Annotated in this window: 57 protein-coding genes (1 of these 57 running past the window's edge); 20 read left to right on the plus strand and 37 right to left on the minus strand. The window is 63.0% G+C overall.

Features of this window, described 5'->3' with window-relative positions; genetic code table 11:
* Positions 1 to 21 precede the first annotated feature (21 nt).
* Positions 22 to 1,044, minus strand: coding sequence for a zinc-dependent alcohol dehydrogenase family protein (locus tag ACTJKL_RS02650; RefSeq protein ID WP_440852097.1), 1,023 nt, complete (start codon positions 1,042 to 1,044; stop codon positions 22 to 24).
* Between the two features lie 104 nt (positions 1,045 to 1,148).
* Here ACTJKL_RS02650 and ACTJKL_RS02655 point away from each other — a divergent pair, with 104 nt between their 5' ends.
* Complete coding sequence (locus ACTJKL_RS02655; RefSeq protein WP_440852098.1) at positions 1,149 to 2,048, plus strand: LysR family transcriptional regulator; 900 nt, start codon at positions 1,149 to 1,151, stop codon at positions 2,046 to 2,048.
* A gap of 148 nt (positions 2,049 to 2,196) precedes the next feature.
* Positions 2,197 to 3,870 carry an adenylate cyclase CyaC gene (gene cyaC, locus ACTJKL_RS02660; RefSeq protein ID WP_440852099.1) on the plus strand — a complete coding sequence of 558 codons (1,674 nt, stop codon included), beginning with the start codon at positions 2,197 to 2,199 and terminating at the stop codon, positions 3,868 to 3,870.
* Position 3,871: 1 nt separating this feature from the next.
* Here cyaC and rutR read toward each other — a convergent pair whose 3' ends face one another.
* A complete protein-coding gene (gene rutR, locus ACTJKL_RS02665) occupies positions 3,872 to 4,513 on the minus strand; it encodes an HTH-type transcriptional regulator RutR (protein ID WP_003525590.1) in 642 nt (213 codons plus the stop codon).
* 276 nt (positions 4,514 to 4,789) lie between these two features.
* Here rutR and ACTJKL_RS02670 point away from each other — a divergent pair, with 276 nt between their 5' ends.
* Both ACTJKL_RS02670 and hydA read left to right on the plus strand, forming a co-directional pair.
* Positions 4,790 to 6,040, plus strand: coding sequence for a Zn-dependent hydrolase (locus ACTJKL_RS02670; RefSeq protein WP_100671893.1), 1,251 nt, complete (start codon positions 4,790 to 4,792; stop codon positions 6,038 to 6,040).
* Positions 6,041 to 6,120: 80 nt separating this feature from the next.
* The gene (gene hydA, locus ACTJKL_RS02675; protein WP_440852100.1) at positions 6,121 to 7,575 is read left to right on the plus strand and encodes a dihydropyrimidinase; all 1,455 of its coding nucleotides are present in this window, start codon (positions 6,121 to 6,123) and stop codon (positions 7,573 to 7,575) included.
* Positions 7,576 to 7,641: 66 nt separating this feature from the next.
* Here the strand turns inward: hydA and ACTJKL_RS02680 are convergent, their stop codons facing one another.
* Positions 7,642 to 8,055, minus strand: coding sequence for a cupin domain-containing protein (locus tag ACTJKL_RS02680; protein WP_018095740.1), 414 nt, complete (start codon positions 8,053 to 8,055; stop codon positions 7,642 to 7,644).
* A gap of 121 nt (positions 8,056 to 8,176) precedes the next feature.
* On the opposite strand from ACTJKL_RS02680, the gene ACTJKL_RS02685 reads away from it, so the two are divergent.
* From ACTJKL_RS02685 to ACTJKL_RS02715, 7 genes are all read left to right on the plus strand, one after another.
* Positions 8,177 to 8,968, plus strand: a complete 792-nt coding sequence (locus ACTJKL_RS02685; RefSeq protein WP_379942991.1) for an ABC transporter ATP-binding protein — start codon at positions 8,177 to 8,179, stop codon at positions 8,966 to 8,968.
* Positions 8,969 to 9,080: 112 nt separating this feature from the next.
* Positions 9,081 to 9,239, plus strand: coding sequence for a hypothetical protein (locus tag ACTJKL_RS02690; RefSeq protein WP_440852101.1), 159 nt, complete (start codon positions 9,081 to 9,083; stop codon positions 9,237 to 9,239).
* A gap of 2 nt (positions 9,240 to 9,241) precedes the next feature.
* On the plus strand, positions 9,242 to 10,126 hold the full coding sequence (locus ACTJKL_RS02695) for an ABC transporter permease (RefSeq protein WP_127710203.1): 885 nt from the start codon (positions 9,242 to 9,244) through the stop codon (positions 10,124 to 10,126).
* Positions 10,123 to 10,992, plus strand: coding sequence for an ABC transporter permease (locus ACTJKL_RS02700; RefSeq protein ID WP_018095743.1), 870 nt, complete (start codon positions 10,123 to 10,125; stop codon positions 10,990 to 10,992). The genes ACTJKL_RS02695 and ACTJKL_RS02700 overlap by 4 nt, the downstream gene beginning before the upstream one ends.
* Before the next feature lie 193 nt (positions 10,993 to 11,185).
* Positions 11,186 to 12,178, plus strand: a complete 993-nt coding sequence (locus ACTJKL_RS02705; protein WP_440852102.1) for an ABC transporter substrate-binding protein — start codon at positions 11,186 to 11,188, stop codon at positions 12,176 to 12,178.
* 594 nt (positions 12,179 to 12,772) lie between these two features.
* Positions 12,773 to 13,960, plus strand: coding sequence for an efflux RND transporter periplasmic adaptor subunit (locus ACTJKL_RS02710; RefSeq protein WP_440852103.1), 1,188 nt, complete (start codon positions 12,773 to 12,775; stop codon positions 13,958 to 13,960).
* Between the two features lie 15 nt (positions 13,961 to 13,975).
* Positions 13,976 to 17,287, plus strand: coding sequence for an efflux RND transporter permease subunit (locus ACTJKL_RS02715; protein WP_440852104.1), 3,312 nt, complete (start codon positions 13,976 to 13,978; stop codon positions 17,285 to 17,287).
* A 27-nt stretch (positions 17,288 to 17,314) separates the two neighbouring features.
* On the opposite strand, the gene ureG is transcribed toward ACTJKL_RS02715, so the two are convergent.
* From ureG to ACTJKL_RS02780, 13 genes are all read right to left on the minus strand, one after another.
* On the minus strand, positions 17,315 to 17,926 hold the full coding sequence (gene ureG, locus ACTJKL_RS02720) for an urease accessory protein UreG (protein ID WP_440852105.1): 612 nt from the start codon (positions 17,924 to 17,926) through the stop codon (positions 17,315 to 17,317).
* A gap of 35 nt (positions 17,927 to 17,961) precedes the next feature.
* Positions 17,962 to 18,633, minus strand: coding sequence for an urease accessory protein UreF (locus ACTJKL_RS02725; RefSeq protein ID WP_411921594.1), 672 nt, complete (start codon positions 18,631 to 18,633; stop codon positions 17,962 to 17,964).
* Positions 18,626 to 19,090 carry an urease accessory protein UreE gene (ureE, locus tag ACTJKL_RS02730; protein ID WP_018095749.1) on the minus strand — a complete coding sequence of 155 codons (465 nt, stop codon included), beginning with the start codon at positions 19,088 to 19,090 and terminating at the stop codon, positions 18,626 to 18,628. The genes ACTJKL_RS02725 and ureE overlap by 8 nt, the downstream gene beginning before the upstream one ends.
* 1 nt (position 19,091) lies before the next feature.
* Positions 19,092 to 19,448 carry a putative quinol monooxygenase gene (locus ACTJKL_RS02735; RefSeq protein ID WP_018095750.1) on the minus strand — a complete coding sequence of 119 codons (357 nt, stop codon included), beginning with the start codon at positions 19,446 to 19,448 and terminating at the stop codon, positions 19,092 to 19,094.
* A 129-nt stretch (positions 19,449 to 19,577) separates the two neighbouring features.
* A complete protein-coding gene (locus tag ACTJKL_RS02740) occupies positions 19,578 to 20,117 on the minus strand; it encodes a peroxiredoxin (protein WP_100671901.1) in 540 nt (179 codons plus the stop codon).
* Between the two features lie 166 nt (positions 20,118 to 20,283).
* A complete protein-coding gene (gene ureC / locus ACTJKL_RS02745; protein WP_440852106.1) occupies positions 20,284 to 21,996 on the minus strand; it encodes an urease subunit alpha in 1,713 nt (570 codons plus the stop codon).
* A gap of 3 nt (positions 21,997 to 21,999) precedes the next feature.
* Positions 22,000 to 22,650, minus strand: coding sequence for a Urease operon accessory protein (locus ACTJKL_RS02750; RefSeq protein ID WP_440852107.1), 651 nt, complete (start codon positions 22,648 to 22,650; stop codon positions 22,000 to 22,002).
* Between the two features lie 3 nt (positions 22,651 to 22,653).
* Positions 22,654 to 23,073 carry a lysozyme inhibitor LprI family protein gene (locus ACTJKL_RS02755; RefSeq protein ID WP_440852108.1) on the minus strand — a complete coding sequence of 140 codons (420 nt, stop codon included), beginning with the start codon at positions 23,071 to 23,073 and terminating at the stop codon, positions 22,654 to 22,656.
* Positions 23,070 to 23,375, minus strand: a complete 306-nt coding sequence (locus tag ACTJKL_RS02760) for an urease subunit beta (protein WP_003525615.1) — start codon at positions 23,373 to 23,375, stop codon at positions 23,070 to 23,072. Before ACTJKL_RS02760 ends, ACTJKL_RS02755 begins: the two co-directional genes overlap by 4 nt.
* 11 nt (positions 23,376 to 23,386) lie before the next feature.
* Positions 23,387 to 23,641 (minus strand): DUF1272 domain-containing protein, encoded by a 255-nt coding sequence (locus ACTJKL_RS02765; RefSeq protein ID WP_100671905.1) that lies wholly within the window; start codon positions 23,639 to 23,641, stop codon positions 23,387 to 23,389.
* 12 nt (positions 23,642 to 23,653) lie between these two features.
* Positions 23,654 to 23,956, minus strand: coding sequence for an urease subunit gamma (locus ACTJKL_RS02770; protein ID WP_100671906.1), 303 nt, complete (start codon positions 23,954 to 23,956; stop codon positions 23,654 to 23,656).
* Positions 23,957 to 23,984: 28 nt separating this feature from the next.
* Positions 23,985 to 24,818 carry an urease accessory protein UreD gene (locus tag ACTJKL_RS02775; RefSeq protein ID WP_275597493.1) on the minus strand — a complete coding sequence of 278 codons (834 nt, stop codon included), beginning with the start codon at positions 24,816 to 24,818 and terminating at the stop codon, positions 23,985 to 23,987.
* Positions 24,819 to 25,116: 298 nt separating this feature from the next.
* Positions 25,117 to 26,112 (minus strand): alpha/beta fold hydrolase, encoded by a 996-nt coding sequence (locus ACTJKL_RS02780; protein WP_275597492.1) that lies wholly within the window; start codon positions 26,110 to 26,112, stop codon positions 25,117 to 25,119.
* 183 nt (positions 26,113 to 26,295) lie between these two features.
* Between ACTJKL_RS02780 and ACTJKL_RS02785 the strand changes: the two genes are divergently transcribed.
* On the plus strand, positions 26,296 to 26,748 hold the full coding sequence (locus tag ACTJKL_RS02785) for a MarR family winged helix-turn-helix transcriptional regulator (protein ID WP_275597491.1): 453 nt from the start codon (positions 26,296 to 26,298) through the stop codon (positions 26,746 to 26,748).
* A 219-nt stretch (positions 26,749 to 26,967) separates the two neighbouring features.
* Here ACTJKL_RS02785 and ACTJKL_RS02790 read toward each other — a convergent pair whose 3' ends face one another.
* The 6 genes from ACTJKL_RS02790 to ACTJKL_RS02815 form a co-directional block, all read right to left on the minus strand.
* Entirely contained in the window at positions 26,968 to 28,086 is a 1,119-nt protein-coding gene (locus tag ACTJKL_RS02790) for a branched-chain amino acid ABC transporter substrate-binding protein (RefSeq protein ID WP_440852109.1), read from the minus strand.
* A 112-nt stretch (positions 28,087 to 28,198) separates the two neighbouring features.
* Entirely contained in the window at positions 28,199 to 28,543 is a 345-nt protein-coding gene (locus ACTJKL_RS02795) for a DUF6867 family protein (protein WP_100671910.1), read from the minus strand.
* Positions 28,544 to 28,568: 25 nt separating this feature from the next.
* Entirely contained in the window at positions 28,569 to 29,294 is a 726-nt protein-coding gene (locus tag ACTJKL_RS02800; protein WP_275597488.1) for an ABC transporter ATP-binding protein, read from the minus strand.
* Positions 29,291 to 30,178, minus strand: a complete 888-nt coding sequence (locus ACTJKL_RS02805) for an ABC transporter ATP-binding protein (RefSeq protein WP_018095766.1) — start codon at positions 30,176 to 30,178, stop codon at positions 29,291 to 29,293. The genes ACTJKL_RS02800 and ACTJKL_RS02805 overlap by 4 nt, the downstream gene beginning before the upstream one ends.
* Positions 30,178 to 31,563 (minus strand): high-affinity branched-chain amino acid ABC transporter permease LivM, encoded by a 1,386-nt coding sequence (livM, locus tag ACTJKL_RS02810; RefSeq protein ID WP_275597486.1) that lies wholly within the window; start codon positions 31,561 to 31,563, stop codon positions 30,178 to 30,180. Before livM ends, ACTJKL_RS02805 begins: the two co-directional genes overlap by 1 nt.
* A 4-nt stretch (positions 31,564 to 31,567) precedes the next feature.
* Positions 31,568 to 32,470 (minus strand): branched-chain amino acid ABC transporter permease, encoded by a 903-nt coding sequence (locus ACTJKL_RS02815; protein WP_003525638.1) that lies wholly within the window; start codon positions 32,468 to 32,470, stop codon positions 31,568 to 31,570.
* A gap of 393 nt (positions 32,471 to 32,863) precedes the next feature.
* On the opposite strand from ACTJKL_RS02815, the gene cysQ reads away from it, so the two are divergent.
* Positions 32,864 to 33,640 carry a 3'(2'),5'-bisphosphate nucleotidase CysQ gene (cysQ, locus tag ACTJKL_RS02820; protein ID WP_411921586.1) on the plus strand — a complete coding sequence of 259 codons (777 nt, stop codon included), beginning with the start codon at positions 32,864 to 32,866 and terminating at the stop codon, positions 33,638 to 33,640.
* A 13-nt stretch (positions 33,641 to 33,653) separates the two neighbouring features.
* On the opposite strand, the gene ACTJKL_RS02825 is transcribed toward cysQ, so the two are convergent.
* Together ACTJKL_RS02825 and ACTJKL_RS02830 are read right to left on the minus strand one after the other, a co-directional pair.
* A complete protein-coding gene (locus ACTJKL_RS02825) occupies positions 33,654 to 34,040 on the minus strand; it encodes a response regulator (RefSeq protein ID WP_100671914.1) in 387 nt (128 codons plus the stop codon).
* A 124-nt stretch (positions 34,041 to 34,164) separates the two neighbouring features.
* A complete protein-coding gene (locus ACTJKL_RS02830; RefSeq protein WP_100671915.1) occupies positions 34,165 to 34,917 on the minus strand; it encodes a Crp/Fnr family transcriptional regulator in 753 nt (250 codons plus the stop codon).
* Between the two features lie 248 nt (positions 34,918 to 35,165).
* Between ACTJKL_RS02830 and ACTJKL_RS02835 the strand changes: the two genes are divergently transcribed.
* Both ACTJKL_RS02835 and ACTJKL_RS02840 read left to right on the plus strand, forming a co-directional pair.
* On the plus strand, positions 35,166 to 36,041 hold the full coding sequence (locus tag ACTJKL_RS02835) for an SDR family NAD(P)-dependent oxidoreductase (protein ID WP_440852110.1): 876 nt from the start codon (positions 35,166 to 35,168) through the stop codon (positions 36,039 to 36,041).
* Positions 36,038 to 37,594 carry a VOC family protein gene (locus ACTJKL_RS02840; protein ID WP_440852111.1) on the plus strand — a complete coding sequence of 519 codons (1,557 nt, stop codon included), beginning with the start codon at positions 36,038 to 36,040 and terminating at the stop codon, positions 37,592 to 37,594. The genes ACTJKL_RS02835 and ACTJKL_RS02840 overlap by 4 nt, the downstream gene beginning before the upstream one ends.
* A gap of 3 nt (positions 37,595 to 37,597) precedes the next feature.
* Here ACTJKL_RS02840 and ACTJKL_RS02845 read toward each other — a convergent pair whose 3' ends face one another.
* The 8 genes from ACTJKL_RS02845 to speB form a co-directional block, all read right to left on the minus strand.
* Positions 37,598 to 38,155 carry an NADPH-dependent FMN reductase gene (locus tag ACTJKL_RS02845; RefSeq protein ID WP_440852112.1) on the minus strand — a complete coding sequence of 186 codons (558 nt, stop codon included), beginning with the start codon at positions 38,153 to 38,155 and terminating at the stop codon, positions 37,598 to 37,600.
* 135 nt (positions 38,156 to 38,290) lie between these two features.
* On the minus strand, positions 38,291 to 39,244 hold the full coding sequence (locus tag ACTJKL_RS02850) for a ring-cleaving dioxygenase (protein WP_440852113.1): 954 nt from the start codon (positions 39,242 to 39,244) through the stop codon (positions 38,291 to 38,293).
* Between the two features lie 157 nt (positions 39,245 to 39,401).
* Positions 39,402 to 40,181, minus strand: a complete 780-nt coding sequence (locus tag ACTJKL_RS02855) for a carbon-nitrogen hydrolase family protein (protein WP_440852114.1) — start codon at positions 40,179 to 40,181, stop codon at positions 39,402 to 39,404.
* On the minus strand, positions 40,178 to 40,978 hold the full coding sequence (locus ACTJKL_RS02860; RefSeq protein ID WP_324762187.1) for an ABC transporter permease: 801 nt from the start codon (positions 40,976 to 40,978) through the stop codon (positions 40,178 to 40,180). Before ACTJKL_RS02860 ends, ACTJKL_RS02855 begins: the two co-directional genes overlap by 4 nt.
* Positions 40,975 to 41,829: an ABC transporter permease gene (locus ACTJKL_RS02865; protein ID WP_440852115.1), complete on the minus strand. Its 855-nt coding sequence runs from the start codon at positions 41,827 to 41,829 to the stop codon at positions 40,975 to 40,977. Before ACTJKL_RS02865 ends, ACTJKL_RS02860 begins: the two co-directional genes overlap by 4 nt.
* The gene (locus tag ACTJKL_RS02870) at positions 41,826 to 42,863 is read right to left on the minus strand and encodes an ABC transporter ATP-binding protein (RefSeq protein ID WP_324762189.1); all 1,038 of its coding nucleotides are present in this window, start codon (positions 42,861 to 42,863) and stop codon (positions 41,826 to 41,828) included. Before ACTJKL_RS02870 ends, ACTJKL_RS02865 begins: the two co-directional genes overlap by 4 nt.
* Positions 42,864 to 43,032: 169 nt before the next feature.
* A complete protein-coding gene (locus ACTJKL_RS02875) occupies positions 43,033 to 44,112 on the minus strand; it encodes an ABC transporter substrate-binding protein (RefSeq protein ID WP_440852116.1) in 1,080 nt (359 codons plus the stop codon).
* Between the two features lie 169 nt (positions 44,113 to 44,281).
* Positions 44,282 to 45,340, minus strand: a complete 1,059-nt coding sequence (gene speB / locus ACTJKL_RS02880) for an agmatinase (protein WP_379942981.1) — start codon at positions 45,338 to 45,340, stop codon at positions 44,282 to 44,284.
* A gap of 192 nt (positions 45,341 to 45,532) precedes the next feature.
* Between speB and ACTJKL_RS02885 the strand changes: the two genes are divergently transcribed.
* Together ACTJKL_RS02885 and ACTJKL_RS02890 are read left to right on the plus strand one after the other, a co-directional pair.
* Positions 45,533 to 46,600, plus strand: coding sequence for a LysR substrate-binding domain-containing protein (locus tag ACTJKL_RS02885; protein ID WP_440852117.1), 1,068 nt, complete (start codon positions 45,533 to 45,535; stop codon positions 46,598 to 46,600).
* A gap of 45 nt (positions 46,601 to 46,645) precedes the next feature.
* Positions 46,646 to 47,824: an aminotransferase gene (locus ACTJKL_RS02890; RefSeq protein WP_440852118.1), complete on the plus strand. Its 1,179-nt coding sequence runs from the start codon at positions 46,646 to 46,648 to the stop codon at positions 47,822 to 47,824.
* Positions 47,825 to 47,829: 5 nt separating this feature from the next.
* Here the strand turns inward: ACTJKL_RS02890 and ACTJKL_RS02895 are convergent, their stop codons facing one another.
* The 5 genes from ACTJKL_RS02895 to ACTJKL_RS02915 all read right to left on the minus strand — a co-directional run bounded on the left by ACTJKL_RS02895 (position 47,830) and on the right by ACTJKL_RS02915 (position 53,463).
* Positions 47,830 to 48,720, minus strand: a complete 891-nt coding sequence (locus ACTJKL_RS02895; RefSeq protein WP_411921579.1) for a DMT family transporter — start codon at positions 48,718 to 48,720, stop codon at positions 47,830 to 47,832.
* Between the two features lie 147 nt (positions 48,721 to 48,867).
* Positions 48,868 to 50,301, minus strand: coding sequence for an aldehyde dehydrogenase family protein (locus ACTJKL_RS02900; protein WP_440852119.1), 1,434 nt, complete (start codon positions 50,299 to 50,301; stop codon positions 48,868 to 48,870).
* Positions 50,302 to 50,451: 150 nt separating this feature from the next.
* Entirely contained in the window at positions 50,452 to 50,601 is a 150-nt protein-coding gene (locus tag ACTJKL_RS02905) for a hypothetical protein (protein ID WP_018095785.1), read from the minus strand.
* A 184-nt stretch (positions 50,602 to 50,785) separates the two neighbouring features.
* Positions 50,786 to 52,099, minus strand: a complete 1,314-nt coding sequence (locus ACTJKL_RS02910) for an NAD(P)/FAD-dependent oxidoreductase (protein ID WP_411921578.1) — start codon at positions 52,097 to 52,099, stop codon at positions 50,786 to 50,788.
* On the minus strand, positions 52,096 to 53,463 hold the full coding sequence (locus ACTJKL_RS02915) for a glutamine synthetase family protein (protein ID WP_018095787.1): 1,368 nt from the start codon (positions 53,461 to 53,463) through the stop codon (positions 52,096 to 52,098). Before ACTJKL_RS02915 ends, ACTJKL_RS02910 begins: the two co-directional genes overlap by 4 nt.
* 123 nt (positions 53,464 to 53,586) lie before the next feature.
* Between ACTJKL_RS02915 and ACTJKL_RS02920 the strand changes: the two genes are divergently transcribed.
* From ACTJKL_RS02920 to ACTJKL_RS02930, 3 genes are all read left to right on the plus strand, one after another.
* Complete coding sequence (locus ACTJKL_RS02920; RefSeq protein WP_411921577.1) at positions 53,587 to 54,279, plus strand: GntR family transcriptional regulator; 693 nt, start codon at positions 53,587 to 53,589, stop codon at positions 54,277 to 54,279.
* A 272-nt stretch (positions 54,280 to 54,551) separates the two neighbouring features.
* Complete coding sequence (locus ACTJKL_RS02925; RefSeq protein ID WP_440852120.1) at positions 54,552 to 55,268, plus strand: FadR/GntR family transcriptional regulator; 717 nt, start codon at positions 54,552 to 54,554, stop codon at positions 55,266 to 55,268.
* A protein-coding gene (locus ACTJKL_RS02930; protein WP_440852121.1) for a PLP-dependent transferase crosses the window boundary here: on the plus strand, positions 55,265 to 55,326 show its 5' portion. Its footprint extends 1,111 nt past the window's final position; 62 of the gene's 1,173 nt are visible here — the first part of the coding sequence; it begins with the start codon at positions 55,265 to 55,267; its stop codon lies beyond the right edge, outside the window. Before ACTJKL_RS02925 ends, ACTJKL_RS02930 begins: the two co-directional genes overlap by 4 nt.

The following is a 55,326-nucleotide window of genomic DNA, read 5'->3' on the forward strand; positions in this document are numbered from 1 at the left end:
CCCTCCCACGTTTCTATCGCGTCAAAACTCTATCACCACCTTGCCGAATGGGCCGCGGTCGAGATGCGCGAGGGCCTCGGGGACCTCGGTGAACTTGTAACGGCTGTCGATGACGGGCTTCAGTCCAAGGCGATCGACGGCCCCGACCAGATCTTCGAGTGCTCTGCGGTGACCGACGCTGATACCCTGCACCACGGGAGACTTCAGGAGAAGCGGCCCGACCGGACCTGAGACCTCGAAGCCCTCGAGCACGCCGATCACCGAGATGCGCCCGTCCGGCGCGACTGCCTTCAGGGACTGGCCGAGCCCGGCGCCGCCGGCGATCTCCAGAATGTGGTCGGCTCCATGGTCCCCAGTCAGCGCATAGACGCGCTCCACCCAGTCCTCCTCCAGGCGATTTATGCCGTGATCGGCACCGAGCGCAAAAGCCCGATCGAGCTTTTCGCGGCTGCTCGAGGTCACGATGACCTCGGCTCCGGTCGCCTTGGCGATTTGCAGCCCGAACAGCGCAACGCCGCCGGTGCCCTGCACGACGACACGGTCGCCCGCCCGCAGATGACCCTTCTCGACAAGAGCGAACCAGGCGGTCAGGCCCGCACAGGGCAAGGTACTCGCCTCCGCCGCGTCGAGGCTCTTCGGCGCTGCGACGAACCAGCCTTCAGGGAAAACCACATACTCCGACAGGACGCCCGGATGCGCCCCTCCGAGCGTCTGATAGGCAGGCGTCCTGCCGGTGCCGGGTCGTAAGCCGTCAAGCCAACCGGGGGCGAAGGTGGAGATCACGCGATCGCCCGGCTGGAAACGCGTCACGCTCTTGCCGACGGCCTCGACCACTCCGCTCATATCCGAGGCCGGCACGAAGGGGAAAGCGAGATCGAGCCCCATGCCGGTCTCCAGTACCAGCTTGTCGCGATAGTTGAGCGATACGGCAAGCGTTCGCACGAGTATATCGTGCTCGCCGACCTGCGGCACCGGTCGTTCGGCACGCTTGAGATTGTGGGGGGCCACCGTCTGCGTGCTCCATTCCTGCATCCATTTGGACATGCTCGTTCCTTTTCATCCGTTGCGGTGAAGCGAGCATACTGTTGAACATTCGTCTTCGGTTGCGATATGATTTCCCATCATTGGTTCCCTGGAGGACGCAATTCGTGGAGCGCTTCAACGGCATTTCGGTTTTCGTGGAAGTTGCCGATGCCGGCGGCTTTTCCTCCGCCGCCGCGCGGCTCAACCTTTCGCGCTCGGCCGTGGGCAAGACGGTATCCCGGCTCGAACGACGGCTCGGCGTGCGCCTCTTCCATCGCACCACACGGACGCAGAGTCTTACCGAAGAAGGGCAGCTCTTCTACGAGAGCTGCCAAAAAGCGCTGGGCGAAATCAGAACGGCCGAAGACCTCCTCGAATCCGGGAAGCGGGAGATTCGCGGCCGCCTGCGCATCTCGATGCCGGTCCTCTTCGGCCGCCAATGCGTGGCGCCGCTGCTTCGCGACCTGTTGCGGGCGCATCCCCGTCTGGAACTCGATCTCTCCTTCAACGACCGGGTCGTCGACCTTCTCGACGAAGGCTTCGATCTCGCCATCCGCAACAGCCCGCTCGGCAACGGCTCCGGCCTGATGATGCGCACGGTGGCGGAACAGCGAATGACCGTCTGCGCCTCCCCTGCCTATCTTGAAACGCACGGCACGCCGAGAACGGTGGCCGAACTCGCAGCACATGAAGGCATCGTCTACGCCCGTGGAGGCGAGCCGCTATCCTGGTCCTTTCCGTCCGACGGCAAAGCGGCGGAAATCGTGCTGCCGCAAACGCGGCTGAGGCTCGATGATCTCGCCGCAATCGCCGATGCGGCTGCCGCCGGCCACGGCCTTGCCTGGCTGCCTTGCTGGCTGGTGCGCGAGCGCGTGCAGAAAGGCGAACTTGTTCGCGTCCTCACCGACCGGCCCGGGCTGATCTTCAAGGCGCATGCGGTCTGGCCGCGAACGCAGCACATGCTGCCGAAACTGCGGGTGGTGATCGACAAGCTCGCCGCAGGATTGCCGCGCATCATGGAGTAGCACGGCATGGGACATGCGCAGTCCGCGCAAGACCCGAAAGCGAAACAATTCGTTTAGAAAACGTAAGTTGCCGGCATCGGTGATCTGGTTAATAAGGAGGACATTGACGCGAGCCTGTTTCGAGGCCGCCAGACCCAGGCAAGATTGTTTGACGATCCTATCCGCCAGCACGCGCAAGAAGATGCACCTGATTTCAGGGGCTGTGCTCGGCGTCTTTGTGCTCCTCCATTTCTCGAACCATGCGCTCGGCCTGGTGTCGATCGGAGCCATGGAAACGGGCCGGCGGATCTTCACCTCGGTCTGGCAGAGCATCCCCGGAACGGCCCTCCTCTACGGCGCGTTGTTGCTGCATTTTCTGATGGCGCTTGACAGTCTCTACCGGCGGCAAACCTTCAGGATGCCTGTCGGCGAAGCCCTGAAGATCATCTTCGGCCTGAGCCTGCCCTTTCTGCTCATTCCTCACGTTGTCGCCGCCCGCGTGGAGCCGCTTCTTTCAGGTGTTTACCCCGACTACCCCGCAATCCTGCGCACTCTCTGGTCAAGCTCGTTCAACACCTCTCGCCAGTCGCTTGCACTCATCGTCGTCTGGGGTCACGCCTGCCTTGGCGCCTGGTTCTGGATGCGCGGCCGCGCCTGGTTTCCGAAGTACGAAACGCTGCTCTATACCGTCGCCCTGCTGGTGCCGATCTTCGCACTGCTCGGCTTCGTCAACGGCGCCCGATCGCTGGAGCGCGACTACGCCGAACATGGCGGTTATGGCGACAGGGCCTATGCCAGCCAGGCACCTCGCGTCGACCCTGCCCTCCTCGATAGGATCAGGCTGGCATTCTATGGCGGCTTCGCAAGCCTGATCGGCGGCACCCTCGTTCTGCGCGCCCTGCCGGCGCGCGGCCGTATTCGCATTCGTTATCCGGACGGCCGGGTCGCTGCCGTCAGCCTCGGCTTCAGCGTTCTGGAGGCGAGTCGGGCGGCTGGAATCCCGCATGTGTCCGTCTGCGGCGGACGCGGCCGCTGCTCGACCTGTCGCGTGCGGATAACGCAGGGGCTCGAAGGCCAACCGACGCCGGAAGCCGCAGAACTCGCGACGCTGACCCGCATCGGCGCTCCCGAGAACGTACGCCTCGCCTGCCAGTTCCGACCCGTGCACAATGTGAGCGTCGTGCCCATCCTCGACACCGACAGCATCGGGATCAAGACGCAGCTTGCCCGCCAGAACGCCGGCGGACGCGAGCGCCGCGTCGCAGTGCTCTTCTGCGACCTGCGTGATTTCACCCGCATCGCCGAACACCGGCTGCCCTACGACACGGTCTTTCTGCTCAACCGCTACTTCGAGGTCGTTGGCGAAGCCGTCGAAAGTTCCGGTGGCGTCGTCGACAAGTTCATCGGCGACGGGGCGCTCGCGATCTTCGGACTGAAGGCCCCTCTGCCGGAGGCCTGCCGCCAGGCACTGTCGGCCGCCGCCCGGTTGTCGCAAGGAATCCGGGCGCTCAACCAGACTTTCGAAGGGGAGCTCGAGCAGCCGCTGAGGCTCGCCATCGGCCTTCACGCGGGGCCGGCGATCATCGGCGAAATGGGCTACGGCCAGGCAACCTCGCTCACGGTCGTCGGCGACACGATCAACACCGCGAGCCGACTGGAAGGCCTCGCGAAGGAGCACGACGTCGAGCTTGCCGTTTCGGCCGAACTGGTCGAGCGCGCGGGTTTAAGCTTCGAGGGCCACAGACGGCTCGAAATCAGCCTGCGGGGCCGCAAGGCAACGCTTGAAACCTGGATCATCGGTGACGCCGCGCAGCTCTCCCGATCCCTGCCCACAGCCGGATAGGCTACTCCCGCACCTGCAGCCCGTCGACGAACAGCCGCTCGAGAAAGCGCGCGGCGTCCTCGAAGCGCCCTTCGCCGGCATTCTCCTGGCCGAGCACGGCGCGCACCTGAACGTCGAAGTCGGCATAATGCTGCGTCGTCGACCAGATGGCGAAGATGAGGTGATAAGGGTCGCATTTTGCGATCTTGCCGGCCTTGGCCCAGCTGCGGATAACCTCGGCCTTCTCGTCCACCAATTGCTTCAGCGGACCCTTGAGCTCGTCCACGATACGCGGGGCGCCCTGCAGGACCTCGTTGGCGAACAGCCGGCTTTCGCGCGGGAAGTCGCGCGCCATTTCGAGCTTGCGCCGGATATAGCTGCGGATCTCGGCGACCGGGTTGCCCTCGGCATCGAACGCGCGCAGAGGATCGAGCCAGGTGTCGAGAACGCGGTCTATCAGCGCGCGATGCATCGCCTCTTTGGTGCGGAAATAATAGAGCAGGTTCGGCTTCGACATGCCCGCCACGTCAGCGATCTGATCGATCGTCGACCCGCGAAAGCCGTTTGCGGAAAACACCTCCAGCGCGGCCTCGAGGATCTGCTCCTCCTTCTCCTCCTGGATGCGCGTGCGCCTCTGGGTTCTTGCCGCTCTCGGAAGTACCATCTCGTCCCCTGTCCAAGCCCCCAGCGAAAGACGTCGGCACAATTTGCCCAATATTCGGACGCGCCGATTTCTTGAGCAGTAACTCCTGTTTTTTTCTTTTTCCGGCTTGAGTGCCGCCACGGAAGTTGTAATGTTTACCAACCGGTCAAATTATCAGTCAGATTGCCGACAAAGGCAACGCCTGATCGAAGGGCATCACAACAAGGCCCCGATTCGGCCGACGGGAACATGAGGGCTATCCCGGGGAGGGACTGGCCGACAATAGAGGAGAACGCCATGGCAGCACCTGGCGAGAATAGGCGCGTCAATGCCGACCGTCTATGGGATTCGTTGATGGAAATGGCGAAGATCGGCCCCGGCGTTGCCGGCGGCAACAACCGCCAGACCTTGACGGATGCGGACGGCGAAGGTCGCCGGCTTTTCCAGTCCTGGTGCGAAGAGGCGGGGCTCTCCATGGGTGTCGACAAGATGGGCACCATGTTCCTGACCCGACCCGGTACCGATCCGGATGCGCTGCCGGTCCACATCGGCTCGCATCTCGACACACAGCCGACCGGCGGCAAGTTCGACGGGGTCCTCGGCGTCCTGAGCGGCCTCGAGGCCGTACGCACGATGAACGACCTCGGCATCAAGACGAAGCACCCGATCGTCGTGACCAACTGGACCAATGAGGAAGGCGCGCGCTTTGCGCCTGCCATGCTCGCATCCGGCGTCTTTGCCGGGGTCCACACCCTCGAATACGCGTATGCCCGCAAGGATCCCGAAGGAAAGAGCTTCGGCGACGAACTGAAGCGCATCGGCTGGCTTGGCGACGAAGAGGTCGGCGCGCGCAAGATGCACGCCTATTTCGAATACCACATCGAGCAGGGACCTATCCTAGAGGCCGAGAACAGGCAGATCGGCGTCGTCACGCACTGTCAGGGTCTTTGGTGGCTGGAGTTCACGCTGACCGGCAGGGAAGCACACACCGGCTCGACGCCGATGGACATGCGCGTCAATGCGGGCCTCGCAATGGCGCGGATCCTCGAAATGGTCCAGACCGTCGCTATGGAGAACCAGCCGGGCGCCGTCGGCGGCGTCGGCCAGATGTTCTTTTCGCCCAATTCGCGCAACGTCCTGCCGGGCCAAGTGGTGTTCACCGTCGACATCCGCTCGCCCGACCAGGCCAAACTGGACGGCATGCGCGCCCGGATCGAAGCCGAAGCGCCAAAAATCTGCGAGCGGCTCGGCGTCGGCTGTTCCATCGAGGCGGTCGGGCATTTCGATCCCGTCACCTTCGACCCTAAGCTGGTCGAGACGGTACGCGGGGCCGCCGAGAAGCTCGGCTACAGCCACATGAATCTCGTATCCGGCGCCGGACACGATGCCTGCTGGGCCGCAAAGGTCGCGCCGACCACGATGATCATGTGCCCCTGCGTCGGCGGACTCAGCCACAACGAGGCGGAGGACATCTCCAGGGAATGGGCGGCGGCCGGCGCGGACGTCCTGTTCCACGCCGTGCTCGAGACGGCGGAGATCGTGGAATGAGTTTTGCGGGCGGGACGGTGGTTCCGCCCTTTTTCGTGGTGGCCTGAGCCGCCGAAGGCACCTTCCAGGGAAACGAACCAATGAGCACTGTCATCAAGGGTGGAACCATCGTCACGGCCGACCTGACCTACAAGGCCGATTTAAAGGTGGAAGGCGGCAAGATCGTCGAAATCGGACCGAATCTCTCCGGCGCCGAGACGCTCGACGCCACCGGCTGCTACGTGATGCCGGGCGGCATCGACCCGCATACGCATCTCGAAATGCCTTTCATGGGTACCTATTCCTCCGACGATTTCGAAAGCGGGACCCGGGCGGCACTCGCCGGCGGCACCACGATGGTCGTCGATTTCGCACTCCCCTCGCCCGGCCAGTCGCTGCTTGAGGCGCTCACCATGTGGGACAACAAGTCGACGCGCGCCAACTGCGACTATTCCTTCCACATCGCGATCACCTGGTGGGGCGAGCAGGTCTTCGACGAGATGGAGACGATCGTAAAGGAAAAGGGCATCAACACCTTCAAGCACTTCATGGCCTACAAGGGCGCGCTGATGGTGGACGACGACGAGATGTTTTCCTCCTTCCAGCGCTGTGCGGCGCTCGGCGCGCTGCCGCTGGTCCACGCCGAAAACGGCGACGTGGTGGCGCAACTGCAGGCGAAGCTGCTGGCGGAAGGCAATAGCGGCCCGGAAGCACATGCCTATTCGCGGCCGGCGGAGGTCGAGGGAGAGGCCACCAACCGCGCGATCATGATCGCCGACATGGCCGGCTGTCCCGTCTACATCGTTCATACTTCGTGCGAACAGGCGCATGAAGCGATCCGGCGCGCCCGCGCCAAGGGCATGCGTGTCTTCGGCGAGCCCTTGATCCAGCACCTGACGCTCGATGAGAGCGAATATTTCGACAAGGACTGGGACCACGCCGCCCGCCGGGTTATGTCGCCGCCTTTCCGCAACAAGCTTCACCAGGACAGCCTCTGGGCGGGGCTTGCCTCCGGTTCGCTCCAGGTGGTCGCGACCGACCATTGCGCCTTCACGACCGAGCAGAAGCGCTTCGGCGTCGGCGATTTCACCAGAATCCCGAACGGCACCGGCGGACTGGAAGACCGCATGCCGATGCTCTGGACCTATGGTGTTGCGACCGGCCGCATCACCATGAACGAATTCGTGGCGGTAACCTCCACCAATATCGCCAAGATCCTGAATATCTATCCCAGGAAGGGCGCGATCCTCGTCGGCGCCGATGCGGACCTCGTCGTCTGGGACCCCAAGCGCTCCAAGACGATTTCGGCGAAGACGCAGCAATCGGCGATCGATTACAACGTCTTCGAGGGCAAGACGGTCACCGGTCTTCCGCGTTTCACGCTGACGCGCGGCGTGGTTTCGATCGAGGACGGAACCGTGAAGACCCGGGAGGGCCACGGCGAATTCGTCCGGCGTGATCCCTTCCCGGCGGTCAGCACCGCGCTTTCCACCTGGAAGGAAGTGACGGCGCCACGGGCGGTGCAGCGCAGCGGCATTCCCGCAAGCGGCGTCTGAGAGATGCCGCAACCTTATCGCATGCGAGAAACGGCGATCGCGCTGCTGACTTTTCCCGGAATTGATCTAGGCGGGCACGAGCCCGTCGAGCTCGGGCAGCAGCACGACGCTCTCGTTTCCTTTCGGATCCGTCCGGGCGATCACCGCCGTGCAAGGGGCGTGCGAGAGGTTCGCCGGCAGGTGCGGCACGCCGGCGGGAATGTAGAGCATATCTCCGGCCCTGGTGATCACGTGTTCTTCGAGCCGCTCGCCGAACCAGGTATGCGCTTCGCCGGAGAGCACGTAGATCGCCGTTTCATGGGTCTCGTGAAGATGCGCCTTGGCGCGCGCACCGGGCGGCATGGTCACGAGATGCATGCAGATGCCGGTGGAGCCGACCGTTTCCGCGGCGATACCCTCGAAATAATCGAGCCCCTGCTTGCCGGCAAAGGCACCGCCCGGGCGAACCACGCGACAGCCAGGATTGGGTGATCGAGACATGACCGTCCTCCAGAATACGCTGAAAAACCAGCAGCAGGCGACCTCGCCGGCAAATCCGCCATTGCATGTTGCGGGTCCGGATAGCAGTCTGACACAGGCAGTCGATAATGAGAATCCGTCCATGACACCCAATCCCGCCTCCGTGGTCTCGGCCCGGAACCTCGGCCTGACGTTCGAGACCAGCGACGGTCCCGTCAATGCACTCACCGGCGTGAATCTCGACGTGGTCAAGGGCGACTTCGTCTCCTTCATCGGCCCATCCGGCTGCGGCAAGACGACGTTTCTGCGCGTCATCGCCGATCTCGAAAAGGCGACGGCCGGCACCATTTCCGTCAACGGCATGACGCCGGAGGAGGCCCGCCGGCAGCGCGCCTATGGCTATGTCTTCCAAGCGGCCGCCCTTTATCCCTGGCGTACGATCGAAAAAAACATCGCGCTTCCGCTGGAGATCATGGGCTACTCCAGCGAGGACCGGAAGGCGCGGATCGAGCGGACGCTGGAACTCGTCAACCTCTCGGGCTTCGGAAAGAAATATCCCTGGCAGCTTTCCGGCGGCATGCAGCAGCGCGCGTCGATTGCCCGGGCGCTGGCCTTCGATGCCGATCTCCTGCTGATGGACGAGCCCTTCGGGGCGCTCGACGAGATCGTCCGCGACCATTTGAACGAACAACTCCTCAAACTCTGGGCGCGCACCAACAAGACCATCTGTTTCGTCACCCACTCCATTCCGGAGGCGGTCTACCTCTCGACCAAGATCATCGTCATGAGCCCCCGCCCGGGCCGCGTCACGGACGTCATCGAATCGACGCTGCCGAGGGAACGGCCGCTCGGGATTCGGGAAACGCCGGAATTCCTCGAGATCGCGCATCGCGTGCGCGAGGGCTTGAGAGCGGGGCACAGCTATGACGAGTAGCCGCCGGCCGGAGATGACCCCTCCCCAACCCCTCCCCACAAGGGGGAGGTGCTTAGCGGCGTCTGCCGCAACCGGTGCGGCAGGGTCGCCCCTCCCCCTTGTGGGGAGGGTGGTGAGCGAAGCGAACCGGGAGGGGTTTTCGGCATATTCGAACATCGACCCGAAGACCGGAAAACGCGCGAAGAAGCTGCGCACGGAAATGACCAAAGCCGAAGCGGCGATGTGGAACATGCTGCGCGACCTGCGTCCGACGACTGGCGGGAGAGCGTGACCATGCGCGAGGAGAGCTTCCTTAAGGACAAACTGCTTCCCGTCTCCACGGTCGTTTTCCTGTTGATCGCCGGCTGGTACGTCGCAGCGGTTTTCCTGAACGCACCTTTCGAAAGAGATACCGCCGCGCGTGCCGGCACCGAGATCGGCTTTTCCGAAATCCTCCGCAATACCATGGCCCAGGAACGCCCGGTGCTGCCCGCTCCGCATCAGGTGGTCGCCGAAATCTGGGATACGACTGCCAATAAGGCCATCACCTCGAAGCGCAGCCTCGTCTATCATGCCTGGATCACGCTTTCGGCCACTTTGCTCGGCTTCGGCATCGGCACGGTGCTCGGGGTGCTGCTGGCTGTCGGTATCGTCCACAACCGCGCAATGGACCGATCGCTCATGCCCTGGGTGATCGCCAGTCAGACCATCCCGATCCTGGCGATCGCGCCGATGATCATCGTCGTGCTCAACGCCATCGGGATTTCCGGCCTGCTTCCGAAGGCGCTGATTTCCACCTATCTTTCGTTCTTCCCGGTGGTCGTCGGCATGGTGAAGGGACTGCGCAGCCCCGAAACGATCCAGCTCGACCTGATGCACACCTATAACGCCTCGCCCGCCCAGACCTTCTGGAAGCTGCGCTGGCCCTCGTCCATGCCCTATCTCTTCACCTCGCTGAAGGTTGCCGTCGCGATCTCGCTCGTCGGCGCCATCGTCGGCGAGCTGCCGACCGGCGCGGTCGCCGGGCTCGGCGCACGCCTGCTCGCCGGGTCCTATTACGGACAGACCGTACAGATCTGGGCGGCGCTGTTCATGGCTGCGGCACTCGCCGCGGTCCTCGTCATGATCGTCGGCCTGGCGCATACGGCCGTCCTGAAGCGCATGGGGGCAAAACCATGAGTATTGCCGCTCTCGCCGGCGCCATCCTCTTCTGGCTCGCTGCCTGGGCCTTCAACGAATGGCTGGTCCGGCAGCAGTTCGCAAGCGACGCCGCAAACAATGCGGCACGACTTGCCGTGCCTCTCCTCTTCGGCATCACCATACTCGTCCTCTGGGAAGGCATAGTCCGCGGCTTCGCCGTCCCATCGGTGCTGTTGCCGGCGCCGTCGATGATCTGGCAGCGGCTGATCAACTCGCTGCCGACACTCGCGGCCGATTTCCGGCAGACCTTCCTGAAGTCCGTGCTGACCGGCTACGCGCTCGGCTGCGGCCTCGGCTTCGTCGTCGCAATCCTCATCGACCGTTCGCCCTTCCTGCAGAAAGGGCTGCTGCCGCTCGGCAATTTCGTCTCCGCCCTCCCCGTCATCGGCGTGGCCCCGATCATGGTCATGTGGTTCGGCTTCGACTGGCAGTCGAAAGTGGCGGTCGTCGTCATCATGACCTTCTTCCCGATGCTGGTGAACACGGTTTCGGGCCTTGCAGCCGCCAGCCACATGGAGCGCGATCTGATGCGCACCTATGCCGCATCCTGGTGGCAGACACTCGTCAAGCTCCGCTTGCCGGCCGCCTGGCCTTTTATTTTCAACGCTCTCAAGATTAACTCCACGCTGGCGCTGATCGGCGCGATCGTGGCCGAATTCTTCGGAACGCCCATTGTCGGCATGGGTTTCCGGATCTCCACGGAAGTGGGCCGCATGAACGTCGACATGGTCTGGGCCGAAATCGCCGTGGCGGCGGTGGCTGGCTCCGTCTTCTACGGGGTGGTCGCGCTCATCGAGCGCGCGGTCACGTTCTGGCATCCGTCCATCCGCAGTGGGCGAGCCTAGAGCACTTCCAGGAAAAGTGTGTAACGGTTTTCCGTCCGGAAGTGCGTTGGACCAAAGGTTTGGAGCATTTCAGTGTTTCATGAACATTGAAATGCTCCAGGGCACTTCCGGGAAAATGCGTAATGGCCTTCCCGGCCGAAATGCGTAGTTTCAAAGTGTTAGAACGACAAGGCAACGATAAGAGGGAACTGAAATGAACAAGAAACTTGGAATTCTGCTGGCAGCGAGCGTCTTTTCGCTTGCCGCTTTCCACGCCAATGCCGCCGAAAAGGTCACGCTGCAGCTGAAGTGGGTGACCCAGGCGCAGTTCGCCGGCTACTACGTGGCGAAGGACAAGGGCTTTTACGAGGAAGAGGGCCTCGACGTCGAAATCAAGCCCGGCGGACCGGATATCGCTCCGGCGCAGGTGATCGCCGGCGGCGGCGCCGACGTCATCGTCGACTGGATGCCATCCGCCCTCGCCACGCGCGAAAAGGGCGTGCCGCTCGTCAATATCGCCCAGCCCTTCAAGACATCGGGCATGATGCTCACCTGTCTGAAGGAATCCGGGGTGAAGGGTCCCGAAGACTTCAAGGGCAAGACCCTCGGCGTTTGGTTCTTCGGCAACGAATATCCGTTCCTCTCCTGGATGTCGCATCTGAAGATCCCGACGGATGGCGGACCGGATGGCGTGACCGTGCTGAAGCAGGGGTTCAACGTCGATCCGCTGATTCAGAAGCAGGCCGCCTGCATCTCCACCATGACCTACAACGAATACTGGCAGGTCATCGATGCCGGCATCAAGCCGGAGGATCTGGTCACCTTCAAATACGAGGACCAGGGCGTCGCCACGCTCGAAGACGGCCTCTACGTGCTCGAGGACAAGCTCAAGGACGAGGCCTTCAAGGGCAAGATGGTGAAGTTCGTCCGCGCCTCGATGAAGGGCTGGAAATATGCCGAGGAGAATCCGGACGAGGCGGCCGATATCGTGCTCGAGAACGACTCGACCGGCGCGCAGACGGAAAAGCACCAGAAGCGCATGATGGGCGAAGTCGCCAAGCTGACTGCAGGATCCAGCGGGGCGCTCGACGAGGCGGATTACAAGCGCACCGTCCAGTCGCTGCTGGCCGGCGGCTCCGACCCGGTCATTTCCAAAGAGCCGGAAGGCGCCTGGACCCACGAGATCACGGACGCGGCGCTGAAATAAGGCGCCGCATGACGTTCAGGAGCGCGTGGGTCTCGCCGCGCGCTCCTTATGCGGAGGCGTGCCGCTTGCCGCGAACTCGCACCCGTGGTCAAAGGTCGCAGCGTTACTCCTCGGAGAAGCGCACCGACCAGCGCCCGCCCGCGCCACAAAGGCTCGCTTCCAATGGCTTGGCGTGGCGGGTCCGCTGTCGAACGGCGAAAATCGCTCACCACGCTGTGGTTGTTAAGACTACCTTCAGGTTGCACCCGTATTGCATCCGAAGACGCATGACAGTAGAAATAGTGAGGCACCATTGCTTCGCTGCTCTTGTAAGCATTTGCTCCGGCGACTACATAGGCCGGAACGTTTGACTGGAGGGCAAGCGAATGGAGGAATCTTTATTTCTTTAGGATTGCCCATCAGGGAATTTTCTTCCCATCCGGTGCCTGTGGCTTGAAACCGCTGCCCGGGCAGCGATTCAAAATGCTGCAGCGGTCCTTGCGCGTCCGAAAAGACGCGCGGCGCTGTAGGTGAAATAGCGTGAATGCGGCCGGATATTCGCCCCTGCGCGGGCGTGATCGGGCATGTGTGCTTCAGCTTCGGGAAAACAGGCCTATGGCTCAGAAACTCCTGCCTCTCATCGGCGCTTGTGCAGCGATGCTCCTGTCCGCGCTTGTGAGCGCTTCGGCCGAAGAGGCCGTCAAGCCGCCGCAAAAACAGGCGCCGCCCTCCATCGTCGTGACCGAAGCGACGAAGCGTGCGATCACCGACCGCGTCATCGCCACCGGTTCCATCGAGGCGGTGGAGGAGATCTATGTCTCTCCCCTGGTGGATGGCCTCGCCATACGGTCGCTCAATGTCGACGTCGGTGACCGGGTGGAAAAAGGCAGCACGCTGGCCACCCTCAACCAGGACGCCCTGCTTCTGCAAAGAAGTCAGCTCGAAGCCAACCTCGCCAAGGCCGAGGCATCGCTCGCCCAGTTGCACGCCCAGCTTGCCGAAGTGACGGCCAATTCGGAAGAGGCGACGCGTGTCGCGAACCGTGCTGTGCAGCTGTCGGAAAACGGTACCGTCTCGACTGCCGAGGCCGACCGCTTGAAAGCGCTTGCCGCAGCGGGCCGCGCACGCGTCCGCTCGGCGGAGCAGTCGGTGAGCGTCGCAACGGCAGATATCAAGGTGGTGCAGGCCCAGATTGACGACGTCGACCTGCGTCTCGCGCGGACCGCCGTGAAGGCGCCGGTCAGGGGCGTCGTCTCGCGAAAGAACGCCAAGGTCGGTGCGATCGCCAGCGGCAGCGGCGAGCCGCTGTTCGCGATCATTCGCGACGGCGAAATCGAGATGTGGGCCGATGTCGCCGAGTCCGATGTGATCAAGCTTGCCGTGGGGCAGACCGCAACAGTCAAGCTTGCCGGCAGCACCACCACGATCGAGGGGAAGATCCGCCTGATCGCCCCTACGGTCGACCCGCAGACGCGCCTCGGCACGGTGCGTATCAGCCTGACCGACGCGTCCAAGGCGCGCGCGGGCATGTATGCCAGCGCCGTGATCGTGGCGGAGCAGAAAGAAACGGTGGTTTTGCCGCAAACGGCCGTTACATCGGAAGACGGCAAATCCATCGTCCGCAAGGTAGAAGACGGCGTCGTGCGCCTGGTACCTGTCGAAACGGGCATCCAGGACGGACAATTCATCGAGATACTCTCCGGCATCGAACCGGGTGAACAGGCGGTGGCGAAGGCCGGTGCCTATGTGCGCGATGGCGACCGCATCAATCCGGTCGAATCCGCCGAGCCGGCAACCAACTGACGGGAACATGAGACCATGAATTTCTCCGCCTGGTCTATCCGCAATCCGGTCGCGCCCATCCTGGCGTTTTTCGTGCTCGTGGTGCTCGGGTGGCAGTCGTTCAATTCGCTGCCCATCACCCGCTTCCCGAACATCGACGTGCCGATCGTTTCGATCGCCGTCACGCAGAGCGGTGCGGCGCCCGCCGAACTGGAAACCCAGGTCACCAAGGAGATCGAGGACGCGGTCGCCGGCGTCTCCGGCGTCGACCATATCGAGTCGACGATCACCGACGGCATTTCGACGACCGCCGTCATCTTTCGCATGGAAGTCCCGACGACGCAGGCCGTGCAGGATGTCAAGGATGCCATCGACCGCATCCGCAGCGATCTGCCGACCTCGATCGAAGAGCCGATCGTTTCCAAGGTCGACGTGGAGGGCCAGGCGATCCAGACATTTTCCGTCTCGTCGCCGGGCATGACGCTGGAAGAGCTCTCCTGGTTCGTCGACGACACGATCAAGCGCGCGATCCAGGGCCAGACCGGCATCGGCCGTGTCGACCGTTACGGCGGCTCCGACCGCGAAGTCCGGGTCGAGCTCGATGAGGACCGCCTGAATTCCTTTGGCATCAGCGCCGCCGACGTCAACGCCCAACTTCGCCGGATGAACATGGACCTCGGTTCCGGCCGGGGCCAGGTCGGCGGCAGCGAACAGGCGATCCGCACATTGGGCGACACGCGCGACGTAACGGCGCTGGCGAGTACGATGATCTCGCTGCCGAACGGCCGCTTCGTCCGTCTGTCGGAACTCGGCAATGTCATCGACACCTATGAGGAGCCGAAGTCGTTCTCCCGCTTCAACGGGCAGCCGGGCGTCACCTTCGCCGTGTTCCGCGCCAAGGGGGCGAGCGAAGTCTCGGTCGCGGAAACCGTCGGCAAGACGCTCGATGAAATCCGGGCAAAGCACCCGGACGTCTCCATCGAGATGGTGGACGATTCGGTCTACTTCACCTACGGCAATTACGAGGCGGCGATTCATACGCTGATCGAGGGCGCGCTGCTCGCCGTCATCGTCGTGATGCTGTTCCTGCGCAATTGGCGCGCGACCTTGATTTCGGCGGTCGCACTGCCGCTCTCGGCGATCCCCACCTTCTGGGTGATGGAACTGCTCGGTTTCTCGCTGAACCTCGTCAGCTTCCTGGCGATGACGCTCGCGACGGGTATTCTCGTCGACGATGCGATCGTGGAGATCGAGAACATCGAGCGTCATATCCGGATGGGCAAGTCGCCTTACCGCGCAGCGATCGAGGCTGCGGACGAAATCGGCCTTGCGGTGATCGCCACCACCTTCACGATCATCGCCGTCTTCGTGCCCGTATCCTTCATGCCGGGCATTCCGGGACAATACTTCATCCAGTTCGGCCTGACGGTCGCCGTCTCGGTGTTCTTCTCGCTCCTGGTCGCCCGCCTGATCACGCCGGTCATGGCGGCCTATCTGATGAAGCCTTCGGATGCCGGCGGGCATCATGATGATGAAGGCTTCATGATGCGCCAGTACACGCGCCTCGTACGCTTCACCACGAAACGCTGGTACACGCGCTACTCCACGCTGCTCGTCGCCATCCTGCTCTCGGTCGGTTCGGTGGTCGCGCTGCTCGTCTTCGTCCCGGGCAGCTTCCTGCCGCCGGAAGACAGCTCGCGCGTAAGCCTGTCGATCGAACTGCCGCCGGACGCAATGCTCGCGGACACGGACCGGACCACCACCGAGATCTACAATCGCGTCAAGGATATCGACGGCGTGGAAAACGTCTTCGTGCTCGGCGGCGCCTCGCCCAAGGGCGACCTCGAGCTGCGACGCGCTGCCGTCACGGTGCTGCTAGAGAAGCTCGATCATTCGCTGATCAACAAGGTCGTCAACGACGTGATCGGCCGCACTCCGCTGATCGGCGAATACCTGCCGAAGCTGCCCCCGGCCGGGCGGATCAAGCCGCAATCCGAGATCGAGAGGGAAATCTTCGCCCGATTGCGATCGATTCCCGATGTCCGCGTCACCAAGCTCAACGATCGAGGCGAACGTGACCTGTCGTTCAACCTGCTTTCCAACAACGAGGAGGATCTCGACAAGGCGGTCGCCACCCTGGAAGCGGATTTGCGCCGAGACCCGCTGCTTGCCAACGTCAGCCCCGAGGGCGCGCTGCCCCGACCGGAACTGCAGATCCGGCCCCGCGACGACCAGATGTCGCGCCTTGGCATTACGACGGCGCAGATCTCCGAGGTGATCCGCATCGCCACGATCGGCGATATCGACGCGCAGTTGGCGAAGATCGCGCTCGATGGGCGCCTGATCCCGATCCGGGTGCAGCTCGACCGTGATTTTCGCACCGACCTGGCGGCGATCCGCAACCTGAAGGTCCAGACGGCATCCGGAGCGACCGTGCCGCTGTCGAGCGTCGCGGACATCAACTATGCGGAAGGGCCGAGTTCGATCAAGCGCTACGACCGCTACCGCGTCGTCAAGCTCGGCGCCGATCTGCCCGCCGGCGTGGCGCTCGACACGGCATCGGCCCGCTTCAGGGAAATCGCCGCCGACGCCGATCTGCCTGCGACGGTCCAGTTCCTCGAAAGCGGCGACGCCGAGGTGCAGGCCGAGATGCAGGAGAGCTTCGGCAACGCCATGCTGCTGGGTCTGATGATGGTTCTGGTCGTACTCATTCTCCTGTTCAAGGATGTAATACAGCCTTTCACCATCCTGTTCTCGCTGCCGCTCGCGATCGGCGGCGTGGCAGCCGCCTTGATCCTCACTCAGAACGCGCTGTCCATGCCGGTGCTGATCGGTATCCTGATGCTGATGGGCATCGTCACCAAGAACGCAATCCTGCTCGTCGACTTCGGTATCGAGATGATGCATCACGGCATGGACCGGACGCTTGCCATGATCGAGGCGGGACGGAAGCGGGCTCGTCCGATCGTCATGACCTCGATCGCCATGTCCGCGGGCATGCTGCCCTCGGCCCTGGGCGTCGGCGAAGGCGGTTCCTTCCGTGCACCGATGGCGATCGCCGTCATTGGAGGCATCATCGTCTCGACCGTCCTGAGCCTCGTCGTGGTTCCGTCCTTCTTCCTGATCATGGACGACCTGTCGCGTCTCCTCGCCTGGGCTTTCGGCCGCTTCATCGGCAAGAAGGACGAGGAAGAACTGCCGCTCGACCAGGAGGCGCTGAGCAAGCTTGCCGCCGAACAGGGCAGCACGATCGAGAGCCTCGAAGAGCGCATCAAGGCGCTTGAAGACGAGAAGCGCCGCAAGTCCGACGGCAAGGTCATCAGCCATCCGGCGCTGGCCGCGGAATAGGACGAGAGCTGCGCCGGGGTGCTCTCTTCAGAGTCCCCCGTTCACCGTCAGGAATTCGACGATCCGCTCCACCCCGTCGCCGCGTTTCATATCCGAGAACACGAACGGCTTTTCGGCTCGCATCCGTGCCGCATCGCGTTCCATGACCCCAAGGTCGGCACCGACGTAAGGGGCGAGATCCTTCTTGTTGATCACCAGCAGATCGGACCTGGTGATCCCCGGCCCGCCCTTGCGCGGAATTTCTTCGCCCTGGCAGACCGAGATCACGTAGATCGTAAGATCAGCGAGATCGGGCGAGAAGGTCGCTGCCAGATTGTCCCCTCCCGACTCGATGAAGACGACATCGAGATCGGGAATGCGGCGGTTGAGATCGGCAATCGCCTGAAGATTGATCGACGCATCCTCGCGGATCGCCGTATGGGGGCATCCGCCCGTCTCGACTCCGACGATCCGCTCCGAAGGCAAGGCCTGCATACGCACCAGCGCTTCGGCGTCTTCCTTGGTATAGATGTCGTTCGTGACCACCGCGACGGAATACTTCTCCCGCATGGCCTTGCAGAGCTTGTCGGTAAGTGCCGTCTTTCCGGACCCGACCGGGCCGCCGATACCGATGCGCAGAGGACCGTTTTTCGATGGCATCTCTTCTATCCTTTCGAAGTCCGTCCATCGTTCCGTTAAGTGCGGAACAATCGTGAATGCAAGATCTCGTGTCGCAGCGAGGCAATGTCGGCGGTGATCGTCGCGGCGCCAAGATCATCGAGCGAGGCGCGCGCGGCGCGCGCTGCCGCCGCCCCTATCGTCTCCTCCATACGCGCAAGCATGCCGACCCCGTCGCGCTGGCCGGTAACGCCGCAGCGGATAGCCACCGACACCGCGTTCGATATGGTGGCGTTGAGAAAGGCGGCGAGCGCCGCTTCGAGGCCGGTACAGTGCGCTCCGGCGACCGCGCCGACCGCCACCGGGTAGGCGGCTCTCCCGCCGGGGAATTTAAGCGCCGCGTGCGGCCAGTGGCCGGCGGCGGCCAGGAACGCCTCGCCGAGGAGCATGGTTTCCATGTGCCGCTCGCGCGATCCGGCAAGCGCCTCGGCCAGTTCCGATGCCGCAATCAACCGCGCGGCATCGTCAAATGCACGGTAACCTTCCGCCAGAAGCAGCGCGTCGTTCCACGTCGTGCCGTGATCCAGGAGCGTTTCGCACCAGAGCCGCAAATCGTCGGCACCGGTGACAAGCCCGTCATGAATCGCTTGCTCCAGACCGCCGGAATAGGAGAAGGAGCCGACCGGAAAGGCGGGCGAGAGCCAGGTGACGAGACGCAGGAGCGACTGCGTATCGGCATTCTCAGCCATGACGGTGGTGATCGCCGTGACCGTGCTGGTGATAGGCGCCGTGCAGGGGATGAAAGGGCTCGATCACGTCATCGACGGTGGCGCCCAGGCCCTCCAGCATGGCGCGAATGACCGGGTCGCGGGCTATCAGAATCCGTCCCTCTTCCACCGCCGCCGGCAGGTGCCGGTTGCCGAGATGCCAGGCAAGCTCTATCAGATGCAGCGCGTTTCGCGCGCGGATGTCGTAAAGCGCCTCCGCTGCCGCCTTCACCTCGATATGGCCGCCTCCCTCGAGCACCAGGAGATCGCCATCGGCGAGCATCACGGGCTCCTTGAGATCCAGCATCACCACATCGTCGTTGTCGAGGTGCAGGAGCTTGCGGCGCAGATGGCGCTGCTCATGCGTCAGGGTCAGGCGATGGAGCGGCGCCCTCTCGCCCGGACCGGGCGAACGAACTTCGGTCGAGCGATAGGGCACGTCAGACCACCTCGATCTTTTCCGGATGCACGATCTCGACGCGGGCGCTCGCCAGCAGGCTTGCCGCCGCCGTCTGAAAGGCCTTCAGATGCGGTTCGGCGAAATGGGCATCGATAGCTGCCCTGTCCTTCCATGTTTCCACGAACACCAGCGCATCGGGATCCGTGGGCTTGCGATAGAGCTCATAGCTGACGCAACCGGCCTCTTTCAGCGTCGCCTGGATCAGCGGCTTCGTCAGCGCCACGATCTCGTCGCCCTTGCCCGCATGCGCCGTCAGATATGCGATAATGTAAACCATGAATTTCTGCATTCCCCTTGCCGGTGAAAGAGGAAACGTGCGCGGTTCGCGCCCCCACATCCGCTTCCTCTTGGAAGTCTTCACTGTAGCAAGAAAAAGCCCCGGCACCAGCAAGAAGGCGAAAATCCCGTGGATTTTCAGGAACCTGCTTGCGGCAGCCGGGGCTTTATCGATTCGGGAGAATCGGGATCAGGCGGCGAGCTTCTTGGATTTCAGCGCCGCGAGAATGTTCTGCGGCGAGGAGACACCGTAGGGGTCGCTGTCGCAATTGTCGGAGTAGCCTTCCTCTTCGAACCACTGCTCGACAACGCCGTTGTTGACGACGGCGGCATAGCGCCAGGAGCGCATTCCGAAGCCGAGATTGTCCTTGGCGACGAGCATGCCCATCTTGCGGGTGAACTCGCCCGAACCGTCCGGAATGAGCTTGACGTTCTCGAGGCCCTGCGATTTGCCCCAGGCGTTCATCACGAAGGCGTCGTTGACGGAGACGCAGTAGATCTCGTCGATCCCGAGACCCCGGAATTCGGAGGTGAGCTTTTCGAAGTCCGGCAGCTGGTAGGTCGAGCAGGTCGGGGTGAAAGCACCCGGCAGCGAAAACAGCACGACGCGCTTGCCGGCGAAATAGTCGTCCGAGGTAACGTCCTGCCAGCGGAACGGATTGGAACCGCCGACGGACTCGTCGCGGACGCGGGTGCGGAAGGTTACAGCGGGAACTTTTCTGCCGAGCATCATCATCTCCTAAAAACTGGCTGCCGGCGGCGCAGTCTTGGGAGGACAGACGCCACGGCGAAATCGAGTGCCCTTCCTAACGAAATTTCCGCTGCAGTGCAGCATCAAAGCGACGGTTCGAGGCCTCCCGCATGGCAGCCATGCGGCCGATGCATGGCTGTTCGGCTCAGAACAGGAAATAGCGCTGCGCCATCGGCAGCACCGTCGCCGGCTCGCAGGTCAGGAGCTCGCCGTCGGCGTGGACCTCGTAGGTTTCCGGGTCTACTTCGATATGCGGCGTCAGGCTGTTGTGGATCATCGACGCCTTGCCGATGCCGCCGCGCGTGTTCTGAACGGCGACCAGCTCCTTGGCGACGCCGAGCCTGCCGGCAAGCCCGGCATCGAGCGACGCCTGCGAGACGAAGGTGACCGAGGAGTTGGTCCGGCTCTTTCCATAGGTGCCGAACATCGGCCGGTAGTGGACCGGCTGCGGCGTGGGGATGGAGGCGTTCGGGTCGCCCATGGGGGCTGCTGCGATCGTGCCGCCGAGGAGCACCATGTCGGGTTTCACGCCGAAGAAGGCCGGATTCCAGAGGACCAGATCGGCGCGCTTGCCGACCTCGAGCGAGCCGATCTCGTGGCTGAGACCGTGGGCGATCGCCGGGTTGATCGTGTATTTGGCGATATAGCGCTTGACGCGGAAATTGTCGTTGTCGCCGGTCTCCTCCTGGAGCCGTCCGCGCTGGCGCTTTATCTTGTCGGCGGTCTGCCAGGTGCGGATCGCCACCTCGCCGACGCGCCCCATCGCCTGGCTGTCGGAGGAAATGATCGAGAAGGCGCCGATATCGTGGAGGATATCCTCCGCCGCGATCGTCTCCTTGCGGATGCGGCTCTCGGCGAAGGCGATGTCTTCCGGAATGGTGGGCGACAGGTGATGGCAGACCATCAGCATGTCGAGATGTTCCGCAAGCGTGTTCACGGTATAGGGGCGCGTCGGATTGGTGGAGGACGGGATGACGTTCGGCTGGCCGCAGATCCTGATGATATCGGGCGCATGCCCGCCGCCGGCGCCTTCCGTGTGATAGGCATGGATCGTCCGGCCCTTGATCGCCGCAATCGTATCCTCGACGAATCCGCTTTCGTTGAGGGTGTCGGTGTGGATCATAACCTGCACGTCGTATTCATCGGCCACGGAGAGGCAGCAGTCGATGGCGGCCGGCGTCGTGCCCCAATCCTCGTGCAGCTTCAGCGAAGTCGCGCCGCCGAGTACCATTTCAACGAGCGCTCCAGGCAGCGACGCGTTGCCCTTGCCCGCAAAGGCGAGATTCATCGGAAACGCATCGGCCGCTTCGATCATGCGGGCGATGTGCCAGGGTCCGGGCGTGCAGGTCGTGGCGAGCGTACCGTGCGCCGGTCCCGTCCCGCCGCCGAGCATGCATGTCAGGCCGCTCATCAGCGCCTCTTCGATCTGCTGCGGGCAGATGAAGTGTATATGGCTATCCATGCCCCCGGCCGTGACGATCTTGCCCTCGCCGGCGATAACCTCCGTGCCCGGACCGACGATAATGGTGACGCCCGGCTGCGTGTCCGGATTGCCGGCCTTGCCGATTGCCGCGATCCGCCCGTCCTTCAGCCCGATATCCGCCTTCACGATTCCCCAATGATCGATGATCAGCGCATTGGTGATCACCGTGTCGACCGCGCCGCCTTCGCGCGTCACCTGGCTCTGGCCCATGCCGTCGCGGATGACCTTGCCGCCCCCGAACTTCACCTCCTCGCCATGCGTGGTGAAGTCCTTTTCGACCTCGATGAAGAGCTCGGTGTCGGCGAGGCGCACCTTGTCGCCCACGGTCGGACCGAACATGTTGGCATAGGCCGCGCGCGACATTCTGTAGGACATGGCTCAGGCTCCCTGGGGCAAATCTGAAGAGACAAATGGATGAAGCCTGCGAAGCCGCCCTTGCGCTGCGAGCGCATCGACATAGCGGCGCTCGGCGGCAAACGGGTGCCACTGCCAGCCGATATGGCCGAAGCCGGCAAGCACGACATCGTCGCCGGCTGCGGCAAAGCTCGACACGATGTCGGAAATGACCACCAAGCCGCTCGACGCCGCGACATAAGGCGACGGCGCGAAGCGGGCGAGATCGCGCTCCAGCCGGTCATGCGTCTCGGCCGCGATGACCCGGTGCTTGCGTGCCGTAGCCCGCGCGAAGCTCTCGAAGCCGGCCGTATAGTCGTCGCAGAAATCGTCGAGATCCGGATGTGTCTCGGCAAGTGCTGCCCGCATCGCGGCGAATCTGGCTCCGGCGCGGACGCTCCATAACTCGCGTGCCTGCCGGACCGGCGCGCTCGTCTTCCAGCGCCCGCCGGCAAGCATTGACAGTGCCGGGCGGCCGGTGTTGCAGACGGCGATGATATCGGTCCTGCTGCCGCCCTTCCCGACCGAGCGGCAATCGTTGAAACGGATCACCAGATCGGCTGCATCGATCGTCGCGGCAGCGCCCTCGGGCACGTCACCATTGCCAACGATCATGATGACGCGGCCGCTTCGCAATGATCAATTCCCCGAAGATTCCATGAGTTTCTTGAGCTCGGCCGTGCGCTTGCGTGTCAGCTCTGCGAGGCAACCGGAGACCAGCATGGGTTCCATCGAGCCGCCCCTCGCCTCGAACCCGGCAAGTTCGCATTGGCCGTCGCGATAACCGATCCAGGCGCGCTGGGCTTTTTTCAGTGCCTCGAGCGCTCCGACGTAAGCCGCGTCGATGCCGCCAAGCTCCTTGTCGGTCGCCTGCATGGCCGCGACCGCAAGGCGGTAGGTCTTGTTCAGCTCCGCATCCGCCGCCCGGTAGTCCTGATCGGCGCATATGTTGAGATCCATCTGGGTCACGGCCTTCCCGCAATCCGGCTCGGGCTGTTGCGCATAGGCGGAAGCCGTGCAGCACAACAACAGGCTCAAAGCAGCACCGGCCGCTCTCATAGCTTCCCCATGACCTGCTGGCGGAAGCCGAAAACCTCGCGCTTTCCCGAAAGCGGGATGAGCGTCACCTGCCGTGTCTGTCCAGGCTCGAAGCGGACGGCCGTACCCGCAGGGATGTCGAGCCGCTTGCCGCGCGCGGCGTCACGGTCGAAGATCAGGCCCGGATTGGTCTCGGCGAAGTGATAATGGCTGCCGACCTGCACCGGTCGGTCCCCGGAGTTGGCAACCTCGATGCTGACGGTTTCGAGGCCCGCATTCAACTCGATCTCACCGGCGGCGGCGATAATCTCACCTGGAATCATGCTCGTTCCCCTCAGACGGCTCGTTCGGGCGCACAGCCTTCGGGCTTCAGGACGCGCTCCGTCGATGCCGGATATTTCTTCAGCATTGCCACAGGCCGCACCGGGCGCCGGACCAGTTCGCCTCCGCAATTCGGGCAAGTCCCGCCAAGCTTCGTTTCCGCACAGCCGGCGCAAAAAGTACACTCGAAGGTGCAGATCATCGCATGGTCGCTATCGGGTGGCAGGTCTCGATTGCAGCATTCGCAGTTTGGACGCAGGCTGAGCATGGTGCCTCCTCGCTAGCGGATAGGCTCGTGGACGGTGACGAGCTTCGTCCCGTCGGGAAAAGTCGCCTCGACCTGGATGTCGTGGATCATCTCCGCAATGCCCTCCATCACCTGATCGCGGGTAAGAACATGGGCGCCTGCCTCCATCAGATCGGCGACGGAACGGCCGTCTCTCGCGCCTTCCACGACGAAGTCGGTGATGAGGGCGATAGCCTCGGGATGATTGAGCTTCACGCCCCGCTCGAGCCGCCGCCGCGCGACCATCGCCGCCATGGAAATCAACAGCTTGTCTTTTTCGCGCGGAGTGAGATTCATGCGTCGCCGTCCAGATCGATTGCAGGGATCAGAGAGTCCAGACTTTCGGCACAGACGCGTCTTTACGCAAGTGCGAAATGAGCGGGATCAGGATTTTTCTGAGCGCGAACCCATCGGCCGCAGCAAGGCGGGCGACGATCTTGTCCCGACCGCCGACTTGGTAATGGCTGACGCCGGACAGGGCATGTCCCGCGAGCGCCAGACGCATTCTGGAAAGCTGCGACTCGCAATCCGGCGCGGCATAGACGAGGGTCGCGAAGGCGGAAGCGCCGTCGAGGACCGCTCGCCGCGACGCAAGCGCCGCGACGTCTCCGGCCAAGGCGAGGTTCTCTGCGTGAATCAGCCTGCCGCCGCTTCGAATTCGCCAATTGTCGCGGAAGAGGCCGGCGCGCACCTCCTCGCCCATGGCCTTGCGGCCGATCAGAACTGCCTCCACCGCGAGAAAGGATGCGTCGGCGGCGAGGTCGACCTCCAGGCTCCGCGACAGGGCCGACCGATCGAACAGAATCGTCTCCTGCGGCAGCCAGTCGACGTGAGCGCCGGCGGCGACCGCTATGCGCGTCGCAATCTCGGCCGTGCCGGCGCTTGCCTTGTAGATCTTCTCGCAGGCCTGCGTCGTCAGCGTGAGTTTCGTGCCTTCTCCCGCCCTGAATTCCCAGGAAAGCCGGTCACCGCCCGTCACGCCGCCCGACGAATTGATGAGCACGGCCTCCATCGAGGCATCGAAGGTTCTGGGCAGACGGATCTTCGCACAGCCTTCCTGGTAGAGCTCGGCGATGCGCGTGCGTCCGCCTTCGGCCTTGGCGACGAGCCGCCCCTCTCCTCTCGCCCGCTGGGGTGCGATGATCGCTGCCGTTTCCATGGACGTTCGCCGAAGCTCCCCTTGGGACGGGTTTTCGCCCGAACCGCGCTGCAGAAGTCAAACCATTGTTTCACAGGAAGAAACCGAAGCCTCGCAAAAGCGAGGAGGCCGACACGTCTAAAACCCGCTCCACGGCCTGCGGCCAGCGGCGAGTGATAAGAATGCGCGGCTTGGCGGTCATCATATGTCTCCCGGAATCGTTCCGGATAGTGCATGAAATCGAGCCGATGGGTAGCCGGTCGGATACAAAAAGGGCACCCGAGGGTGCCCTTTTCAGCTGCTTTGCATTCCCGCTGGCTCAGGACCTTGCGAAGTCGAGCAGGTCCTTGTTGAGCTGGTCCTTGTGGGTATCCGTGATGCCGTGCGGCGCACCCGGATAGACCTTCAACTCGGCTTGAGGCACCAGCTTCTTGGAGGCACGGGCGGCAGCATCGATCGGCACGACCTGGTCGTCGTCGCCGTGTATGATGAGCGTCGGCACGTCGAATTTCTTCAAGTCTTCCGTGAAATCCGTCTGCGAAAAGGCGACGATGGAGTCATAGGCGTTCTTGTGACCGGCCGTCATGCCCTGCAGCCAGAAGCTGTCGATCATGCCCTGTGAAGGTTTCGCGCCGGGCCGGTTGAAGCCGAAGAACGGGCCCGAGGCGATGTCCCGGTAAAGCTGCGAGCGATCGGCGAGGCTGGCGGCCTGCAGGCCATCGAAGACCTCCTTCGGCAGACCGCCGGGGTTGTCGTCGGTCTTGACCATCAAGGGCGGCACTGCCGAGATCAGTCCTGCCTTGGCGACGCGGGCGGTCCCGTGGCGTCCGATATAGCGGGCGACTTCGCCGCCGCCGGTCGAGAAGCCGGCAAGGAAGATGTCCTTGAGGTCCAGCGTTTCGATCAGATCGGCGAGATCGTCGGCGTAATGGTCCATGTCGTTGCCGTCCCATGGCTGGCTCGAGCGGCCGTGGCCGCGGCGGTCATGGGTGACGACCCGAAAGCCGTTACTGGCGAGATAGAAGGCCTGTGCCTCCCAGCTGTCCGACGAAAGCGGCCAGCCGTGACTGAGGACGACCACCGGTCCGTCCTTCGGACCCCAGTCCTTGTAGTAGATCTCGACGCCATCACGCGTGTTGATCCTGCTGCCGGTTACTCTCGTGGCCGCCGCACCGGCTTGCGGCTCGGCGCCACCGGCGACGGCCGGGCTGGTGGCCGAGAGTGCGGCCGCGGCGGTAGCGGCGCCGATTGCGCCTGCCAGAATTTCTCTGCGGGAGACGTCGTTCGTGGTTGTCTTCGCCTGAGCCTTGGTCATTGGAAATGCTCCTTTCCCTGAAATCCGATCAAAATTCACACGATCCGATCATCGCCGCGGGAGTTATATAGGCAACAATTAAATCGTGCACGATATTTATCGCGGACTGCGGCAGACGTCAATACCTTGCGATTATATCGCGAACGATTTATTATAGTCGGAAAGACAATCGGGACCGAAGCGATGGCAAAGGCAAACCTCCCTCCTTCGGAGGAACTCATGAAGCTCGACAACTTCCTGTGCTTCGCGATCTACTCCGCAAATCACGCCTTCACGCGTGTCTACAAGCCGCTCCTCGACGAGCTCGACCTGACCTACCCGCAATACCTCGTGATGGTGGCTCTTTGGGAAAAGGACGACCAGACCGTCGGCAGTCTGGGCGAGAAGCTGTTCCTGGAGTCGAGCACGCTCACTCCCATGCTGAAGCGGCTGGAAGCCATGGGCTACATTTTGCGCACCCGCGACAAGGCCGATGAGCGGCAAGTGCGCGTGCGCCTGGCCGAGACGGGCCGCGCGCTCCGGGAAAAAGCAAGCCGCGTCCCGATCGGCATTGCCGATGCGACGGGGATGGAGCCGGCAGAGGTCGCCCGACTGAAACAAGAGATCGCGGCTCTTCGGGCATCGCTGCTGCGATAAAGTGCATCATTGAACAGGAAGCGTCGGAGCTCGAACAGAACACATTATTCCCTACCGCGTCGGGCGGGACATCGAAATCATCACCGTCATGCACGCGCATCAGAGATGGCCGAGATTGTTCTGATCGTTGATTTGCTCTTTCCAGGCAATCTCGCTGGCTTCAAACGGCAGAAGGCCCGGCGTTTGCCGCCGGGCCTTCCAGATTGCCTGTAAGAAGAACTATTCGTTCTGGAAGTAGCTGAACTTTCCGTCGTCACCCTTTTTCCAGGTGTACATGACGTAGTCCGGGCGTGTGATGTCGCCCTTTTCGTCGAAGCCGAGCTCGCCGATTGCCGTCTTGAACGGGCCCTTGGCCTTGATGGCTTCGGCGACCGCCTGCGGATCGGTGTTGCCGGCGGCCTTGGCGCCTTCTGCGATCACCTGAAGGGCCGCATAGGCATAGAGCGTGTAGGCTTCAGGCTCGAAGCCGGCGGCGCGGAACTTCTCGACGAGGTCCTTGGCAGCCGGGCTCTTGCGCGGGTCTGGTGCGAAGGTCATCAGCGTGCCGTCGACCGCATCGCCGGCAATCGAGGCCAGTTCGTTCGAGACGATGCCGTCGCCCGACATCATCGTCGCGTTCAGGCCCTGGTCCTTCATCTGGCGCATGATCAGGCCGGCTTCCGTGTGCAGACCGCCGTAATAGACGATCGAGACACCAGCCTGTTTCATCTTGGCGATAAGTGCGGAGAAGTCCTTGTCGCCGGTGTTGATGCCTTCATAGAGCGCCTCGGTGACGCCGGCTTCGTTCATCGACTTCTTGGTTTCGTCGGCAAGGCCCTGACCATAGGGGGTCTTGTCGTGAATGACGGCGACTTTTGCGTGCTTGAAATTGGCCGCGATATAAGCGCCCGCAACGGCGCCCTGCTGGTCGTCACGGCCACAGGTGCGGAAGGTGTTCCACAGGCCGCGTTCGGTATATTGCGGGTTGGTCGAGGCCGGCGTCACCTGCAGGATGCCGTTTTCCGCATAGATTTCCGATGCGGGAATCGAGACGCCCGAGTTGAAGTGACCAACGACGAATTTCACGCCATCGGCCACGAATTTCTGGGCGACGGAAACACCCTGCTTGGGATCCGAAACGTCGTCGCCGAGTACGACCTTGATCTGTTCCCCATTGATGCCGCCTGCAGCATTGATGTCCTCGGCCGCCTGCTCTGCACCTTTCTGGATCTGCGCGCCGAAGGCGGCGTTCGGACCAGTCAACGGAGCTCCGACACCGACCAGGATGTCAGCCCACGCGGTGCCGCTGAAGGCGACCATTGCTGTCAGCGCAACGGCCGACAGAAGAGACTTTTTCATCTTGTTACTCCCAAATATTCGAGCGGGTCTCGTTTCATAAGCCTGCGCAATGCCCACCATCATTGCGCCGGTGTTCTTTCGCACCGGCCGCGGACCGGCACGCGCCGTTCCCTTATTTTGCCTTCCAGGAGAAAGGCGAAGTTTTTTCATAAAGCCAATAGTACATGCTGGCCATTTGCTTGGTCCGATAGTAACGGAAACCAGCGGCAGCAAACAATAAAAGGACGACCGTGTCCACTACATAGTATTGCAGGGTGAACATCGTTCCGTTGAAAAGCGCATGGTGGATGAACCGGATGCCCCAGCCCAAAAGTGCGACATAAATCACGAGCCGCGGAACGTCACCCCAGCTTTCCGCGACGCTCTTGCCGGTCCGCCACGCGGTCCAGCCCCCGAGAACGCAGGTGATGAAAACAAACTGCCAGATCGAGGCTTCTTCGTAGAGAATTCCGTGCATCTCACTCAACTCCACACCCGGCGGATCAATGGCGGCCGCCTTCGAGATAGGCCGCGCGAACCTCCGGATTGGCGAGGAGGTCCTTGCCTGACCCGCTCATCGTCACACGGCCGTTGACCATTACATAGCCTCGATCGGAAAGCTTGAGCGCTCCGAAGGCGTTCTGTTCGACGAGGAATACGGTGAGGCCCTCGTTCTTGTTGAGCACCTTGATCGCTTCGAAGATACCTTTGACGATCAATGGCGCAAGCCCGAGCGACGGCTCGTCGAGCAGCAGGAGCTTCGGACGGGCCATCAGAGCACGGCCGATCGACAACATCTGCTGCTCGCCTCCCGAAAGCGTCCCCCCACGCTGCGCCTGCCGCTCCTTGAGCCGCGGGAAAAGCGTGAAGACCTTCTCCACGTCTTCCTTGAAGTGCTTCAGATTGTCGAGGCTCGCACCCATCTGGAGGTTTTCGAGCACCGTCATGCGTGGGAAAATCCGGCGCCCTTCCGGCGACTGGGCAATCCTCAGACGCGCGATCTCATGCGTGGGCAGACGCGTGATGTCCTGGCCGTCGAAGTGGACCGAGCCGGTGCGCGCCTGCGGGCTGCCGCAGATCGTCATCATGAGCGTCGACTTCCCGGCGCCGTTGGCGCCGATCAGCGCGACGATCTCGCCACGATGGACCTCCATGTCCACGCCGCTCAGCGCGCGGATATTGCCGTAATAGGTCTCGACGCCTCTCACATGCAGCAGGGGCGCAGTCATTGTCCGGGCCCCCCACGCTCGCCTTCGATTTCCTCGATTTCTCCGATCACCTCTTCAACCTCTTCGTCCTCGACACCCAGATAGGCCGCAATGACCTTTGGATCGTTCTTCACGAAGTCCGGGGTGCCGTCGGAAATCTTCTGACCGTATTCGAGCACGACGACGTGATCCGATATTTCCATCACAACGGACATATCGTGCTCGATCAACAGGATGGAGGTGCCGGTATCGCGGCGGATTTCTTGGAGCAGTTCATTGAGGGCGAGCGATTCGCGCGGATTGAGACCCGCCGCGGGCTCGTCCAGGCAGAGAAGCTCCGGCCCGGTACACATTGCGCGGGCGATCTCGAGCCGCCGCTGGGCACCATAGGGCAGGTCGCCGGCCGGATCGTCGGCTCGCTCGGTCAGCGATGCCTTTTCGAGCCAGTGCCTGGCGAGCTCGATCGATTCCCTGGATGCTTCGCGATAAGCCGGGAAGCCGAACAGGCCGAGAATGGTATAGCCGGATGCCCGCATCAGCTTGTTGTGCTGGGCAACGAGCAGGTTTTCGAGCACCGTCAGACCCGAGAACATGCGGATGTTCTGGAAGGTCCGAGCCACCTTGGCCTTTTTGGTGATTTCAAAATCCGGCAGCCGTTCCAGAAGGAATTCGGCGCCCGACTTCTGCCGCATAGTGATCATGCCCATCGTCGGTTTGTAGAAACCGGTGATGCAGTTGAACACCGTCGTCTTGCCCGCTCCGTTCGGACCGATCAGCGCTGTGATCTCGCCACGCTCCGCCTCGAAGGAGAAGTCGTTGATGGCCATGAGACCGCCGAAGCGCATCGACAGGCGTTCAACCTTGAGGATGGGATCTTTTGTCATGGTGTCGGTCCCAAAGGCCATCAGCCGTGCCCCTCTTTGGTGAAGCTGCCGGAGATTGCCCTGCGTTCGCGCAGGAACGCGGTCGGCTCGCGTGATCCGACGAAGCCGCGCGGCTTCCAGACCATGACGACGACCATGGCGAGGCCGAAGATCAGCATGCGATAGAGTTCCGGCGTGAAGGTCGGCCCGAAGATCATCTTGAGGAAGGTCAGTTCACGCAGGATTTCCGTGCCGCCGATCATGACGACGGCGGCAATGGCGATACCCGTCAGCGAGCCCATGCCGCCGAGAACCACGATGGCGAGGATAACGGCCGATTCCAGGAAGACGAAGGATTCCGGCGAGACGAAGCCCTGACGCACCGCGAAGAACGAACCGGCAAAGCCGCCGAACATCGCGCCCGTCGCAAACGCCGTCAGCTTGGTGGTGACGGTGTTGATGCCGAGGGAACGGCAGGCGATCTCGTCTTCACGCAATGCCTCCCAGGCGCGGCCGATCGGCATCCGGCGCAGCCGGATCGTGACGAACGCCGTCAGCAGGGCGAGACCGAGGATCAGATAGAACAGGAAGATCTTGTAATAGGCCGAAGACATCGGCAGGCCCATCATTGCCGCGAAGCCGTCCTTCGTGGCATCGAACTTGATACCGAAGAGCGTCGCCTTGGCGATGCCGGAAACGCCGAACGTGCCTTTGGTGACTTCCGTCCAATTGATCAGCACGAGGCGGATGATCTCACCGAAGGCGAGCGTCACGATCGCGAGGTAATCACCCCTGAGGCGCAGCACCGGAAAGCCGAGAACGACGCCCCAGCAGGCGGCGAGAAGGCCGGCAATCGGCAGCAGCACCCAGAAGGACAGGCCGAAATAGCTGGAGAGCAGCGCGTAGGAATAGGCACCGACGGCATAGAAGGCCACATAGCCGAGATCGAGCAGCCCGGCGAGACCGACGACGATGTTGAGGCCCCAGGCAAGCATCACGTAGATGAGGATCTGAATGCCGAAATTGTCGACCCATTTCAGGGATCCCTGGACGCCCACGAGCGCGACGATCACCGGTGGGTAGAAGAGCAGCAGGATGACCGCGATCTTCGACCAGTTGCGGCTGAAGAAGGTCTCCTCCTTCACCACATCGGGCGCGGCCGCCTTTGCCGCCTTGCGCTGCGCCAGCCGCGGCTGGACATAGGCGACCATGAGGAAGCGGCCGACCATGGCGATGGCCACGAAGGTCGCAAGCAGGCCAAATCGCGGCGTGAGGATGAGCTCGTTGCGGATGTTCTGGTCGGTCTTGAGGCCGACGAAGAGCACGAACATTCCGAGCGTGATGAGACCCGCAAAGACAGCCTCGCGGAGCGCCCGCGCCGTCAGCTCGCTGCCGGCGCTTGCGGTTGTGGATGCGACATTTGCCATGGAACTATACCTTCTCGACTTCCGGTCGTCCGAGAATACCCGACGGCTTGAAGATCAGGACGATCGCGAGAATCGAGAAGGTCGCGACATCCTTGTAGTCGATGGTGAAGTAGGCGGACCACAGCGACTCGATGAGGCCTATCAGCAAGCCGCCGAGCACGGCGCCGGGCAGCGACCCGATCCCACCGAGAACGGCAGCGGTAAACGCCTTGACTCCCGGGGCGAAACCGTCGGTGAACACGACCACGCCGTAATACATCAGATACATGGTCCCGGCGACGGCGGCGAGTGCGGCGCCCATGATGAAGGTCACCGAGATCGTGCGGTCGACATCGACACCGAGCAGCGCCGCCATCTTGCGGTCCTGTTCGGTCGCACGCTGGGCCCGGCCGAGCGGAGTTCGGTTGACGATGTACCAGAAGACCGAGAGCAGGATTGCCGTGATGACGACGATGATGATCTGCTTCAGAGAAACCGAGATGCCGAACAGGTCATAGACCGAGGAGACCAGAGGCGGGATAGGCTTATTCCGCGGGCCCTGCGTCACCTGGATGAAGTTCGACAGCACGATCGACATGCCGATCGCCGTGATCAGCGGCGCCAGACGGAAGGAACCGCGAAGCGGGCGATAGGCCACGCGTTCGATGGTCCAGTTCCAAAGCGCAGCCGTCAGCATACCGACGACCATCATGATCAAAAGCGCCAGTACAACCGGCACGCCGGCAATGAAAGTCGTGAGAAGCAAGAAGACGATCAATGCGGCAAAGCCGCCAAGCATGAAGATATCGCCGTGGGCGAAGTTGATCATGCCGATGATGCCGTAGACCATGGTATAACCGATCGCGATCATACCATAAATAGACCCAAGCGTCAGCCCGTTGACGAGCTGCTGGACAAAATACTCCATCAATCTTCCCCTGGACCGGATCCTGTCGGTCCGATCTCTTGTTTTTTAATACTCGTTTTCGAGCATGTGCTAAGCCCGATTTCATACCGCTTTCAATTGAAAATGAAAGCTAAAAAATGCGCCACCACCAAATTGTTCCGCGATAAAATCGATTTGACACTTTTCGAGCCAGAAAAATGAAAATTTCAGCAGCATTCGCTTGCGAAATAGCCTCCTTCGGCAGCAAAGGGCAGAAAGCGGCAATGAAGCGGGGCGCATTGCCGTGGGCGGAAGCCCCATCCCGCCGCGGCAAATGACCCGCGCAGCAATTCAAGTGCTACAGTGGCCGTTGCCCGTCTGATAAGAGGCGAAGCGCTCCAAAGCGAATCGCCTCGACCGCAAGAACAGGAAGCAATGCTGGACATACTGGAGACATCGGCGCTCGCCGCCGGACAAGCAATCCTGGAAATTTACCGGGCCGGGCCGGCCGTCACCTACAAGGCTGACGCCTCGCCCGTGACCGATGCGGACCACCGCGCCGAGCAGATCATCCTTGCCGATCTGGCGGCCGCCTTCCCGGATATACCGGTCGTCGCGGAGGAGGAGGTCGCCGCAGGCCACGCTGCCGATATCGCCGGAACGCGCTTCTTCCTCGTCGACCCGCTGGACGGCACGAAGGAATTCGTCGAGCGCAACAGCCATTTCACCGTCAATATCGGCCTCATAGAAAGCGGCGCACCCGTCGCCGGCGTCGTCTATGCACCGGCTCTCGGCCTCATCTATTCGGCGGCCGCGGGCATGGCGAAGAAGGCGGCGGTCGAGGATGGCCAGGTCACGGGCGAATGGACCACAATCGGCTGCCGCCGCTGCGGCGACCGGCCGATGGCGCTGACCAGCCGCTGGCACAACAGCCCCGAAACGATCTCCTTCCTCACCGATCAGGGCATCAGCGACCATGAGGCCGTCGGCTCGTCGCTGAAGTTTTGCCTGCTGGCGGAAGGCATTGCCGACATCTATCCGCGCTTCAGCCGGACGATGGAGTGGGACACCGCGGCAGGCGACGCGATCCTGAGGGCGGCAGGTGGCCAGACACTGACAATGGCGGGCAATCCGCTCGGCTACGGCAAGCGCAATCAACCGGATGACAGCGACTTCGCCAATCCCTGGTTCATCTCGCGCGGCAGGGCGTAAGCCGCAACGGCAGTCACATGTCTCTTGAAGAGGCGGCCGTGGCGATGAGGCTGCTGAGCGTTCCCTCGCTGAAGGGTTTGTCGATCCTCGGAACATCGCGAAGATGGCTCGGCAGCGCCAACAGTTCCCCATAGCCACTGGTGAAGCCGAAGCTGATGCCCCGCGCCATCAGCGCATCGGCAACGGCAAAGCTCGTGTCGTCCCCCAGGTTGATGTCGAGAATTGCGAAATCGAACGTATGATCGGCGATGAGTTCCATCGCCTTTGCCCTGGTGGTGGCGACGTGAACGCTCGTCACCCCGAGAGCGACGAGCATCTCTTCCATGTCCAGAGCGATAAGGAAATTATCCTCGAGGACGAGGACTGACTTGATGGCCGGCGGAACCTGACTGACTGGCATTATATCTGCATCCTCGGCCTCTCGTTTTTCCGAGACCATAAAGAAGCGGCTAATAGAACACCCGGCAGGCCGGGCGCATTTAAAAAAGACATGTTGTACGTAATTAGACGCATGACGATTCGCATCAAATCAGCGGCCGCTTCGGCTCGCTGAATCCGTCCCAGCCCGCAAGCGCAAGCAAGCCGTCGATATCGTGGACGGCGCAGCCCTTCTCGGCCCAGCGCAGGAGGCCCCTGGCAGCCAGCTTCTTCAGCGTCTTGTTGGTGTGGACGATCGAGAGGCCGAGCGTGTCGGCAACGTGTTGCTGCGTGACGGGAATAACGGTCCAGCCGCCGCGGAAGAGCTCCAGCGTGGCGGCTCTCTGGTAAAGAAAGGCGATGAGGTAGGCTGCCCGCTCCAGAGCGGAACGGCGGCCGATGCTCAGCAGATTCTCGTCCAGCATCCGCTCCTCACGCGCTGCGATCCAGGTCAGGTCATAGGCGAGGTCGGGATGCTGCCTGTAAAGTTCGCCGAGCCTGTCGCGCTGGAAGACGCAGAGCACGACCGGCGAAAGCGCCTCGATCGAATGCTGCATCTCACCCATGAGAGTGCCTTGCAGCCCCACGATATCGCCCGGCATCACGTAGTTCAGGATCTGCCGCCGGCCGTCATCGAGCATCTTGTAGCGAAAACCCCATCCGGAAAGCACGGTGAACAGATGCTCGCTTTGCTCCCCTTCCGCGAGTATCGTCGCGCTCGCATCGAAGACGAGTTCGCCGATCTTGAAGTGAGAGACGAATGCAAGTTCTTCCGCCTTGAAGGGGCGAAACAGCGGAAGCGGGCGCAAGGGACACTCTTTGCAGGGCGTGCCTTTGTTGAATTTGCCTTCGGTTATCATGAGGTATCTCGAGGCCCGGCGGACCGGAGCGGATGGGGCAGACTTGACACACTAGCATGGCGCAAAAGAACGACAAGACCGAAGACGAAACCTGGTGAACCCCCGCCTCGCATCATGGACTTGCCCGCGGCCAGACCCTATGTCTGCCTCTATCCTTCGCTGGAGCGGGGCAGGAAAATGGGCGCGGTTTCCGCCCCTATCCCGCTCCGACCCGAATTCATGAACGTCATCTAGCAGGATTGAAGCCCATGTTGTCCTACTCCGCCATAGCCAAGAACAACGTCGCCGTCGTGACCGGCGCCGCCTCCGGCATCGGCCTTGCCTCGGCACGGCGGTTTGCGAGCCTCGGAATGAAAGTCGTGCTCGCGGATCTTGGCGGCGAAAAGCTGCAAGCAGCTGCAGCCGAGGTAGCGAAGGCGGCTCCGGGCGGCTCCGGCGATGTCGCCGCGGTCGAAACCGACGTGTCGCGGGCGGACGACCTCGTGGCTCTGGCGCGTGTCACGCAAGAGCGCTTCGGACACGTGCATGTGCTGATGAACAATGCCGGCATCCAGCCTGGCAGCTCTGTCTTCGGCCCGCTGGAAAACTGGGAGGCCGTGATCGGCGTAAATCTCTGGGGCGTCATCAACGGCTCGCGCATTTTCGCGCCGGCAATGGTCGCCCATGGAGAACCCGCGCTGATCATCAACTCGGGGTCCAAGCAAGGCATCACCACGCCGCCCGGCGATCCCGCCTACAACCTTTCGAAAGCGGGCGTGAAGGTCTTCACCGAGGCCCTGCAGCACGAACTGCGCAATACCGAGGACTGCAAGGTCAATGCGCATCTGCTGATCCCCGGTTTCGTCTACACGTCCCTCACCGCGCAGGGACGCACCGAGAAGCCGGCAGGCGCCTGGACGCCGGAACAGACGGTGGACTTCATGATGGAGAGCCTTGCCCGCGGCGACTTCTATATCCTTTGCCCCGACAACGAGGTCGCGCGTTCAACGGATGAAAAGCGCATTCTTTGGGCAGCGGGAGACATCGTCGAAAACCGGCCGCCGCTTTCACGCTGGCACCCGGATTATGGCGAAGCCTTCCAGTCGTTTCTCGCCGGGACGACGGCAGGGAGGACAAAACCGTGACGAGCGGCATTCACCACATCACCCTGATCGCCCGCAAGGTACAGGCCAATGTCGATTTCTATGTCGGCTTCCTGGGGCTGCACCTCGTCAAGCGGACCGGCGGCTACGAAGATCCCAATCAGTTGCATCTCTTCTACGGCGACGCCGCGGGCTCGCCGGGCTCTCTCGTGAGTTTCCTGGTCTGGGAGGACGGCTCTCCGGGCCGGGTCGGTCACGGCCAGCCGAGCGAGATCGCCTTCGCCATTCCGCCTGACAGCATCGGCTACTGGATGACGCGAGCGCTGAAGTTCAACATCCAGGCAACCGGCCCGTCGCAGGAATTCGGCGAACCGGTCCTGCGTCTGAAGGACCCGGACGGCGTGATCGTCAAGCTGGTGGGAACGAACGCGCTTGCGGAGCCTGCGCCCTGGGCGGGAGACGACATCCCCGAAACGGACTCGATCCGCCGCTTACGCGGCGCGACGGTGCTCACGGAAAAGCCTAAAGACACGGCGCACTTCCTTCAAAACCACTTCGGCTACACCGAGACCGGAGCGACGGAGAGCATCCGCCGCCTCACCTCCTCGTCCGGGGACGTGATCGATGTCCGCGATGCCGGCGGCTTCTGGAGTGCCGCCCCTGGTACCGGCACGATCGACCACATCGCCTTCCGCGCCCCCGATGAGGCGACCGTGCTTGCGGTGAGAGCCGACCTCGAGCAGGAGCACGCCGGCGCCACCAATGCGCATGACCGGAAATATTTCTTCTCGCTCTATGTGCGCGAGCCCGGCGGTGCGCTCTGCGAGCTCGCTACGGACGGGCCCGGCTTTGCCGTCGACGAAGCTCCGGATGCTCTCGGCACGACGCTGTTCCTGCCCCCGCATCTGGCGAGCGATCCCACGGCAACGCTGGTCAGGCTGCCGCAATTTGCGCTGCCCGGCGAACCCAGGGTGCCGCAGCGCGAGCTTCCCTTCATCCATCGGTTCCACCGTCCGGAGAAGGCGAACGATCGCACCTTCGTGCTGCTGCACGGCAGCGGCGGCAACGAAATCGATATGCTGCCCTTCGGCCGTCAGCTCGATCCGCATGCGACTCTCCTGGGCGTGCGCGGCCGCAGCACCGAGGAAGGCTTCCCGCGCTGGTTCCGGCGTTTTTCGATGACGAAATTCGACCAGCAGGACATTCGCTCGGAAGCGGAAGCGTTTGCCGCCTTCGTCGAGGGCGCGCGCGAGAGCTACGGCCTCGACCCGGAGAAAACCGTGTTCATCGGCTACTCGAACGGCGCCAACCTGCTCGCCGCGGTGCTGCATCTCCACCCGGGCATTGTCAGGAACGCGGTGCTGATGCGCGCGATGGCGGCGCTCGAAAGCGCGCCGGAACCGGACCTTGCCGGCACCAAAGTGTTGATGCTCACCGGCAAGGACGACCCCTACGGCAAGCACGCGCCGGAACTGAAGAGGGCGCTCAGGGCCAGCGGAGCCGATTTCGAGGAAGTCGACCTCGATACCGGCCACGGAATAGGCGTCGAAGACATCGCCGTTATCCGGCCCTGGCTCGCGGAATCCCGCCTCTGAGCGTCATGCCTTGCCGGCGACGTGATCGGCGAAGGCCTGTACGAAGCCGCGCAGCCTCTCCAGGGTCTGATCGTCCTTCAGCTGTCCGTCGCCGTCGAACAATGTATCGGCTTTCGGCACCATCAGCCGCTTGCCCGACCACATTTCGGCGCCGAGCGTCCGCATCACCGACAGCCAGGCGTTTTGGCTGAGAATGGTCCCGAAGCTTCCCGAAGATGCGCCGGCGAGCGCGAACGGCCGGCCGCCGAAGACCTTCTTTATGTCGGCTGGCGGGCGACTCAGCCAGTCGATCGCATTCTTGAAAACACCCGGGACCGAATTGTTGTATTCCGGCGTGAAGAAAATGACGCCGTCCGCCGCGACGATCTTCTGCTTCAGCGCTTCCGCAGCGGCCGGAACGCCGCTTTCGGCCTCCACGTCTCCGTCATACAGCGGAATGCCATGCAAGGTCGCGGTCTCGAATTCCACCTCGTCCGGCGCCACCGCTTGTGCGGCCTTGAGCAATGCAGTGTTGAAGGAGGCCTTCCGCAGACTGCCCGATATGCCGAGAAGCTTGGTCATGAACAACAAATTCCTTTCGCTGGCGCGATGCCGCGCAAATCCCGCGTCAGTCAAAAAACTAGCGGGCTCGCGGCAAAAGGAAAGCCGGAATCGCTTCCGGCTCTTCATGTCCCGGCCCGACGAGAACGGCAGCCGTTACTCCAGAGGCTTCAGTCTCGCCTCGATCTGAGCCCTCTTCCGCTCGAGGAACGGCGGCAGCGATAGGCTTTCGCCAAGGGTTTCCATCGGTTCGTCGACCGCAAAGCCGGGCCCGTCGGTGGCGATCTCGAAGAGGATGCCGTTCGGCTCGCGGAAGTAGAGCGACCGGAAGTAGAAGCGCTCGACCTCGCCGCTCGACGGCAGGCGGAACTCGGCGAGCCGCTCCGTCCACCGATGCAGCGTTTCGACATCCGGCGCCCGGAAAGCGACGTGGTGGACGGCGCCCGCCCCCTGGCGAGCGGCCGGCAGATCGGGCTGGACCGCTACATGCAGTTCAGCCGCCGGCCCGCCCTCGCCCATCGAGAAGACATGCACCTCTCCGACACCGTCGGGCGACGGATAGCTCCGCAGTTCGGCCATGTTCATGACACGCGTCAGCACGAGCGCGGTGTTGCTGCTGTCCGGCACGCTGATGGTGATCGGCCCAAGGCCCTTGATCTGGTGCTCGGCCGGAACCGGGCTCCTTTCCCAAGGGTGGGACGGCGCCAATCCACCGTCGTCGACGAGCCGGAAGCGCTGGCCCTCGCCGTCCTCGAAATCGAGGGAGATACGGCCGTCGATTTCGGCGACCTCGCCGGAAGCGACCTCCAACTCATCGAAACGGCGCTTCCACCACCGCACGGTTTCTGCGCTGCCGACCCGAAGCCCGGTCCGTGAAATGCTGTGCGTGCCGCGTCCCTCGGGTCCGACCGGCCAGTCGAAGAAGGTCAGATCCGTGCCGGGGGTCGCCTGCCCGTCGGCATAGAAGAGATGATAGGCCGTCGTGTCGTCCTGGTTGACGGTCTTCTTGACCAGGCGGAGACCCAGCGTCCCCGTGTAGAAGCGCAGGTTCTCCGGCGCATTGGCGGTTATCGCGGTCAGATGGTGAATACCAGTCAGTTGCAAGCTCATGATTGCCTCCTATCGCTATGCTGCAGCACCTTTTGCGTCAGTTGCGCGGCGCTGCAGGGCGGGCATTTCGGTTGAGCACAATATCGATCCGACCGAGCGTTTCCAAAAGGGGGGCGACGCGAACGGATTGTTCTCCGATTAAGAACGATCTGGCAGATCAGCCGCGTTTCAAGTCCATGAGATAAGTATTCTCCGCCCGGGAAATGGCAAATGCCTGCGGGTCGATTTCGGCGAAGATCAGGGTTTCATCCGCGGAACCGGCTTTTGCCAGTGCCTGGCCATCCGGTGACGCTATCAGCGAGAGTCCCGCAAAGGAAAACATGTCGTCCGAACCGCAGTGATTGACATAGGCGACGAAGAGCTGGTTCTCGAAGGCCCGCGTCCGGATCATATGGTCGGTGATGAAAGTGCCGGACCATCCGGCCGGGAGGGCCGTCGGCACCAGCACCGCATCGGCACCCGCAAGCGCCAGGCGACGGACGTTTTCGGGGAATTCGACGTCGTAGCAGATCAGCATGCCGCAAGTGACGCCGCGATGTTTGAACAGACGCGTGGAGGGCTCCGCCGGCGTGAAGAGCGAACGCTCGTAATCGCCATAGAGATGCGACTTCCGATAGACGACCGGGGTGGCGTCCCCGTCGACATGGACGGCGCTGTTGTAGATGGCGTCCGCGTCCTGCTCTGCGAATCCGGCAACGATGGCGATGCCGGTTTGCAGCGAGATGCGCCCTAATTCTCGAACGATCGGCCCATCCGCCGGCTCCGCGAGCCTGCGAATGGCTTCCCCCGCGCCGTAGCCGGTGATTGCGAGCTCGGGGGCGACGAGCAGGCTCGCCCCCTTCCCGCAAGCCGCGATCGCCGCCCGCTCGATGCGGGCGAGATTGGCGGCCACGTCGCCGCCAATGCTCTTCATCTGCAGGGCAGCGAACTTCATCATTTTCCGTCCGACGACATGGCGCCGAGCAGCTTCGGCAGGTCTCCGAAGCGGGCGACGAGGCTGAAGATGACCGCGGCCGTCGTGACGAAGAGGATCGTCACGGAAGCCATGGTGGGCGTATAGCCGTAGCGAAGCGCGTTGAAGATCTTGATCGGCAGCGTCTCCATCGTGAAGCCGACGGTCATGTAGGCGACGATATACTCATTGAGCGACAGCACGAAGGCGAAGGCATAGCCGGAAACGATATAGGGCAGGATCAACGGCAGAACGACGGTGCGGAAGACCGTGCGGTCGTCCGCGCCCATCGTCGAGGCCGCCTCGACCAGCGAGCGGTCGATCGAGGTGAAGCCGAGAGACAGCGTGACGAGCGGCAGCGTCACGAAGAAGATCGCGTGGCTGACGACGGCGGTCCAGGGCTGGCCGTAAAAGCCGGCCGTCGCCCAGAAGGTGAGCAGGCCGAGCGCGGTGATGACCGGCGGCAGCGTGAAGGGCGCGACCCCCAGCAGCTGGAAGACGTTCGCCCATGGCGCGACGCGCCGCCACAGGAACCAGGCAAGCGGCAGCGCGATCGCGACCGCAAGTGCGGCGGAAAGGAGCGCCAGCGTCACCGAGGCAAAAAGCGCGCTGCGCCATTCGGGGTTCAGGAAGATTTCCCCGTACCAGGATGTGGAGAAACCCTGCGGGGGAAAGGCGAGCGTCTGCTTGGCGTTGACCGACACGCCGGCGACGACGATCAGCGGCAAAGCGAGAAAGAGCCCGATCAGGGAGAAGTAGACCTTGCGGAAAATGGTGCTCATGCCGCCTCTCCCTTCCGTCCCGCGATCACCGTTAGAGCCACCAGTCCAAGCGTCACCAGGACGAGAAACACCGCCATCGCCGCGGCGAAGGGCATGTTGGACTGATAGATCGCCTGATCGGTGATGAGCACCGACAACGTCCAGTGCTGCGGCCGGCCGAGGAGTTGCGGCAGGAGATAGGAGCCGAGCGCGAAGATGAAAACCATGATCAGCGTCGCGGTGATCGTGTTTCTCAGCGCCGGAACGACGACGGTGAAGAAGGCCTTGAGCGGCGAGGCACCGAGTGTGCGGGCGGCTTCCGTCAGTGTCGGGTCGAGGCGCACGAGCGCGGGGAAAAGCACGAGCACGGTATAGGGAAAGGCCTGATAGACCATGCCGGTCAGCACAGCGGCAAAACTCGGCGTGAGCGCCTTCGCCTCACCCATGAGCCCGAGCGCCACGAGGATGTTGGTGATGCCGGCCGTGCGCGAGAAAAGGGTGGACCATGCAAAACCGATGATGACTTCGGAGAGAGAAAGCACGGAGAGCAGAGCGACGAGCCACACGACCTGCACCCGGCGCGCCATACGCGTGAGCAGATAGGTGAAGGGCAGCGCCAAGACCACGCAGCACGCGGCGACCGCGATCGCCAGCATCAGGGAAAAGCCGAGCACGCCGCCGAAGAAGGCCGAGAGGAAGCGGGCATAATTGTCGTAGACGAAGGCCGGCGTATAGAAGCCGCCCTGCTGGCGCTGAAAGAAACTGACTGCGATCATCGTGCCGAAGGGCACCACGAAGAAGATCGTCAGCATTCCCGCAGGGAAGAGGATCGGCAGGTAATCACCGAAGGTTCGGGGCGGTTCGCGTCTCATCTGGCGAGCACCACACAGACATCGGGCGTGAGAGCGACGCCGACCTGTTGGCCGACCGTCACCTGCGGCCGGGCGCGCGGCGTCGAGACCGCGACGATCTGCCGGCCGGCGACATCGACGAATGTCTCGATCGTGCCCCCGAGGTCGCGCACGAAGGTCACCGTGCCGGAAAGCGCTCCGGTACCCGGCGCGGTCAGGTGCACGTCTTCCGGGCGGATCGAAAGCATCGCCTTCGCCGCGCCCGGCGGCAACTGCAGGCCCGGCACAGGCTGACCGAGCACCGTCACGCGGCCCGAAGTGTCCGCCTCCGCTTCGATCAGATTGGTCTGCCCGATAAAGTCGGCGACGAAGCTGTCGGCCGGCCGGCGGTAGATCTCGATCGGCGAGGCAGCCTGCCGGATCTCGCCGCCGTTCATGACCACGACCGTATCGGCCATGGTCATCGCCTCGCGCTGGTCGTGGGTGACGACGATGGTGGTGATGCCGAGCTTCTGCTGCAACTGCCTGAGCTCGACCTGCATCGCCTCGCGCAGCTTGGCGTCGAGCGCCGACAGGGGCTCGTCGAGCAGGAAGAGCTTCGGCGAAATCGCCAGCGCCCGGGCTATCGCCACGCGCTGGCGCTGACCGCCGGAGAGCTTCGAGACCGGCCGGTCGGCATAGCCCGACAGGTGGATCATCGAAAGCAGCTCGTCGACCCGTTTCCTCTGGTCTTCCTTGGGCGCGCCGCGGATGCGCAGCGGATAGGCGATATTCTCGCCGACGGTCAGGTGAGGAAACAGCGCCAGCGACTGGAACACCATGCCGAGATTGCGTTTATGCGTCGGAACCCGGGTGATGTCCTCGCCGTCGAGCCCTATGGAGCCCGAGGTCGGCAGGTCCAGACCTGCGATCATGCGCAAAAGCGTGGTCTTGCCGCAGCCCGACGGCCCGAGCATGCAGACGAATGTGCCGTGCGGCACCATCAAGTCGACATCGTTCACGGCCCTGAACGACCCGAATTCCTTGACGACGTTTTGAAGGGCAAGTCCCGACATATGTTCCCCGTTTCGCGCCTCATGCGCGGATGTCACCGGCCACATCAGACGCTGCCGCGGTGACACTTCCAAAATTCCAAATCAGCTTATCCCCAAACCGCTTCCGGTTTAAGGTCGCGCAATACGCTGCGCCGCCCCGGGATACCGAGGCGGCGGCTCATGGCCGGCCTCAGCCGACGATCAGTTCCGTCCACTTCTGATTCAGCCAATCCGACTTCGTCTGGTAGAGATCGTAACGCGGAACGATCGGCTCGATGTCCGAGGAGACGGCAGCGAATTCCTTATCCGTCAGATCGGTCGACTCGCGTTTGACCGTCGGCGAGGTGCCGACCTTGCGCGAGAGCGTCGCCTGAACCGCAGGCTGGCACATGTAATCGATGAAGATGTGGGCTTCCTCGACCTTCTGCGACGCGCGCGAAAGCGCCCAGCAGCCAGAATCCTGGATGCCGCCCTCCTTGGGGAAGGTGGAACGCACCGGATGACCATCCGCCGCGGCAAGCCCCGTCACGTCGTGATAATATTGCCCCATCGGGATTTCGCCCGACTTCAGCGCCTGTTCGAACTGCGCTTCGTCGCGGTACCAGAGACGGACGTTCGGCTTCACTTCGGCGAGCTTCTCGAACGCTTTGAGAATCCCCTCTTCCGTGTCGAGCGCATTGGTGCCGCCCATGAAGGTCTTGGCTGTCACTTCGAGCAGGAAGGAGTTGGAGACCAGCGCCAGGAGGCCGAGCTTGTCGGCATTCGCCGGATCCCAGAACGCCTGCCACGAGGTCGGCGCCTCCTTGTAGACGTCGGTATTGGTCACCAGCGTGATGTACCAGGAAACGGCGCCGATGCCGGCGATGCGGCCGTCCGGATATTTGTTGACGAAGCGGTCGAGCAGGTTCGAGCCGTTCTTGATCTTGGCCATGTCGATCGGCGTCCAGAGGTCGGTCGCCTGCCCTTTGAGCATCGCCACCTGAGACATCATGGAAACGTCGGCGGGCGCCTGGCCGGCGCGGGCGGCCTGTTCGAGCTGGACGAGCCATGCCTCGCCGGTGGGCTCGGCGACGGATTCGATCGCGATGCCGGTCGCCTTGGTGAATTCGGGAAAGATGTTCTTGTCGAATGAGTCCTTGAAGTAGCCGCCATAGACGCCGACCTTCAGCGACTTGTCCTGCGCCCTCAGCACCGTCGGCATTGCCAGCATCGACGCGCCGGCAAGCCCCGCACCGAGCAGCGTGCGGCGCTTGATGGAATTGATGATCATCGCATGTCTCCTTTGTTTTTGGCGGATTGCGCCGCGTTCCCTTGTTCTAGTTGATTCCCTGCGCCCTTTGTCCCCGCTTCGCTTCAGCAAGGAAAATGATCTGGCAATAGATTATCGTGATCCGCTCGTGCCCGCCATGCGCATCGATTTCGGATCGTTCATCCGCGCATCAGCCCTTGCCGGCAACGGCCGGACTGAAGACCATCAGGCTCAGGATCTCGAAGAGCACCTGGGCGCCGGCATGGGCCGTATTGGTGGTCGTGTCGTATTGCGGCGCCACCTCGACGACGTCGCCGCCGACGAGATTGACGCCCTTCAGCCCGCGGATCAACTCCAGCACCTCACGCGTCGTAAGGCCTCCGACCTCCGGCGTACCGGTGCCCGGCGCGAAGCTCGGGTCGAGGCTGTCGACGTCGAAGGAGAGATAGGTCGGACCGTCGCCGACGATCTTCTTCGCCTTTTCGATGATGGCCGGAATACCCAGTCCGGTGACCTCCTCCGCATGAACGACCGTCATGCCGGACTCGTAGGAGAACTCCCACAGATACTCCGCCGAGCCGCGGATGCCGATCTGGATGACGCGGGTCGGGTCGAGCACGCCGTCGAGGACGGCGTTGCGGAACGGGCCGCCATGGTGGAACTTGGTCAGGTCAAAGGCGCCGCCAGTGTCGCAATGCGCGTCGATATGGATCATGCCGACAGGCTGCTTCTTGCCCACGGCCTTGAGGATCGGATGCGTGATCGAATGGTCGCCGCCGACGGAGAGCGGCACGACGCCCGCATCGACGATCTGGTTGATCCGCTTCTCGATGTCCTCGTGGCTGATTTCGAGCCGATAGCGGCTGCGGAAGGGAACATCGCCGATATCGGCGACCCTGAGATCGTGCACCGGTGCGCAGCCGAGCACGTGATTATAGGGCCCGATCCGCTCGATCGCGCGCAGCGCCCGTGGTCCGAAGCGCGATCCCGGGCGATTGGTGACGCCGAGGTCCATGGGAACGCCGATCATCGCCACCTGAAGATTGCCGAAATCGGGCTCATCGGCATCGACCGGCATGTGAGGTGCGGTCAGGAATGTCGGAATGCCGGAATAGGGCGCCAGCCGCGTGCCGCTCTTCGTGAAAATCTTGTCCGCGACCTTGCGGAAGGTCGGATCGAAGAGCTCGCCGCCATGGCTCTCGCCATATTTCGCCTTCAATGCGTTGAGCTTCTGTTCATCCCAAGCCATGCGCCGGACCTCCGTATCGTTCGGCCGGGGCTGGCACATGATGCACCGCAAGTCACGACTTGCGGTGTGCCGATCTGAAGCGGCGCAATCAGGTTCCCCGGCTTTTGCCTTTGTTGCGCATATTAGGAGACAAATCTTCTGGAAAAGCAATTGACATTGTTATAGCGTTTGATGTGAGAAAAATTCACATAGATGCCGCCTCTCCGGAGCTTCTTCTTGTCGAGCCGCCTGCCTCCGCTGAATCCGCTGCGCGCCTTCGAGGCAACCGCCCGGCGCGGCTCCGTTTCCGCTGCGGCGCGTGAGCTCAACGTCACCCACGGCGCGGTAAGCCATCAGATCCGCGCGCTCGAACTCTCCTTCAACGCGCCCCTTTTCGAGCGGGGCGGCAAGCGGCTGAAGCTGACCCCGCAGGGCGCGCTGCTCCTGCCTGCGGTGACGCATGCCTTCGCCGAGATCGCCGCGGCAACGGCGGCGATGACGCGGCCCGCGACGAGCGGGGAACTCACCGTCACCTGCGTCCCGGCACTGCTCTCCTTCTGGATGATTCCGCGCCTGCACCTCTTTACCGAGCAGTTCCCCGATGTCCAATTGCGGCTGATCGCCTCCAATGACGAGGCGAACCTCGATTCCCCGGACGTCGACGTCTGCCTGCTCTATGGCGACGGCAACTGGCAGGACTGCTGGTCGAGGCTCTGGAGCCGGCTCGAGCTTTTCCCGGTCGTCAGCCCGACGCTCCTCAACATGCGGCCGCTGCGCTCCATCCGGGACATCCGCGACCACGTGATGCTGCATGGCGACGACGGCCGCGAGTGGAACACCTGGCTCGCCGCAGCCGACGCGATCGATTTCCAGCGCGGCCGCCAGCATTTCATGAGCGATGCGCGGCTTTCGACCGAGGCGGCCCTGCACAATCAGGGCGTTGCGCTCGGCGATACGATCACCGCCGGCAGCCTGATCGCCCGCGGCGAGCTGATCGCCCCTTTCGACCTGACGGTTCCGGCCAACGACGCCTTTTTCGTCGCCTGCCGTAATGAAGTTCGCGCCGCGCCGATCGTCCGCGTTTTCATCGACTGGCTGTTTGCCGCTCTCGAAAGCGATCCGATGCCGGAGCTGCAGATGTCTGCCCGCACGATCATCCGCAGCCGCATTTCGAAGCCGGAAGATGCCGGCCGCAAGACAACACCGAAGAGCCTTCAACCCCGTTCCCCGCCGCGCAACCGGCGTCCGGAACGTCCGCAGAGGCGCAAAATCAAATCATGATGCGGGGCTGAGAATCCCGTCCGCTTCAACAACAGGAAATCCGCCATGCCGCATTTCAATCCCCTCGTCGAAAAGCTCTCGCCGCCGCCGATACCCTCGGTGCTCGCGTGGGCGAAGGCCTATGACGGGGCAAAAGGTCCCCTGATCGACCTCTCCCAAGCCGTGCCCGGCTATCCCGCTCATCCCGACATGCTGAAATGGCTGGGCGAGGCCGCGGCGTCGGCGGCCTACACGGGCTACGGAGCGATCGAGGGTGAAGCGGAACTGCGCCAGGCCTATGCCGAGCACGTGGCGTCGCTCTATGGCGCGGCGGTCGCCGCCGGCAACGTCCACATCACGTCAGGCTGCAACCAGGCCTTCATTTGTGCCGCCATGGCCGTTGCCGGGGCCGGCGATACGGTGCTGATGACCAATCCCTATTACTTCAACCAGGAGACCACGCTGGCGATGCTGGGGATCGATGTCGAGCTTGCGCCGCTCGATGCGGGCGCCGGGTTCCTGCCCGAGGTCGAGACCATCGCCTCTGCCTTGCGGCCCGGCATCCGGGCACTCGCGCTCGTTTCGCCCAACAATCCCACGGGAGCGGTCTACCCGCCCGAACTGCTGCAGCGCATCTACGACCTCTGCCGCGCGAACGGAACCTGGCTCATTCTGGACGAAACCTATCGCGACTTCCTGCCGGATGCCGCCGCCGCGCCGCATGGCCTGCTTCGAACCCCGGGCTGGGAGGACGGTTTCATCGGTCTTTACAGTTTCTCGAAGTCCTTCTGCATTCCGGGCCACCGTCTCGGCGCGATCACCGCCGGACCGCAGGTGGTCGAGCAGGTCGCCAAGATCATGGACAATCTCCAGATCTGCGCCCCGCGTTCCCCCCAGGCGGCCGTCGCGAGGGCGATACCGGCGCTTGCCGACTGGCGGCTTGCCAACCGCGCCGAAATCGCCGCCCGCGCCGAGGCGCTGAGGACGATCATGACCCGGCTGCCGCAATGGAACCTGCAGGCAGTGGGCGCCTATTTTGCCTATATCCGCCACCCCTTCCCCGATATCGAGTCGCAATTCGTCGCCGAGAAGCTGGCGAAGCTCGCCGGCGTCCTCTGCTTGCCCGGCGATTATTTCGGCGAGGGTCAGGAAAACTACCTGCGCTTCGCCTTCGCCAATGCGGACGTGGCGACGATCCTCAAGCTCGAAGAGCGCCTCGCGCGATTCGAGCTGCCGGGTATCTGAGTGGCTCAGCCGCGGCGGGCGATCAGGATGCCGATCAGCACGATCGCGCCGCCGATCGCCTGCATGGCGCCCACCGGCTCGCTCAGCAGAACCCAGGCGAGTAGCGCAGCCACGACCGGCTGCAGGAGCAGCGTCAGCGAAGAAAAGGCCGGCGGCAGAAAAGCGAGCGCATAGGTGATCGCCACCTGCCCGCCGGCGTGGCTCACGAAGGCAAGTCCGAAGAGCATGGCCCAGCCGAAGGCGCTCGTCGGGAAAAGCGACGGCTCGGCCAACAGGGCCATCGGCAGCATGCAAACGGCTGCCGATGCGGTGCTCCAGATCATGATCCGGTTTGTGCTGAAGCGGCTTCGCAGACGCCCGATTGCGAGAATGTAGCCGGCATAGAACGCGGCCGCGACGATGGCGATCCCATCGCCGGCGAGATCGCCGCCGCCGAGTGCCGCCGGACCGCCTTTCAGGACGACCACGCCGACGATCGCCGTGGCGAGGCCGCCCAGGAAGATGCCGCTGACCGCCGAGCGGAACAGAGCCCATCCGGCAAGCGTCACGAAGACCGGCGCCAGATTGGCAAGCAGCGTCGCATTGGCGACCGAGGTCATGGTGAGCGCAAGGTGCCAGGCTGCGAGATCGATGGCGAGAAATACGCCCGGCAGGACAAGTTGAGCGTAATCGGACAGGCGCTGCGGGGGCTTGTCCGCGACTGCGCCGCCGCGCAGCCGTGACCAGGCCAGCAGCGGGATCAGCGCCAGCGCGACACGCCAGAAGGCAGTGGCCATCGGCCCCACTTCCGAGAGCCGCACGAAGATCGGCGATCCGCCGATGGCGGCACCGCCGATGATGAGCGCGGCCATGGCAAGTCTGTTACGGGGAGCGGCGGAACTGGCGGCTTGGGTCACGGCGATGTCCGATGGCTGGGAAGCGCGCGCAGAACCGGCGCGCGGCAAGCCAGCTATCAGAATCCCGCCGCAAGCGACAGCCGAATTCGCCCGATAGGCGAAAAACGACCACACGCGAAAACGTGCGGCCGTGGGAGAGACGACCCGTCAGGCTGCGTCCGGCAGGTGAACCGTTTTCACCTCCAGGAAGTCCTCGAGCCCGAACATCCCGCCTTCCCGGCCGTTACCGGACTGCTTGTAGCCGCCGAAGGGGCTTCCGTAGCGGTGCGGACCGCCATTGATGTGCACCATGCCGGCGCGGAGACGCGATGCCACCCGCTCCGCCCTTTCGCGGTCGCGCGTCTGGACATAGGCCGCGAGGCCGTAATTCGTGTCGTTGGCGATCGCGATCGCCTCCTCTTCCGTATCGAAGGGAATGATCGAAAGCACCGGTCCGAACACTTCCTCGCGCGCGATCCGCATGGAATTGTCGACATCGGCGAAGATCGTCGGCTGGACGAAATATCCGGTCTCGAAGTCTTCCGGCTTGCCGGGGCCGCCGGCCAGGAGCGTCGCGCCCTCGGCAACGCCCGCTTCGATCAGCGCCTGCACCCGCTCGAACTGAATATGGCTGACGAGCGGGCCGATATGGGAGCCATCCTTCGTCGGATCGCCGACCCTCGCCTCCATGCCGACGCGCCTGGCGATTTCCACGACCTCGTCATAGGCGCTGCGCTCGACGAGCATACGTGTCGGGGCATCACAGGACTGGCCGGAATTGTTGAAGCATTCGAGAATGCTGGCGGTCACCCGCTCCTCGATATCGGCATCGGCAAAGACGATGTTCGGCGACTTTCCGCCGAGTTCGAGCGTAACGCGCTTGACCGTATCGGCGGCGTCCTTGCTGACGGCGATACCCGCCCGCGTCGAACCGGTGAAGGACATCATGTCGATGTCCTTGTGCTTCGACAGCGCCGCCCCGGCATGGATGCCGTCGCCATTGACGAGGTTGAAGACGCCGGCCGGAAAGCCCGCCTCTTCGATCATCTCGGCGTAGAGCATGGCGTTCAGCGGCGTGAATTCGCTGGGTTTCAGGACGCAGGTGCAGCCGGTCGCAAGCGCCGGCACGACCTTGAGCGCGATCTGGTTGACCGGCCAGTTCCACGGCGTGATGAGACCGCAGACGCCGATCGGCTCACGCAGAAGCGTGTCGCCGTTCGGCAGCTTTTCCTTGAGTTTCAGGCGCTTCAGAGCATCGATGAAGCCCTGAAGATGACCGACGCCCACATCCGCCTGCTGCTCGCGGCTCATCGTTCTCGGCGCACCGAGTTCGGCCGTGATGGTGTCGGCCATTTCATCGTAACGCCGCTTGTAGATCGCGAGCAGCTTTTCGAGCAGCGCCAGCCGTTCCTCGACGCTCGTCCGGCTATAGCTTGCGAATGCCTTCTTGGCGGCTGCAACCGCCCGGTCGACGTCGGCAGCGGTGCCGAGCGAGATAACCGCTATCGGCTTCTCGGTCGCCGGATTGAGCACCAGAAGATCGTTCTGCGTGGCCGGCTCAACCCATTTGCCGTCGATGTAGAATTTCCGCTTGTCGAGCATTCGCTCCTCCATCCCGTCTGATTTCCGCCGGCAAGGCTACGACGGCGGCTGCACGCGGACAAGGGCGGAAAAGCGGAAGGGAGCGTGTCGGGATACGGCACCGGCCGATGAACGGCTGCAGATGCATGAGCACCTGCAGCCGTTGCGAAATCAGAACGCGCCGATGAGGAGCGCGCAGATGAAAGTGAAGGCTGCAGCCACCGCGATGGCCTGGGTAAAGTGTCTGGCAGTCGGACGACGGGCGGGTCGAGCCCGGTAGACGGTATAGCGGGATTGGGTCATCGCCTTGGTCGCGTTCATTATGTCTCTCCGCTGTTGGGGCGTGGCCTGTAGCCGTTGTTCTCCTATATTCTTGATCGAATTCCTAGATAATTTTTTCCCACGGATCAAACGAGAAATGAAAAATTCGTTTAACCGGCCTGCCGGGCAGTGCGGAATACACGGTTTTTTCGACGTATCCGATGCCCAGGAGCGATCGCCCCGGCTACCAGCCGACGGCGTCCTTGAGCATGTACCACCACGATCCGACAGTCGAATACTGCGCACGGAACATCCGTCCGCCGGGGAATGGATACCAGGGCAGCTTCGCGAAGACATCGAAGCGCGCCGCGTCCCCGTCGATCGCTTCGGCAAGAGTGCGGCCGAAAAGGTGGGAGCCCGTCACGCCATGACCGCTATAGCCATGGGCGAAATAGGTATTGCTGCCGATCCGCCCCATTTGCGGCACGCGCGTGAAGGAGAGTGCGAAGTTGCCGCTCCAGGCATAGTCGATCTTCACGCCCTTGAGCCGCGGAAAGACCTTTTCGAGATTTGGCCTGAGCTTTGCCACGACATCCGCCGGGTCGGTACCGCCATAGACGGTGCCGCCGCCGAAAATCATCCGCTTGTCGGCGGACAGCCGGAAATAGTCGAGAATGTAGCGAACGTCCTCCACGCACATGTCGCTCGGGATCAGCGAATGGGCAAGCTCCTCGCCGAGCGGCGCGGTGGTGATCATCTGGGTCGAAACGGGCATGACGCGAGTGGCGAGCTTCGGCACGGCATCGCCAAGATAGGCGTTGCCGCAAAGCACGACGATCCGGGCGGAAACCTCGCCCCCCTCGGTATGGACGGTCGGCCGGGCCGATTCGTGGTCGACACGGGTCACCGGTGACATCTCGTAGATCACGCCGCCGAGGCTCTCGAGGGCGCGTGCCTCGCCGAGCACCAGATTGAGCGGATGCATATGGCCGCCGGTGGTGTCGAGCATGCCGCCGCAATAGGCCTCGGAATCGACGAGCTTGCGCAGCGCCTCGCGGTCGAGAAGCTGATGATCGTCCATCCCGTGTTTGCGCCAGAGCGCCTGCTTGGCCTCGAGCTCCTTCATGTGGGCTCCGGTATAGGCGGCATAGATATTGCCGGGCTTCAGATCGCACTCGATCCGATACTGGCTGACGAGCCGGCGGATGATCCGTCCGCCTTCCTGCACAAGGCCGCCGATGAAGCGGGCGGCATCCTCGCCGTAGCGGCGCTCGATCGTCGACAGGCCGGCATTGAGGCCGTTGACGATCTGGCCGCCGTTGCGTCCGGAGGCGCCCCAGCCCACCTGCGCACCCTCGACCACGGTGACCTTGTAGCCCTTTTCGGCAAGATGAATGGCCGTGGACAGGCCCGAATACCCCGCGCCTACGATGCAGATGTCGGTTTCGATCGGGCCTTCCAGCCTGACCGGATTGCGGATGATGTTGCGCGAGGCGGCGTAGTAGCTCGTCGGGTAACTGCCGTCCCCGGCATAGGATTTCTGCTTCCGTGCCATCATACGATTTCCAGATAGGCGCTGAATTCGTAATCCGTGACCTGCTCGGCGAAGCCGGCGATCTCCTGGCGCTTGCAGGCGATCAGCATGGAGCGAAGCACGGGATCGAAGATCTCGGCGGCGATCGGTCCGGCCTCAAAGGCGTCGACCGCCTGCCCCCAATCGGCAGGAATTTTGGGCAATTTCTCCGTCGCATAGGCTCGTCCCTCGACGGGCGCCGGCGGCTTCCATTTGTTGCGGATGCCTACGAGCGCCGCGCCGAGGATCGCGGCGATGACGAGATAGGGATTGGCGTCGGCACCCGCGACGCGGTGCTCGATCCGCCGCGCCGCCGGATTGCCGCCCGGGATGCGGATTGCCGAGGTGCGGTTCTCGTAACCCCAGGAAATCGAGGTCGGCGCATGCGTGTCGGGCCGCAGCCGCCGGTAGGAATTGAAGTGCGGGGCGAACATAAGCGTCGTCTCGGCCATGCCGCGCAGGAGGCCGGCCACCGCATGCTTGAGCACGGCCGATCCCTCGTCGCTGCCGTCGTCGAAGACGTTGTTGCCTTCCTCGTCGAGCAGGCTGAAATGGATGTGCATGCCGTTGCCGGAACGGGTGCCGTAGGGTTTGGCCATGAAGGTCGCCGCGAGCCCGTGCTTGCGGGCGACCCCCTTGACGATGCGCTTGAAGAAGATCGCGTCATCCGCCGCCTTCAGCGGATCGTCGCTGTGCAGCAGATTGATCTCGAACTGGCCGATGCCGTTTTCGGCTATCGCCGCATCGGCCGGCACGTTCTGCCGCGCGCACTCCCTGTAGACGTCGGAGAAGAACTCGCCGAAATCGTCGAGCTCGTCGATCGAAAGGATCGCGTCGGAATCGAGCCGCTTGCCGGTATAGGGCGAGATCGGCGGGACGGCGCTGTCCGGCTCGGGATCGATGAGATAGAATTCCAGCTCCGTCGCTACCACCGGGCGCAGCCCCAGTTCGCGATATTCGCGCATGATCGCCGCGAGCGCCTGGCGCGGATCGGCAAGAAAGGGCCTGCCGTTCTCGACGAACAGCCAAAGCGGAACCAGCGCGCTCGGCCGCGACGTCCAGTTGACCGGCAGGGCCCCTCGCCCCGTGACGCCGCAGATGCCGTCGCGGTCGCCGGTCGCAAAGACCTGCGCGCTGCCGATGATATCCTCACCCCAGACGTCGACGCCGACGATCGAGAGCGGCATGCGGATGCCGCCGCCGAGCACCTTCCTGGCCTGTTCCACCGGCACCCGCTTGCCGCGCATGATGCCGTTCAGGTCGCAAATCACCGCCTGAATACTTTCTATCGGGCCGTTCTGTTCAAGCCAGGACTGGAACACTTCCGGGTCGTCCGCATCGATTGACATATCGTTTTTCTTTTTGTGATCACATTATCGGGAAATTGACATAGTTGCAGTTTTGAAGTCAAGCTGCCCCGGGTCGGTAGGATCGACTCGTTCCAACGCCCGGGTGCGGGAGGAATCGCCGTCTTGAAGACCCTTGCTCTGCCCGCCCTTCATCGGCCGGAAGGCATGACGACCCACGACTATGCCTTTGCGCGTCTCAGGCAGGCGATCATGGTGGGCGCCTTCCGGCCCGGAACCTCCGTCACCATACGCGGGCTCGCAGATGCGCTGGAGAGCAGCCCCACGCCGGTGCGCGAAGCACTGCGTCAGCTGACCTCGATCGGTGCCCTGCAATTTCTGGAGAACCGGCGGATCGTCGTGCCGCGAATCACGCCGGCGCGTTTCGAGGAGCTGATCTCGCTTCGTATCGCGCTTGAAAGCCATGCCGCGCGCAGGGCCGTCGCCCATCTCTCCGACCGGCAGATAGACCGCATCATCGCACTGGATGACGCGATCGAGGCCGCGATCCTGGCGGGGCAGAAGGCGCAGGCGCTGATCGCCAATCAGGAATTTCACCGGCGGATCTATACTGCCAATCCCGATCAGGTGGTCATGCCTTTCGTAGAGAGCCTCTGGCTCCAGCTCGGGCCGATCCTCGGCATTGCCATGGAACACGTCACGGAATTCTATGTCATCGACCGTCACCGTGAGGCCATCGAGGCCCTGAGACGGCGTGACGAGGACGCCGTGGCGCAAGCCATCGCCGCCGACATCCGCGAGGGCATCGGCGGCTTCGATCAGCAGGCGATCGGCAAGCTGCTCGCGCTTGCGCTGTGATGAGCCTTGGGTCTGCCCAGTAGGGTAACCACCCTGATCTGCCCCTCACCCTAGCCCTCTCCCCGCGCCCGGGGAGAGGGGACACCCTGTGTTCCGCTTCAGCCTCGATGGGTCAATACGGACTCGTCCCCTCTCCCCGCCAGCGGGGAGAGGGCTAGGGTGAGGGGCAGACCTCAAGACTCGACGCGACGCTCATCTGGCCCTTGACCACCTCTCCTGTCCCCTGCATATTGCTCAGATGTCAGACCAATTATGGTTCTGGGGAGAACCGCATGCCCCTGCAGGATAGAGCGATGCTCCTGCCCCTGCCGCCCGCAGACCGGGCGCAGCAGGTAACATCCGCTCTTGCCGATTTCATTCAAAGATCAGGGCTGAACCCCGGGGATCGCTTGCCTGCCGAGCGGGAAATGATGGCGGCGCTCGCCGTCGGCCGCTCCACCATTCGTGAGGTGCTGAGCCATTTCCAGGCGCTCGGCGTTGTCGAGGCGCGCAAGGGCAGCGGCACCTATCTCCTGCGCGCCATTTCCACCGCAACCATCCACATGCCGCTGGCGCTCGACACGGAGCACCTTCGCGACGCGCTGCTGCAGACGCTCGAAGTGCGGCGCGGCATCGAGGTCGAGGCCGGCATGGTCGCTTCGCGGCGCCGCACGGAGGCCGACCTCGTCAACATCGAAACGAAGCTGAACGAAATGGAGCGGGTCCATCTCGCCAAGGGAACCTCCGGCCCGGAAGACCTCGCCTTCCATCTTGCGATCTACGACGCGACCCACAATCCGCTCTTCAAGCAACTGCTCGAACAGATGCGCGAGGCCTTCGAACGCTTCTGGGACGAGCCCTTCGACCGCTCGGACTTCGCAAGGCGCTCGTTTCCCTTTCACCGAACGCTCTTCGATGCGATCGCGGCGCAGGACGCCGAGGCCGCGCGCGCGGAAACGCTGAAAATCCTCGCGGTCGTCGAGGAAGACATCAAGGAAATGTCCAAATGAACAATGGCCTCGATCCGTTCGAGAGAGCCTCCCTTATCGTCGCGCATGACGAGAGCAA

Origin of the sequence: Sinorhizobium sp. 22678 (assembly GCF_052044265.1) — a bacterium.
In the GTDB taxonomy this organism is placed as follows: domain Bacteria; phylum Pseudomonadota; class Alphaproteobacteria; order Rhizobiales; family Rhizobiaceae; genus Sinorhizobium; species Sinorhizobium meliloti_A.

Bases quoted from the DNA above. Each gene is read 5' to 3' on its own strand.
- ACTJKL_RS02725 (WP_411921594.1), bottom strand. From the start codon at position 18,633: ATGGCTGAGAATGCCGATACGCAGTCGCTCCTGCGTCTCGTCACCTGG.
- ACTJKL_RS02835 (WP_440852110.1), top strand. From the start codon at position 35,166: ATGTTGTCCTACTCCGCCATAGCCAAGAACAACGTCGCCGTCGTGACC.
- ACTJKL_RS02815 (WP_003525638.1), bottom strand. From the start codon at position 32,470: ATGGAGTATTTTGTCCAGCAGCTCGTCAACGGGCTGACGCTTGGGTCT.
- ACTJKL_RS02785 (WP_275597491.1), top strand. From the start codon at position 26,296: ATGGCAAAGGCAAACCTCCCTCCTTCGGAGGAACTCATGAAGCTCGAC.
- ACTJKL_RS02740 (WP_100671901.1), bottom strand. From the start codon at position 20,117: ATGCTCGGCAGAAAAGTTCCCGCTGTAACCTTCCGCACCCGCGTCCGC.
- ACTJKL_RS02855 (WP_440852114.1), bottom strand. From the start codon at position 40,181: ATGATGAAGTTCGCTGCCCTGCAGATGAAGAGCATTGGCGGCGACGTG.
- ACTJKL_RS02710 (WP_440852103.1), top strand. From the start codon at position 12,773: ATGGCTCAGAAACTCCTGCCTCTCATCGGCGCTTGTGCAGCGATGCTC.
- ACTJKL_RS02695 (WP_127710203.1), top strand. From the start codon at position 9,242: ATGCGCGAGGAGAGCTTCCTTAAGGACAAACTGCTTCCCGTCTCCACG.
- ACTJKL_RS02870 (WP_324762189.1), bottom strand. From the start codon at position 42,863: ATGTCGGGACTTGCCCTTCAAAACGTCGTCAAGGAATTCGGGTCGTTC.
- ACTJKL_RS02860 (WP_324762187.1), bottom strand. From the start codon at position 40,978: ATGAGCACCATTTTCCGCAAGGTCTACTTCTCCCTGATCGGGCTCTTT.
- ACTJKL_RS02705 (WP_440852102.1), top strand. From the start codon at position 11,186: ATGAACAAGAAACTTGGAATTCTGCTGGCAGCGAGCGTCTTTTCGCTT.
- ACTJKL_RS02900 (WP_440852119.1), bottom strand. From the start codon at position 50,301: ATGCTCGACAAGCGGAAATTCTACATCGACGGCAAATGGGTTGAGCCG.
- ACTJKL_RS02765 (WP_100671905.1), bottom strand. From the start codon at position 23,641: ATGCTCAGCCTGCGTCCAAACTGCGAATGCTGCAATCGAGACCTGCCA.
- ACTJKL_RS02755 (WP_440852108.1), bottom strand. From the start codon at position 23,073: ATGAGAGCGGCCGGTGCTGCTTTGAGCCTGTTGTTGTGCTGCACGGCT.
- rutR (WP_003525590.1), bottom strand. From the start codon at position 4,513: ATGGTACTTCCGAGAGCGGCAAGAACCCAGAGGCGCACGCGCATCCAG.
- ACTJKL_RS02670 (WP_100671893.1), top strand. From the start codon at position 4,790: ATGGCAGCACCTGGCGAGAATAGGCGCGTCAATGCCGACCGTCTATGG.
- ACTJKL_RS02760 (WP_003525615.1), bottom strand. From the start codon at position 23,375: ATGATTCCAGGTGAGATTATCGCCGCCGCCGGTGAGATCGAGTTGAAT.
- speB (WP_379942981.1), bottom strand. From the start codon at position 45,340: ATGGCTTGGGATGAACAGAAGCTCAACGCATTGAAGGCGAAATATGGC.
- ACTJKL_RS02780 (WP_275597492.1), bottom strand. From the start codon at position 26,112: ATGACCAAGGCTCAGGCGAAGACAACCACGAACGACGTCTCCCGCAGA.
- ACTJKL_RS02845 (WP_440852112.1), bottom strand. From the start codon at position 38,155: ATGACCAAGCTTCTCGGCATATCGGGCAGTCTGCGGAAGGCCTCCTTC.
- ACTJKL_RS02885 (WP_440852117.1), top strand. From the start codon at position 45,533: ATGCCGCCTCTCCGGAGCTTCTTCTTGTCGAGCCGCCTGCCTCCGCTG.
- cysQ (WP_411921586.1), top strand. From the start codon at position 32,864: ATGCTGGACATACTGGAGACATCGGCGCTCGCCGCCGGACAAGCAATC.
- ACTJKL_RS02685 (WP_379942991.1), top strand. From the start codon at position 8,177: ATGACACCCAATCCCGCCTCCGTGGTCTCGGCCCGGAACCTCGGCCTG.
- ACTJKL_RS02850 (WP_440852113.1), bottom strand. From the start codon at position 39,244: ATGAGCTTGCAACTGACTGGTATTCACCATCTGACCGCGATAACCGCC.
- ACTJKL_RS02800 (WP_275597488.1), bottom strand. From the start codon at position 29,294: ATGACTGCGCCCCTGCTGCATGTGAGAGGCGTCGAGACCTATTACGGC.
- ACTJKL_RS02680 (WP_018095740.1), bottom strand. From the start codon at position 8,055: ATGTCTCGATCACCCAATCCTGGCTGTCGCGTGGTTCGCCCGGGCGGT.
- ACTJKL_RS02925 (WP_440852120.1), top strand. From the start codon at position 54,552: ATGCCCCTGCAGGATAGAGCGATGCTCCTGCCCCTGCCGCCCGCAGAC.
- ACTJKL_RS02875 (WP_440852116.1), bottom strand. From the start codon at position 44,112: ATGATCATCAATTCCATCAAGCGCCGCACGCTGCTCGGTGCGGGGCTT.
- ACTJKL_RS02805 (WP_018095766.1), bottom strand. From the start codon at position 30,178: ATGGCCTTTGGGACCGACACCATGACAAAAGATCCCATCCTCAAGGTT.
- ureG (WP_440852105.1), bottom strand. From the start codon at position 17,926: ATGCCATCGAAAAACGGTCCTCTGCGCATCGGTATCGGCGGCCCGGTC.
- ACTJKL_RS02700 (WP_018095743.1), top strand. From the start codon at position 10,123: ATGAGTATTGCCGCTCTCGCCGGCGCCATCCTCTTCTGGCTCGCTGCC.
- livM (WP_275597486.1), bottom strand. From the start codon at position 31,563: ATGGCAAATGTCGCATCCACAACCGCAAGCGCCGGCAGCGAGCTGACG.
- ACTJKL_RS02650 (WP_440852097.1), bottom strand. From the start codon at position 1,044: ATGTCCAAATGGATGCAGGAATGGAGCACGCAGACGGTGGCCCCCCAC.
- ACTJKL_RS02770 (WP_100671906.1), bottom strand. From the start codon at position 23,956: ATGAATCTCACTCCGCGCGAAAAAGACAAGCTGTTGATTTCCATGGCG.
- ACTJKL_RS02865 (WP_440852115.1), bottom strand. From the start codon at position 41,829: ATGAGACGCGAACCGCCCCGAACCTTCGGTGATTACCTGCCGATCCTC.
- hydA (WP_440852100.1), top strand. From the start codon at position 6,121: ATGAGCACTGTCATCAAGGGTGGAACCATCGTCACGGCCGACCTGACC.
- ACTJKL_RS02915 (WP_018095787.1), bottom strand. From the start codon at position 53,463: ATGTCAATCGATGCGGACGACCCGGAAGTGTTCCAGTCCTGGCTTGAA.
- ACTJKL_RS02735 (WP_018095750.1), bottom strand. From the start codon at position 19,448: ATGTGGGGGCGCGAACCGCGCACGTTTCCTCTTTCACCGGCAAGGGGA.
- ACTJKL_RS02775 (WP_275597493.1), bottom strand. From the start codon at position 24,818: ATGGAAACGGCAGCGATCATCGCACCCCAGCGGGCGAGAGGAGAGGGG.
- ACTJKL_RS02890 (WP_440852118.1), top strand. From the start codon at position 46,646: ATGCCGCATTTCAATCCCCTCGTCGAAAAGCTCTCGCCGCCGCCGATA.
- ureC (WP_440852106.1), bottom strand. From the start codon at position 21,996: ATGTCCTACAGAATGTCGCGCGCGGCCTATGCCAACATGTTCGGTCCG.
- ACTJKL_RS02830 (WP_100671915.1), bottom strand. From the start codon at position 34,917: ATGATAACCGAAGGCAAATTCAACAAAGGCACGCCCTGCAAAGAGTGT.
- ACTJKL_RS02790 (WP_440852109.1), bottom strand. From the start codon at position 28,086: ATGAAAAAGTCTCTTCTGTCGGCCGTTGCGCTGACAGCAATGGTCGCC.
- ACTJKL_RS02795 (WP_100671910.1), bottom strand. From the start codon at position 28,543: ATGCACGGAATTCTCTACGAAGAAGCCTCGATCTGGCAGTTTGTTTTC.
- ACTJKL_RS02825 (WP_100671914.1), bottom strand. From the start codon at position 34,040: ATGCCAGTCAGTCAGGTTCCGCCGGCCATCAAGTCAGTCCTCGTCCTC.
- ACTJKL_RS02715 (WP_440852104.1), top strand. From the start codon at position 13,976: ATGAATTTCTCCGCCTGGTCTATCCGCAATCCGGTCGCGCCCATCCTG.
- ACTJKL_RS02905 (WP_018095785.1), bottom strand. From the start codon at position 50,601: ATGAACGCGACCAAGGCGATGACCCAATCCCGCTATACCGTCTACCGG.
- ACTJKL_RS02910 (WP_411921578.1), bottom strand. From the start codon at position 52,099: ATGATGGCACGGAAGCAGAAATCCTATGCCGGGGACGGCAGTTACCCG.